The following is a 56,818-nucleotide window of genomic DNA, read 5'->3' on the forward strand; positions in this document are numbered from 1 at the left end:
GGAGTAGGTCATCGGGATCGTTCCTGCGGTAAGATTCAATGGGGCAGACCATAGGCGGAGCCCGGTCCTCTTGCCAACAGCTCCGGCGCGTGTCGATTGCTCCATCCGCGCCGAGCGTCAGGCGGATCCGCGCCTTGAAAAGTTTGCCGCATACCGTCTGGTGTCATCCCGAGCGAAGCGAGGGACCTTTCCTGCGGCCTTAAAGGCCCCTCGCTGCGCTCGGGGTGACACTAGGGCCAAAACTCAATAATGCGTGGTCGTCCACTTCCGCTTTCGGGCCGACTCCAGACTTTGCTCACGCGAAACACTTCGTCAGAGTTTGACCCATTGCGTCATTTGCGACGCCCTGAGGAGTTCGGTCTCCATCGAAGCGCAAAAAAAGGCGGCCCTCGCAGGAGGACCGCCTTCTACAGTCTACTCGAGCCGGATCGGGCTACAAGTAGCGCGACGGCAACACAACCCTGTCGTCCGTCAGTATCTGCTCCAGCACCGTGATGCCCGCGTCGTAATTTCCGGCATCGCACTGGGCGATCGCCTGCGGCGCCGGACCCTGTGCGCCCGTCCGGGAATACGAACGCCACTTCCTGGCAAGCGCGGCGCAATAGTCCTTGTCGCTCATGACCGGCCGCCCAATGACCGTGATGTGAACACTGCGGTTAAGCCGGTCGGGGACCTGGTCGGCGGTGGGGACCGGCAGGCTTTCCTCACCCAGGCTGCCCGACCGGATCGCAGACTCCGGCACGCCGGCGCGCATCAGCGCGGCCTTCACGGCCGCCGTGCGCGCCATGGAAAGCCGCAGGTTCATCCCCTGATCGCCGACGCGGTCGGCATGGCCTTTCACGAGCACGTTGGTGCCGCCCTGCTTGAAGGTTGCGGAGGCCTGGGCAATCGTCGCCTGCCCATCAGGCAATATGTCCGATTGACCGGTGTTGAAGTACACGACGTACAACTGTCTCACCTGCGTGGGCGGCGGGCTGGCCATCTGCGGCTGCTGTTGGCAAGCCGCCAGCAGCAGTCCGACCGCCGACGCGATCAGGAACTTCTTCAGCATGTGTATCTCCCCTCATTTTGTCCCGGCATCCGGGTGGTTCGGTACGCAAGGGAGACACAGCGTCCCCCAACGCCCGAGGGGCGATGGTACGATCAGGCACCGCGGACCGCAAACGGGCACTTCCCGATGGGAGGGCGCCGTGCACCGGCAGTGCAGTCCCCGCCGGTCGGCGGAAAAGGATCTGCTGACCGACATCACCTCGCCCGGGGCGTCATGGCCGGTTTCGCTGTGGCGGTGCTGACCTGGATCGAGACTGTGCCGATGTCGGCTATTGGCCCATCTCTGACGATCAGCTCAGCGTGAGCAAAGTCTGGAGTCGGCCCGAAAGCGGACGTGGACGACCACGCTTTATTGGGTTTTGCCCCTAGTCGATGACCGCCCGCATCACCGCCACCCATTCGTCCAGGATTGGCAAGATCGTGCCCGCTTTTCCGATGGCAGGCTGGTGGGCCGCGCGACCTAAGCCGGAATCGGGTTGACTTCGTCACCGGATATTGTGGCTTATCTCCGCCGACGCTCTTCGAGAGGATCGGCATAATGGTCGCTGTAAAGCCCAACAGCTGGCGGCCAGAGTCCTCGGCCACGCATCAAGGATGCGCCCGAGTGCCGGTGAGGCCTACAGCGACCTTCGTCGCGTCCGGACCGGCCCAACGGTCGGCAACCGGATACGGATGGGGGACGCCAAGGGGGCCACCGGGCCTGTCGGTCCTGGGAAAGACGTCACGAACTGCCATCGCGTCCGGACGACGTCTCCGGAGACGAGGCACGCACATACGCGCCGGTCCGTTCGACCGATCGGGACGGCGCCATCGATGACGGCGACTTCCATGACCAGGAGGTGATGCACGCATACACACGTTTTCCGCAGTGCTGGGACTGTGGTGCCGCGCTGGGCCCAGCCGGCGTCCACAGTACTCGTCTCCAGTGTCTTGTTTCGGGTCGCGTAAGCGTCGACATATCGGTGCCCCTGGGTATCGCTCGCTCTATTCATCGTTCGATGTGCGATCGTGTCGGCTCGGTTGGCCCTGCCGGAGCCCAGCGCCGCCACGTTGGCCTCGTGGATTGTCGCTGGGCTCCCGGAGCTCGACAAAACATTGGACGCTCCGGTGTCTACTGTTTCGCCAGGGTTCCCCGATCCGCCACCGAAAACTCTGTAGGGCCCCGGCCGGCACCCAGAGTTTTCCTCTCTAATGTTTCCGGGCGGCCGGGCCGACGTTCGGTCGCCACACGACGTGGTTATCAGGCAGGACTTGATGGATGCCGACATTCGGCCGATGCTATTGGCGAGAGTGGTTCTCCGTAATGCTACACGCGCCCGCCGCAATCTGCGGGGCGACAGATGAGGAGCCAGATCATGAGCGTTGCCGCGGCGAGGCTTCCCACCCAGGCCATGAGGATCGAGAAGGTCAAGGAGCACATCGGCGCCATTGTCACGGGTATCGACCTTGCGCATCCCCTCGACGGCGCGACGCGGAAGAGGCTCTACGATGCTGTCGTCGAGAACGTGGTTCTGGTGATTCGCGGGCAGGAGCATCTCACTCCGGGCCAGCTGCAAGCCGCTGGCGAAATGTTCGGCGAGCTGATGGAGGACCAGAACCGGCGCTATCTGGTTGACGGCTTTCCGTTGATCAGTGTGCTCGACAACCGTCACCTGGACAGCAAGGGCCAGCCGGCGAAAGTCGGCGGCAATGCCACCTGGCACACCGACCACACCAACCAGGAACTGCCGCCCAAGTTCACCATGCTGTATGCGGTGGCCGTGCCGGACAGGGGTGGCGGGACGTCGGTTTGCAACGCGCGTGACGGCTACGAAGCGCTTCCAGACGATGTGAAGCTCAGGATCGTCGACGCGAAGACTGAGAATACGCTGATCAGCAGCGCGCGGATGAAGACAGGCAATCCGGATATCGTGAAGGCCCAGCTCGCGTCGACGAAGCCGCCGACGGTGCATCCCCTGGTCCGCACCCACCCGGAGACCGGCACCAAGGCAGCGTGGTTTCACAAGGCCAAGACCGAGACGGTGACCGGCATGTCGCCCGAGGAAACCCAGGATTTTCTGCAGGATCTGACCGACAAGATCACGCAGCCGCAATTCTGCTATACGCACGAGTACAAGAAGGGCGATCTGCTGATCATCGATGACCGCGCCTCATTGCATAAAGCCGGCTTCGATTACGATCACAGCCAGCATCGCCGCCTGTACCGGATGCTGGTGCGGGGCGACCGTCCCTACTGAGGAACGCTGAGTTTAGCTCCGTCGTCCCGACCGGAGCCGAGCGCAGCGAGGCGTAGTGGAGGGACGACGGAGCCGACTTGAACTCATCACGCTCTAACTCGCCGACAGACGGGACACCCAGGCGGACACCGTGTCGCCGCTGCTCATGTCGTTCTGGACCAGGCCATCGATCATGAAGGTCGGTGAGACATGGATGCCGTTCTGACGGGCATATTTCGTGTGTCGCTTGACCTCCTGGTCGAGCTTGGGGAGGGCGTAGGCCTCGGCAAGCTTCAGGCCCGAATATTCCTCGACGCGCGCAATGACGTCGGCGGGTGACAACTCGAGAAGGGGCCCGCTGCAATGATCGGCGGGTTCGAACTGGTCACGGTGAGCGGCGACACCGGCCAGCACCTTCCTGGCGGCGTCTTTGCCTTCCGGGAGCGTGGAAGCGGCGAGGGCGCAGCGCGTGATCACGCCGGAAAAGAGATGCCATGGCTGCGAGTGCAGCCAGATCTTGAGGGTGACGTTGTCGGCGCCCGCCGATTGCAAGGTCTCGTCGAGCTTGCCGAAGGCCTTCGCGGAGAACGGGCAGGTCGGTTCGAGGAACACCTCGAAGACCTTCGATCCTTGCCCCCAGGTCAGGGGTTCCGCACGCCACGCCGTATTCTGTTCAACCATGTGTTCATCCTTGCTTCCAGGAACGCCCTGCTTTCTCACATCGCCGTCATGCCACCGTCCACGAACAGCAGGGCGCCGGTGACGTAGGAGGCATCGTCGGAGGCCAGGAAAAGGATCGCGGCGGCGACCTCCTCGGGCCGGCCCGGCCGCTTCAGCATGGTGCCTCGTGCCGCCTGGGCGTTGTATTGCTCGACGGTCTCGCCAGCCGCCGCGATGCGGCGCTCATGGAACGGCGTGAAGATCGGCCCAGGACCGACCGCGTTCACGCGAATGCCCTCGGGCGAGTGGTCGGCGGCGAGCGCCCGAGTCAGGCCCGCGATCGCGGCCTTGGTCGTGTCGTACTGCAGGTTGCCGCCACCGGCGACGACGGAGCGGACGGAGGCGACGTTGACGATGGCGCCGCCCTTGTTCTGGCGCATCAGCGGAACCGCCGCCTTGGCACAGAAGGCGTAACTCATCAGGTTGACGTTGAGGATCTCGTTCCAGCTCGCCGCGCTCGCCTCGTCGATCTTCTCGTATTTGCGGATGCCGGCATTGTTGACGAGGATGTCGAGGCGCCCGAACTGCTGCGCTGCACCGTTGACGAAGGCGAGGCACGCGTCCTCGGTACCGACGTCGGCCTGCGTGAAGGCAACCGTGGCGCCTGTGGCCGTGGGCTTGAGTTCGGTCGCCATGCGGAGCTCGGTCGCCAGGCGGTTGCCGCGGGCGCCGTCCCGGTCGCAGAACGCCACGCTCGCGCCCTCGGCGAAGAAACGCCTGACCGTCGCTTCGCCGATTCCCGACGCCCCACCCGTCACCACTGCGACCTTGCCGTCGAGCCGTCCCATGTTCACCGCCTTTCATTACGTCTGACCTGAGAAGAATGCAGCGCATCATTCGACCGGTCAAAACCACTGTGCCGGGGCAGGTTGATAGCACTGCTGGCAATAGTTTCTGCGGATTTGACCCCTCTACGGGGCGCAAAAACCCGCGAAAACGAAACTGGCCGATCTTGACCGCAGTACTTGACTAACATGCACTTTGGTTATATTGTCGGCCCGTTGCGCGGGTTCCCCGCGCTCCCGCTCTATGCATCGTTTATCCGATCGTGTGCCAGACGGCTCCTGCCCGGGAGTTGGTCATCGTCCGGCTGCCGTTCAGCCTGACGGGGAGCGATGATCTTCCGTAGGGGGTGCCGTCCAGCGGAGGGTCAGCAGAAAATGCATAAAATGCAGAAAATTCAAAAGCGGCGTGAATTCAATGGTTTGGCGGACAACGGCCGACCTGCAAAAAATATGCAGAAAATGCAGAAATTCACGAGCGAGGCGGTACGCCTCAGCCATTCATGATTCGCTGTCCTAATAAGACGTCGTCCAGCTCGTCTCGAGCGCCGCCTCTAGGCGGCGGTGCCGCGCCTTGATCGTGTCGACCGGCACGGCGCTGACGAAGGCGTAGAAGGTCTTGTTGCGGATCGCATCGACCACCCGCTCGCCGACCAGCTTCGGGTCGATGCCGGTCCGCGCCAGGCGCTCCGCCAGGACCGCCTCGTCGGTCGGGCGCACCTGCGGGCCGCCGAGGTGATCGGGGCGGTTGCTCGCGCCCCGCGCAATGTTGGTGGCGATCGGACCCGGGCACAGCACGGTCACGCCGACATTCGTGCCTTCGAGCTCGTGCTCCAGCGCCTCCGACAGCGACAGCACGGCGTACTTGCTCATCGAGTACGGCCCCTGGTTGGTGCCGCGGCGATTCTGCGTGGCCGCGACCGAGGCGGTGTTGACGATGTGGCCGGCCTCGCCGTGCTTCAGGATCGCCGGCACGAAGTGGCGGATGCCGTGGATGACGCCCCAGACATTGACGCCCATGACGAACGCCCAGTCGGCCAACGACACGTCCACCAGCCGCGTGCCGTGCATCGGCACGCCGGCGTTGTTGCAGGCGATGTGGAGCTTGCCGAAACGACGCTCCGCCTCGGCCAGCGCGTCGATCACCGACTGCTCCTGGGTGACGTCGATCCTGACCGGGAGCACCTGCTTGTTGGTGCCGGACAGACGATGCGCCGCCTGCTCCACCGCGTCCTTCTGGATGTCGGCCATCGCCACGTTGGCGCCGGCTTCGGCGAGGGCGGTGGCGATGCCGAGGCCGATGCCCGAGGCGGCGCCGGTGACGATGGCAGTCTTACCGGAAATCTCCATGCCTATGACCTCCAGAGGCGCCGCGGCGCGATGGTTGCTCGCTCATGCTAGAGCACCTAGCGAAAGACTTTTGCCTCGCACTCGAGTTTCGCCTCGTCAATTACGTAAACGGTCGGCGACTGCTGATCGATGATCTTGCGCTTTTTCCACTCGCTTATGATTCGGCTGACGTTCTCTCGCGCCACATCGGCCAGGGCAGCCAGATCCTCCTGGCGAAGCTTGTAGCGGATGACTATTTGGCCCGGCGTCCCTGCAGGCTCTCCAAGGTGTTTAGCGAACTGAAGCAGAGCGTGCGCGACGCGTGCTTTGAGCGAAAGGAAGCTCGCGGCCGCTGCCTCTACATCGGCTTGGCGCAGACGCGCGACGAGAATGGTAACAAGGTGACTGTATATCTCGGGATGACGGTGCAAGGTTTCGAGGAAAGTTCTGCGCGCCATGAAGATCAATCTACTGTCCCTGAGCGCTTGAACTGTAGCCGACCTTGGTAGTCCGTCTATCATTGCGAGTTCGCCGACGATCGATCCGGGTCCGAGAATCGCGAGAATGCGCTCCGAGCCCTGATGTGATGCCACGCTGACCTTGAGCACGCCCTCTTCGAGCCAATAGCAGCCATCGCCTACCGCGCCAACTTCGAAGAGTGTGTGCCCCCTTTCAAGGGATATTGCCGGTGCATTCGCCAGCATCCATGAGGCGTATTTGTCGGGCAATCCGGACAGGAGGTTGTTGGAAGCGAAGAAGCTGGCGCGGGATGGCATTCTCAACCTGCCAAAATAAAGCCGGATGCTCGGCACAAAAATGTGACGCCGATCACAGCGTCGTGACGAGACGGCGCCCATACTCCATACATTATTGGGAGTTGGAACCGCCAGTAGTTAAACCCCTGAGACGGGCAGCGGCGAGCGTGCGGGCGGCGGAAGACGTAGATCGCCCCGGTTGGCCAGCGGGGACGGTGCGCGGGGAAGACGACGGGTTGCTTCGACATCGTTGCCTTTATGGCGTGGGCACAGGCCGGGGAGGGCTCATGCTGGTATTCATCGATACGCCAAAATTCCTTCGCGTTTTCCGACTGCTACGGTCGCCAGACGACACACCCAAGCGTGTACGAATTGGCCGCCTGATGAAGGCTGGCTACGAGTTCCAGATCGACGATGGATTTTCAGTCGATGCTGAAGAGCAGGCTCAGATCGACAGCGTGGCGGAAACGCTCAAGGACGCCGATGCTCATTTGTTGCGGGCAGACGCGCTGCGCTTTCCGGAAATCGCCAGGCGGACGAGGGAGTATTACGTAAACCACGCTACGGACGTCGAGAAGCAACTGATCGCAACAGCGGCCATCGAAATCACTCGCGCGGTTCGCAAAGCCGACAAGCAAGGCGAAGAAGAGTCCTCAAAGGAGGCGGTCGCCCACGCTGCTGGCTTACGCTCGTCAAACGTGACGACGTCGAATTGATGGGATTAGGTGTCTGAAACCCATCGGCGCGCGGGCGCCGGGTTAGCGTGCAACAGAGACACTATTTGGCGGCCTTGCCTGGAGTCGGCGCAGGGGTATCGGACCCCGGTCGCCCGCTGTCGCCCTGGGCTTGAGCTGCCATCCGCTGCCTGGTCACCGCCATGGCGGCCTCGGCGACCTTGTTGCCCTGGACCTTCGCCATGATCGCGGCATTCAACCCGGTCATCAGCTCGACCTTGTTGGCCGCCAGATACTCGGCCGAAGCCTTGAGGTTGCGGGTGTGTCCGTTGATCTCGGGAATGACGTAGCGGGCAAACAGCTCCCACGAGCGCAGCGTCGCTTCGTGATTGGCCCAGTCGTGCGCGAAGCCCAGCACGACGCCGAACCCGCCGGTGACCTCCTGCAGATCGCGAATCGTCTTGACCATCTCGTCGGGTGTGCCGATGACCGACGTGCCGACCGCGTTGCCGATGCCGGTCACGCGCGCCAGCAGGTCCCACTTGTCCGCCACGTGGACCGAGCCGGGCCGGCCGAGAACGCGGACATTGTACTCGTTGTGCCAGTGCTGGAGGCCGTCCACCGCCTCCTGCTCGGCCTGCTTCTTCGACTCGGCAAGATGCCAGGCCATCACCACGCGCCAGTTCTTGCGGTCGACCTTCTGATCGTGCTTCTTCGCCGCCTCTTCGGCGAACGACCACTGGGTCGGCAGGGCCTGCAGGCCTTCCTGCGAGGTCGAGGCGATGGACAGGACGCCCATGCCGTACTTTCCGGCAAGCTGCATGCCGGATGGACTGATCGAGGAAGCGGCCGCCATCGGCAGATCCTCCTGATAAGGCAGGATCTGGAGCTGCGCGTCGTTGAGCTGGAACCACTCGCCCTTGTAGGTGACGCGCTCGCCCGCGAAGAGCCGTTTCAGGATGCCGATGGCTTCGTCCTGGCGGTCGCGCAGAAGCATGTAGTCGATGCCGAAGGTCCGCGCGTCGGAGGGCAGGGCGCCGGGGCCGGTGCCGAAAATCACGCGCCCGAAGGTCATGTGGTCGAGCTGCACGATGCGCTGCGCGACGTTGAAAGGGTGGTGGTAGGGCAGCGAAACGACGCCGGTGCCAAGCCTGATGCGCTTGGTGCGCTCGGCTGCCATGGCCAGGAACAGCTCGGGCGAGGCGATCATCTCCCAGCCGGAGGAATGATGTTCGCCGCACCAGAACTCGTCGAAGCCCAGTCTGTCGAGATGCTCGGCCAGTCTCAGGTCGCGTTGGAACTGCAGGGTCGGGTGTTCGCCGACCGGGTGATGCGGCGCCAGGAATGTGCCGAACCGGATACGCGCCATCAGGAATTCCTCCGTCGTGATTCAGGCAATCTCGGCCTGGCCTTCGGCACCAGATCCCGCAGGAAGTTGACGTGCATCAAGGCTCTTGCCGGCGTTCGCGCCATTCTCGAACCATATGACAATGCCAGGAGTGGAGCCATGAGCTATAAGACCGTTCTCGTCCATTGCGACGGCAAGCCGAACACCGCCCAGAGAGTGGCCGTTGCGGTCCAGGTGGCGCAGCGTCATGGCGCCCATCTTGTCGGCGTGCATGTCCAGGAACCGTTCAACGTTCCGCCATTCACCGAGGGCGCGATCCTGATGGATGATCTGTACACGGCCTATGATGCCACCGCGAAGGCGGATCAGGCCGCGGCAGCGGCGATCTTTGAAAAGGCGGTCAAGGGCGCTGGAATTTCGACGGAATGGCGGTTGGCAAAAGGCTACGCCGATGCCGAGCTGGCAGTGCATGCGCGTTACGCCGACATCGTCGTGGTGGGGCAGGCCGACCCTGCCAATGAGTCGCTGACGCCGACGGATCTTCCTGAGACGCTCGCTCTGTCGACGGGCCGACCGGTGCTCGTGGTGCCGTACATCGGGGCGCCGCCCAAGCCGGGCCAGACGATGATGCTTTGCTGGAACGCCAGCCGGGAGAGCGCACGAGCGGCCTCGGATGCCCTGCCCCTGTTGCGCGAGGCGGAAAAGGTGATCGTGCTCGCCGTCGACCCGCGGTCCTCCAATCAAGGCCACGGCGCCGAGCCCGGGGCGGATGTCGCTATGTGGCTGTCGCGACAGGGTGTCGAGGCCACGGTTCAGCGCGACGTGGCTGCCGACGCCGACGTGGGCGACGTGATCCTGTCACGAGCCGCGGACCATGGCGTCGACCTGATCGTGATGGGCCTCTACGGCCATTCGCGCGTACGCGAATTTATTTTGGGTGGCGTGAGCCGCACGCTGCTTGCGCGCATGACGGTCCCCGTTTTCGTTGCGCACTGAACGGCCGAGGTATTCACCCGCGCCGGCTCGTCGGTTCCCTGTTCGACCATCCAGCCGGGTCGAGTCCTGGCGGATCCGCGTGGACTGCTGTTGCCGCGAAGAACGGTCGATCACTTGATCTGGATCAGACCGTCCTTCCGGCGCCGCCTCTAGAAGAAGCGGAGGTTCTTTGCACGGAGGCTCCTGTGACCTACAAGCACGTCATGTTCCGGTCGGCGGCGCGCGAAAAGGTGCTGCGAGGCGCGGCCAAGCTTGCCGATGCCATCCGCGTGACACTCGGCCCCAAGTCGAAGTCCGTGCTGATTCAGAAGAAATGGGGCCCGCCGCTGGTTTGCAACGATGGGGTCACCATTGCCAAGGAATTCGCGCTCAAGGATGCCGAGGAGAACTTGGGCGCCCAGATGCTGCGTCAGGCCGCGGAGCGTACCGGTGACCTTGTCGGCGATGGGACCTCCGGCTCGACCGTCCTGGCCCACGCCATGTTCGCTGAAGGCGTCCGCAACGTGGTGGCGGGGGCGAGCGCGATCGACCTGAAGCGCGGCCTGGACCGCGCGGCCAAGGCCGCCATCGCTGCCCTGAAGGAGATGTCGCGGCCAGTCTCGACGCGTCTCGAGAAGGTCCAGGTGGCGGCCATTTCTGCCCACAACGACCAGGCGATCGGAGAGCTGGTGGCCGACGCGATGGAGAAGGTCGGCAACGACGGGGTGATCACCGTCGAGGAATCGAAGACCACCGAGACCGTCCTCGAGGTCGTGGAGGGCATGCAGTTCGATCGCGGCTTCATTTCGCCCTATTTCATCACCAACCCCGAACGCATGGAATCGGTGTTGGAAGATGCGCACGTGCTCCTGTGCGACCGCAAGCTGGCGGTGCTCAAGGACATGCTCCCGGTGCTCGATGAGATCGTCAAGTCAGGGCGGCCCTTGCTGGTGGTCGCCGAGGATGTCGAAGGCGACGCGCTTGCGACGCTCATCGTCAACCAGTTGCGCGGAGCCCTGAGGAGCTGCGCGGTGAAGGCGCCAGGTTTCGGCGACCGGCGCAAGGCCATGCTGCAGGACATCGCGGTCCTGACGGGCTGCGAGGTCGTCTCGGAGGAGATCGGTCTCAAGCTGGAGAGTGTGAGCATCGCGAGCCTCGGCAGGGCGAAGCGGATTGTCATCAACAAGGATACCACCACCATTATCGGCGGGGGCGGCGACAAGGCCGCCATCGACGGCCGCGTCGCCGCCATTCGGCGTGAGATCGAGGCCGCCACCAGCGACTATGACAAGGAGAAGCTGCACGAACGACTTGCCAAGCTATCGGGCGGGGTGGCGGTTATCAAAGTCGGCGCGCCCGCCGAGTCCGAAATGAAGGCGCGGAAGGAAGCGCTCGACGACGCCATCAGCGCCACCAAGGCGGCGGTGGCGGAAGGCATCGTGCCCGGCGGCGGCCTGGCGCTGTTGCGCTGCACCGAGGCCGTGGCTCGTGAAGAGGCGCAGGCGGAGGGCGACGAACGGACGGGGATCCAGGTGCTGAAGCGGGCGCTCGAGGCGCCGGCTCGGCAGATCGCCGAAAATTCCGCGACCGATGGCGGCGTGGCGGTCGCGCGCATGCTCGACGGAAAGGGCAACTACGGCTTCGACGCGGCGCGCAAGCAGTATGTCGACCTGGTCGAGGCCGGGATCGTGGACCCGACGAAGGTCGTGCGCATCGCACTGGAGAATGCCGTCTCGGTCGCGAGTGTGCTGCTCCTCAGCGAGGCAACCATGACGGAGGTGGAGGAGCCGGCCAAGGTCCCGGGCGCGCGCGAACCCGAGCTGGCGGAGCTCTGACAAATCAGGTCGTTTGGGTGGCTAGAATGACCACTCAATCGTCAGCCGGTGCGACGGGGCCCGCCGACTCGACCGATGTTCGCAAGATCCTGGGTGATCTCGACGACACGCAAGTTGCGGACATTCTCGCGTTGAAACCGAGCCTTGCCGACTTGGAAGATGTGGCGACCTGCATGGCGAGCGATCACGATGTGGATTCATGGTGCCGGAAAGGCCTCGACGATCGTTTGTGCCAGATCAAGGCCGCTCGATCTCGGCAGGGCCAAGCTGTCGCGATAAATGAGCAGAGGCTGAGCCATGCCTTATCCATCGAACGCCGACCTGCCCCCTGCGGTGCGTCATCACCTGCCGCCGCGGGCGCAGGATCTCTATCGCGAAGCGTTCAACGATGCGTGGGCGAGCTACGCAGGGGACGAGAGGCGTGAGGAGATCGCTCATCGCACGGCGTGGGCGGCGGTAAAGCGCTACTTCCACAAGGGTGCCGCCGGTCAATGGGAGCCCAATGTTCATGAGAGCAATCCGGCGCCCCCCGGAGGAGCCTCGATATGATCAGTACGGTGATGGCGAATCTGGTCCTCGGGCGGCAGAATGGGCCCGTGCTCGACACGACCGTCAGCATCGCCGCCAAGCTTGATGCCGGCGTCGTCGGCTTGGCGGCCTGTCGGCCAATCCAGACGGTCTGTCACGACTATGCAGTTCCAGCAGCCCTGTTTGACGAAGACCGCAAGGAAATCGCGCGGCACATCGAGGCGGGCGAGCTTGAATTTCGTCACGCTGTTGCACGGCTCAAGGGCCGGACGGAATGGAGAGCGCACACCACCGTCCTTCCCCTGGCGGAGTATCTGTCGCGGCAGGCACGAAATGCAGACTTGGTCGTGGTCAGTACCGAGCCCGGAGATGGGCAGTGCGACCAGACGCGGCGGCCGGACCTGTGCGACTTCGTGATGTCAGTTGGTCGGCCCGTTCTGCTGGTTCCGACGGGGGCGGCAATCGACGGCTTGGACCGTGTCGTGGTCGCCTGGAAGGACACGCGCGAAGCGCGGCGAGCGATCGTCGACGCCTTGCCCATCTTGAAGGCCGCGACGAACACCACTGTCGTCGAGTTTGCCGACGATGGGGAAGTTCCCGAGGCCCGGAGTGGTATCGCCGAAGTCGCCGCCTGGCTGGGCCATCATGGCGTCAAGGCGGATGCCAGGGTGATGCTGTCGAGGGGGGCCAACGCCTCGCAGCTCGATGGGATTGCCCGCGAGTTGGAGGCCGACCTGATCGTCGCCGGAGCGTACGGTTACACCCGGCAGGGCCAGTGGCTCCTGGGCGGCGTAACCACCCAGCTTCTCGCCGGTGATCGTTGCGCGATCGTCTCCCACTAGCAGGGGCCGCAGAGGGCTCTCGTGCAAATGCAGCGCGGTCACGCCACAGCGGGGCGCTTCAGACAGATGCTTTTGGTGGTGGTCTGCACCGTCATGCTATCGGGGTGCGGCATCACGAATGGCCAGCTGCCGCAGCGCCAGGCAGCGTCGGACTCGCAGGCAGCCTACCCGGCGGGCCCCGGCTCAAGGTCTGCCATTCCTTCACGCGGCAGGACCATTGTGGTCCATATCCCGTCCTTCGAGCTGATCGCGCTGGAGGACGGCGCGCCCGTGTTGCGTAGCCGCGTGATTGTAGGGCGGCCAAGCACGCCAACCCCCGAATTGCTGTCCTCGATGTCGTCAATCAGGTTCAATCCAGCCTGGATGCCGACCCCATCGATGATAAGCAACGAAGGGGCGCACTACGCTCCACGGGGTCCGAACAATCCGCTCGGGCAACTCTTGTTTGAGCTCGACAACGACCAGCTCATCTTCCTCCACGACACGAACGACAGGAGTTTGTTCAGTCGCTCCAATCGTGCGCTGAGCCATGGCTGCGTGCGCGTGTAACAGGCGCGTCCGCTCGCTGCCTGGGCCCTCGGCGTCTCAGTGCGGGAAGTGGAAGCGATGATCTCAAGCAAGGCGACCTATTCGGCGCCACTGCCCGCGCCGATTCCTGTTCATCTGGTGTACTGAGCGTCGTCAGATTTCCAACGTGGCCAGGCCGCCCAGGCCAAGCCGCGCGCATCCTTCGCGCCCCTGCCAAGGGTCAACCTCTACGCAGGTGTATTGGGACGCATCCGGTCGATCGCCTTGAAGGCCCGCCGGGCATGATCGAGCAATTCGCCGTCGGTGGGATGATCCATGGTGTCGGTGCCGACCAGACTGGCTTTGAGCGATGGTAGATGCCTGTCGACGTGCTTGCGCAATTCTTCCTTGGCCGCGGACGGGCCAACGAGCAGCCATTCGCTGGTGCCCTGCAAGGCCTCTTCGATGTGTTTGAAGAAGCTCGCGTCCAGCGACATGTGTCCCGAACCGATCACGCCCGCTTTGTGGTGAACTTGGCGGAATGGGTTGTGCGCCTTGATGTGCTCGCTTTCCACGTTGGCGGCATTGAAGCGGAAGATACGGGCTTCCTTGGAGTCCATCCAGACGATCGCATGACTATGGCTCATTTGTACCCCGTCGCATTACTGGCAGCAGACTCGCTGCCTTTCGTCGATCATGGATTGATACAGGTCAAGATCTCTTCGGAAGGGATCCCAGCCACCGGCGCCCACCAAAGGCAGGATGGCGGCGGACTTGATCTGGATCACACCCCAGCACGGCTTTCACGCCTAATTTGCACCAAATGCGAGAAAGTTATCACGCAATGGGTAGTTTCCGTGGGATGGCACGCTTGGCGTTGATGCTGGCATGCCTCTGTGCAACGCCATCGTTTGCAGGCGCCCCGGGCAAGTTCGAGGGGTGGGAGCTCGAGCACGGCGTCGACCCGCCGGGCTACGCGGTGATCGACCCGCAGAGCACCGATCTCAACATCGACGGCGTCGTGCTGGCTTGCGAGGAAGCCGATGACCACCGGATCCTGCAACTGCAGCTTTATCTGTCGACGGAGGGTCCGCTGCTGCCGCAGGGCGTTCCGCCGCTGAGGCTCAAGAATCACCCGCGCGCCGAGATCTCGATTGACGGCCAGGTCTTTCCAGTCGGCCTCCTGTTCGCTGATGACTAAGTCGTGCTCGCCGACGAGACAGAGGCCATGTTCCCTCGGCTGTCCGATCATCTGCTCGATACCATGGAGAAAGGCAGGACCATGATCCTGCGCTTCGATCTTGTCGCCGAGCTTGCCGGTCAACCCGCCGCCTTCGATGGAGAGGCGGTGATCGCTCTCCAGGCGGCCGGAGGAGGAAATGCCGTCTCCGCCGTGCGCCGCTGCGCAAGCCCTGTCGGCGTGGCCAGCGCCACACATGATCGTCACTGACGCCTGGGCACTTTTTTGGACGCGTGGTAAGGATGCGCTCTGCGCGGAAATTGGGCTGCGCTACGGCCGGCCTGGGTGCAATGGACGCCCGGAGGCTCAGAAGATGCTGGTGAACGCTGCGGTGGACGCTTTCAGGACAAGGGCCGGCCGGGGCCTCCACGGACATGCCGAGGTGTCGCAATTGCCTAATCCGGGGGAGGGCGCTGCGCCGTTGACCGGCGAGCTCAATCCCGACGCGGCACTGCGGCGTATCATTACGACCTGTCGCACCGATCTGCACAGGTATCGCGCCGTCGTCTTGGCGAGTAGTCAACCGGAAGGAATTCATCAGACGCGAGTGGCATTGCGCCGCTTGCGCGCTGCCATTGGCCTGTTCCGCGACGTCGTCGCCAACCCGGAACTGCGCGGGATCGCCGCAGAAGCGCGCTGGCTGGCCGGCGAATGCGCACCCGCCCGTGACCTCCACGTCTTCCTCGCCGAAGTCGTGCCCGATGCCCCCGATCAGATTTCGCGTGTGGGCGCGAGACTTGCCGACAAACGGCAGTCGCGTGCACGCAGTGCGCTCGGGGGGCCGCGCTTCGCACGGTTCGACCGCGATCTCGAACGCTTTATCGTTGCCCCTCCGTCGGCTGCCGGGGAGACGCTGAAAGACTTCGCTAGCCGCGCGCTCGACGCTCATCATGCCAAGGTGCGCCGCCGTGGGCGAAACCTGTCCGAACTCAAGGCGGCGGATCTGCACAGGCTGCGCATCGCGGTCAAGAAACTGCGATATGCTGCAGCTTTTCTGCTGCCTGTCTTCGAGCCGACACCGGCAACCGCCTACGTCGATGCCGTCGAGTCTCTGCAGAACGCTCTTGGCATCATGAACGATCGGACGGTCGGCGCGAAAGTCTTGGCCGACATCTCGGGGGCCGCGCGGCCGTCCGACAAGGCGCGCCGGTCATGCAAACGCCTCGGCAAGCACCTGAAGGACAGGGGAAGGCATGACAGACGCAACCTCAGGCAGGCGTGGCGGGCGTTCAAGAAAGCGGTGCCATTCTGGCGCGAATCGCCCTGAGCGGAAGCGCTGGCCCATGACACTAGGATGCCAAAGGGCATATCGGAGTTGTCATCCAAGAGAGGGGAGTCGCGATGATGCTAGGAGGGCGGTACATCAAGCGCGTTGATGCCTCAGGAACGGTTTATGAGGTCATGGGGCGTCGTAACGATGCGGGCAGTGAGCCGACTTGGCTCCTGCGTGCAACGGACGGATCCCGCCGTGAAGAATACGTGACCGACGATGCCCTACGGCAGGAATGGATGCGCGTCTGACCCCCTCGATGCCGGCGCCATCATGCGGACGCGACGAGGGCCAAGCAGCAACCAGTCGGGACACTCCCTCGTCCAAGACTGGAGGCATCTGATCCTATTCGAGCTGGCGACGGATCGATCCGACCTATCCCTTTTGACCCCGACCGGCGCCGACGCGCTTATCCTTTTTCACCGTCTTGGGGCCGCCATGGACCGCATTTTTCGCAATCTGCTTCGTCGCTACGCGCGAAACGGCCTGTTGCTGTTTATCGCTGCTCTTTCGGTCGCGATTCGTCGGCTGAGACATGTGACTTCTCCGTGGACAACGTAAACGGACATTCCCGGATGGCCCGGTAAGCGTCAGCAAGGCATCGTCGACGATCTTGCAGAAGCGCCCGGGTGTCGCCGTCTGCCTGGATCAAGTCGAAGCCGTTACTCAATGGTTGCTCGACTCCACTTTTTCCAGTGTGAGTTCGATCGGCTTGCGAAGGTCGGCCGCCGTTATGGGGCGCGGTTCTGTCAGCTCGAACAAGGATCGGTGGGCGAGCACCAACCGCGCGGCAATGGCAAGCTTTCGATCTTCGAGCGACCAATCCTTGGGCAGGCGCAGCGTGAAGGGGATCGGAACCTGCCAGCCGCTGCGTACCACCTGTTCGGCAATGACCTGGGCGGTCGACGGCTTGCCGATGTCGAGCAGTTGCACGCGCAATTCGACGCCCTTCGGCAGCACCATTCTTTCCGGGTAGCTCGCTGAGCCAACAACAACTGTCGCCGGCGGCAGGGAGTCGCCAAGGTTGCGCATCAAGGGACTGGCGTGGAACATCAGCGCCTCGCCTCTGGCATCAAGCACACAGGTGAAGCGGAATGGTATCGAAGTGCCGTTACGCCGGTGAAATGCGCCCATACCGGTTACCGTAGTCGTTATCGGCTGCGTTCCTACCGACTCTTCGGTCCGCTCGATTGTAACCCAGGGAATGCCGTCGAGCGCGATCAGGCCAAAAGCGGCGTCGGACTGGCGTGTGTCGATGCCGACTTTGCCGGCACAACGCGAGATCGCCAACGAAGAGATGCCACCTTCGTCCCTGGCCAAAGCCGGAGCGGCAAGGCCAAAGGCCAGCAAGACAGTCGCAAGCTTGTGCAGGTACATGGCTGGACCTCGTCGCGCCAAGGTTTGCAGGCGTGATTCACTCGCAAATGATGCCTTTGTCCGCGGGTCCGCGTTGACCTGAATCAAAGATGGACAGGAAATGCGTCGTCTTGTGCGCGTCCTCGCGAAGACACAGGGGCCGGTTGCCGAAATCGCCGCACGACGAAAGCTACGCCGCTTCGCCAACGGCATCGCGAGATCTGTCCCTCTCTCTTTGACGTAGCTCAGGGCAGCCGGAGCAGACCGGCAGCATCTAAGTCGTATGTCCCATCGAATCTTGAGCGTGATTGTGGCTGTGGCCGTGGCCTCCTGCGCACGGGAGAAGGCGAACACGCCTCCCCGCACGACACCCAGCGACGAAGGCACATGCGTCACTTACGGGTTCGTGCCGGGAACCACGGGTTATACCAACTGCGTGCAGCGTGAGATGGACGCGCGCCGCAGCGGCAAGCTCGGCCCGAGCTATGATCAGAGGTTGATCGCGCCTCATCCGTCGTGACCCTCTAGGCGCTTATGATCTGTCGGCACGGCTGGTGCGGGGTAGCATCTGAATGACATGCGATGCACGTGTTCCGTGTAACGCATTGTACCGGACACCATCGCGCACCATATAAGGTTGGTCCGTCGCGTCTTGTTCCAGCCCGGTTGCATGCGGTCGCAACGTTCGAATTTTCGAAGGGTGTGCTGGCGCCCGTTTCGCGAACCGGCAACCATGGAGGGAATCTGGCGCATGTCGATGCATTATCTTGGAGCTATGCGGGGGACCGGCAGGCTGGCCGGCTCGGACGGGCAGGCCTTCGGCCCGGCCGACTACGACGTGGACGGCTACCTCATGAACACTGGGAGGGTCGTGGCGTCTGGCGAGCTGCGTATGCCAGCCGAAGCGCTAACCCTTGCTTTCGGCCGCAACGATCTGCGCCTCTTTACCGAGGACTTAGGCGTGCTCACGGTTCGGTTCTCCGGCAAACGGCAGAATCCCAATGAGGAAGCAGCCCACATCGATGTCACTGAAGGTTTGCCGCCGGCGAAGAAATGGCGACACTGAACCGTGCCGCCAGCCTGGGCAGTTAAAGTCCGAGGAAATGTTGCATAACCTTGCAAAGGGCACCTTGAGTGCCCATATTAAAGCTAGTCGATATACGGACTGATGATTTGGCTGCGCCTTGAACCAATCGGCGCGCCGCCATCGACTTGCTCCCGAAACCAATGCGAATTCGACGGTTGGCCCTCTGCGCAAAACAGCAGGGCACGCATATCTACAACTAAAAAGCGAAAGGGTTCTCCTCATGTTTATGGGAACCGTGAAGTGGTTTAACTCGGCCAAGGGCTTCGGCTTCATTCAGCCGGATGACGGCGGCAAGGACACATTTGTCCATATCAGCGCCGTGGAGCGCGCCGGCCTCAATAATCTGGCTGAAGGTCAGAAGATCCAGTTCGACGTCGTGTCGGACGAGCGCAGCGGCAAGACGTCGGCCGACAATCTAAAGACCGTCGGCTGATCTTCGGGTCGCCATTTCTTCTTTCCAGCCGACCACGGATGTACTGGCGGCTGGAGTGAGGATGCCAGGCCCCGCATTCCGAGAGGAGTGCGGGGCTTTGTCATTTCGAACTCTTGAGACGAGGCATGCACGCGCGTGCCGGTCCGTTCGCCTAGGGGGGCTTCCTGACGCAAAACGACGAACGGAAGCCAGAGTAATACGTCACTAGCCACGGACGGCACCAGTGACGCCTACAGCGACCCCATCGCGTCCGGGCCAGTCACCTCATGTTGGCGCGCTCACCGCGCGTCTCGGGGCCGGAAACATTGGACGTTCCGGTGTCTCACGTTTTGGGCCTGTTAGGGCACATCGTCCTGGCCGGCCGAGGTCGTGGCCGCGCGCGTGCGAACAGGCATCGAGCAGCGGAAAAAGCCGGCTGACTCGGTTAACAGCCAACGGTAACCTCCGCCGTCTCCCACAACCAGCCGATGGCTGGTCACCGTGCGGTGCGATGTCATGAGCATCGAAGTCAAGCTTGCCTTCGACGTGCTCGCCTTCATCTCGGTGATGGTGCTGATCGTGCTCGGGCTGGGGGTCATCGCCAGCATGATGGGCATCTTCAACTTCGCCCACGGCGAGTTCGTCCTTTTGGGCGCCTACACCGTCTACCTGTTCGAGAGTTTCGGGCTTTCCGCCTGGGCCGGCATCCTGGCGGCACCCGTCGTGCTGGCGCTGATCGGCCTGGTGCTGGAACGCCTGGTGATCCGCCGCTTCTACGCCGCGCCCATCATCGCCATGCTGGGCACCTATGCCATCGGCCTGGTCATCCGCGAGATCGTGCGCGGGCTGCTGGGCGGCCACTACAAGTCGATCTCCGAGCCGATCGCCGGCGTGTTCACCGTGTTCGGCGTCGATGTCTCGGCATGGCGCACCGTGATCGTGCTCACCACCGTCTGTATCGTCGCCGGCACCTGGCTGTTCCTCGCTCGCACCTCAGTCGGCCTGCAAGTCCGCGGCTCGCTCGAGAATCCCAACCTCGCGCGCGCCTGCGGGATCTCGACCACCAGGCTCTACGCCTTCACCTTCGCCTTTGGCGCAGCACTTGCCGGCCTCGCCGGCGCGCTGATCGTTCCGCTCTACCAGCTCTCCGCCGACATCGGCACGCGCTTCCTGGTGCAGGCCTTCCTGTCGGTGATGCTGGGCGGCGTCGGCACCTTCGAAGGACCGGTGCTGGGCGCCGCCGCCGTCGGCGGCATGGCCGCCGGCCTGCCGTGGATCGTCATCCCGGTGCTGGCCGATCCGCTGGTGTTCGTCATCGCTCTGATCATCGTGAAGCTGCGTCCACAAGGGTTCATCACTCAGGGGAGGCTTTGACATGACTGACGACCAATCGCATCGCCCTCATCATCCTGTTCCGGGCCGACCCAGCGGCCTTGGCCGCCGCCGCCTGATCGGTACCAGCGCACTGAGTGCCGCCGGCTGGATCGCGGGCGGCGGCGGCTGGATGCTGGCGCCCAAGCGCGCCAGCGCCGCCGATCCCATCAAGATGGGCATCGCCACCGACATCACCGGCGCGATCGCGCCGGGTGGCAATGCCAACTGGCAGGTGGCGCAGTTCACCGTCGAGCAGATCAACAAGGCGGGCGGCATCGCCGGCCGCCAGATCGAGCTCTTCCTCGAGGACACCGCGTCCGATCCCAAGGTCGCCGTCGGCAACGTCCGCAAGCTCATCCAGGAGCGCAAGTGCAACGTCGTGCTGGGTGGCATCACCTCGGCGATGCGCCAGGCGATCAAGGACCCGATCGTCAATCGCGGCCGCACGCTCTACATCTATCCGCAGCTCTACGAAGGGCAGGAATGCACCAAACACCTCTACTGCACCGGCCCGACGCCGGCGCAGCAGTGCGACAAGCTCATTCCCTACCTGATCAAGACCGTCGGCAAGAAGCGCTTCGCCATGCCGTCGGCCAACTACGTCTGGCCGCAGCTCCTGAACAAGTATGCCCGCAAGGTCATCGAGGCCAACGGCGGCGAGGTCGTGTTCGAGGAATACTACCCGCTCGACCAGGCGGAGTATTCGGCGACCATCGGCAAGATCCGCGACGGCAAGGTCGACTGCGTGTTCAACACGGTGATCCCGCCCGGCCTGCAGCCGTTCGTGAAGCAGCTCTACGAATCGGGCTTCCAGAAGAACGGCGGTGTGCTGTCCTGCGTCTACTACGACGAGAACCTGCTGAACTATCATCCCGCCCAGGAGATGGAGGGACTCTACAGTTGCCTTGACTACTTCCTGTCGGTCGACGATCCGTTCAGCAAGCAGCTCCAGGCCGACTACGCCAAGAAGTTCCCCGATACCAAGTATCCGTTCACCGCCGGCTCCGCCTCGACCGGCATGTATCGCGGCATCAAGTTCTATGAAGCCGCGGTCAAGGCGACCAACGGCGATCTCTCGCGCGACGCGGTGTCGGCGGCCATGGACAAGGGCAAGATCGAGCAGGGGCCGGGCGGCGGCGCCGAGATGGTGCCGGGCAAGATGCACTGCAAGATGAACATGTACGTTGCCCAGTGCAAAGTCGACGCCGGCAAGACGCGCTACGACGTGATCGAAAGCCAAAAGATGGTCGATCCGAAGGAATGTTGAGCGAAGCCGGCACCGCGGTGACCGCACAGCAGGCGGGACGCGCGCGTCGTCCTGCCCGCCGCCTGCTGCCCTGGGTCGAGGGAGGGACGCTGCTCGTGGCGCTGGTCGCTCCCTTTGCGCTCAGCGAACGCACCGACCTCGTCACGCTCGCCACCAACGTGATGATCCTGTCGCTGCTCGCCATCAGCTTCGACCTGTGCTGGGGCCTGTCTGGCATCATGAGCTTCGGCCAGGCGCTGTTCTTCGGCGTCGCGGGCTACGTCATCGCCCTGGTCGGCCGCGATCTCGAGTTCAGCCAGCTGTGGGCGACGCTGCCGCTGGCCATGCTGGTCGGCCTGCTGCTGGCCGGGCTTTTCGCCGCCTTCCTGCTGCTCGGCCGCAAGGCACCGACCACCATCTTCGTGGCGCTGGGCACGCTCACCGGCTCCTACGCCGCCGAGCGGCTGGTCTCGGGCTGGCAGTATGTCGGCGCCGGCAACGGCCTTTCCGCGGTGAAGCTGCTGCAGCTCGGCGGCTACGAGTTCGTCGAGGGCGCTGCGTTCTATTTTTTAGCCCTGATCGTCCTGGTCCTGATTTATCTCGGTTCGCGGTTCATAAAACGGTCGCAGCTCGGCCTCGTGTTGGCCGGCATGCGCCAGAACGAGGAGCGGCTGGCTTTCTTCGGGTACCGCGTACAACTCTTCAAGGCGCTGGTGTTCTCGCTCGCCGGCATGGTCGCGGGCCTGGGCGGCGCGCTCTACAGCTACCACCAGGGCTTCATCGGCCCCGGCAACATGGGTCCCGGCCTGTCGACGACGGCTGTCATCTACTGCCTGTTCGGTGGCTCGGGCACCTTGATCGGTCCCGTGCTTGGCACCGTTGCGGTCGAGGTGCTGACCTACGTGCTGGCCGACATCGACGCCATCAAGCGCATCTGGCCGGTCATCCTCGGCCTGGTGCTTTTAGCCGTGGTGATGTTCCAGCCGAAGGGTTTCCTTGGTTTGCTCGTCTCCGATCGCGAGCGCATCGGCTCGTATGGCCGGCGCCGATCCGGTGGGAGCTGATCATGGCGCTCCTGCAGATCCGCGGCGTCAGCAAGTCGTTCCGCACGTTGCGGGCGTTGGAGAGCGTCGATGTCGACGTGCAGGCCGGCACGTTCCACGGCCTGATCGGGCCCAACGGGTCGGGCAAGAGCACGCTGTTGAAGGCGATCGCCGGCGCCCATTTCGCCGACGGCGGCACCATCGTGTTCGACGGCCACGACATCACGCGCGCCACGCCCTACGAGCGCGCCCGTCTGGGCCTCAGCCTGAAATTCCAGATCACTGCGGTCCTGCCCGAGCTCTCGGTCTACGACAATGTCCTGCTGGCCATCCAATCGGGCGAGAGCCTGATGCGCCTGCTGCTGTCCTCGTCGCGCCGCGCCCTCGACGGCGAGGTCACGGCGCTGCTTGAGCGCTTCCGCCTGATCGACCGCGCCGACGATCTCGCCGCCGAGCTCAGCCACGGCCAGCAGCAGTGGCTGGAGATCGCCATGGCGCTGGCGCTCAGGCCCAAGCTGCTGCTGCTCGACGAGCCGACCGGCGGCATGAGCCCGGAGGAGAGGCGGGTGACCGGCACCTTGCTGGCGCCGATCAAGGCGCACTGCACCCTGATCATCGTCGAGCACGACCTGCATTTCATCCGCGACATCTGCGATCACCTGACGGTGCTCGACCAGGGCCGCGTGCTGGACCACGGCGACGTCGAGACCATCCAGCGCTCGCCCAAGGTCCAGCAGGTGTTCACCACCCGTGTCTGACGCAGCCTTCCTCGACGTCGCCGGCCTGAGCGCAGGCTACGGCCGCAGCCAGGCGCTCTTTGCCGTCTCGCTGAAGGTGCCGGCGCGCGGCGCCGTCGCGGTGCTGGGCCGCAACGGCGCCGGCAAGTCGACCTTGTTGAAGGCCCTGTTCGGCGAGCTGCCGCCGATGGCGGGCACCATCCATCTCGACGGCGCCGCGGTCGAAGGCGAACGCGCCGAGCAGCGCGTGCGGCGCGGCATCGGCTACGTGCCGCAGGAGCATGCCATCTTCACCAAGCTCACGGTGCGCGAGAACCTTCTGCTGGGCTGCGTCCGCCAGCCCGACCGCTCGGGCATGGACTACGTGCTCGATTTCTTTCCCAAGCTGGCCCAGCGCCTGCAGCAGACCGCCGGCACCTTGTCGGGCGGCGAGCGCAAGATGCTCGCCATCGGCCGTGCCGTGCTCGGGCGGCCGCGGCTCCTGATGCTGGACGAGCCGACCGAGGGCGTCTGGGTCGGGGTGATCGAGGAGATCGCCGGGCGCCTGAAGCAGCTGTCACGGGAGATGGCGCTGATCCTCGTCGAGCAGCACATCGAGCTCGCCCTCGAGGTCGCGAGCCACGCCTATGTCATGGACCGCGGGCACGTTGCGCTCGAAGGTCCCGCCGCGTCGGTCCGCAGCGATCCGCGGCTGATGCACCACCTTGCACCTTGATTCCAACGAAGGAGGAGACCCCATGGCCGTTCAAGTCCCCACCGAAGAGCAGTTGCGCGAAGTCGCGGCCGATGTCGGCCTGTCGCTGACCCAGGCGGACGTGAAATCCTTCATCGAGCTGATGCGGGGGAGCGTGGCGGCCTACAACGTCGTCGATGCCATGCCCGACAACCTGCCGCGGGTGAAGTATCCGCGCACGCCGGGCTATCGCCCGACCGGGGACGAGAACAAGCACAATGCCTGGTACGTCAAGACCACGGTCGAGGGCGCCTCCCGCGGCAAGCTCAAGGGCAAGACCGTCGTCTTGAAGGACAACATCATGCTGGCCGGCGTGCCGATGATGAACGGGGCGGCGACGCTCGAAGGCTATGTGCCCGACATCGACGCCACGGTCGTGACCCGCATCCTCGATGCCGGCGGCACGATCGTCGGCAAGGCGCATTGCGAGAATTTCTGCCTGTCCGGCGGCAGCCACACCAACGCGACCGGCGCGGTGCACAATCCGCACAAGATGGGCTACTCGGCCGGCGGCTCCTCGTCAGGCAGCCGTGCTGGTGGCGCTGGGCGAGGCCGACATGGCGCTGGGCGGCGACCAGGGTGGCTCGATCCGCATGCCCGCGTCGTTCTCCGGCATCTACGGCATGAAGCCGACACACGGCCTGGTGCCCTACACCGGCATCATGCCGATCGAGATTTATGTCGATCACACCGGCCCGATGACGGCGAGCGTCGCCGACAATGCGTTGCTGCTGGAAGTGCTGGCAGGTCCCGACGGCTACGATTCGCGGCAGATCAACGTCAAGACTCATCCCTACACCAAGGCGCTGCAGGGCGACATCAAGGGCCTTAAGATCGGCCTGGTGACGGAAGGTTTCGCCCAGGCCAACGCCGAGAAGGACGTCAACGCCAAGGTCAAGGCGGCGGGCAAGAAGCTCGAGGCGCTAGGCGCCACGGTGGGCGAGGTCTCGATCCCCATGCACATGGTGGCGCCGGCGCTGTGGATGCCGATCGGCACCGAAGGCCTGACCCAGACCATGATGTGGGGCGACGGTTATGGCGTCAGCCGGCCCGATCTCTACGTCACCAGCCTGATGGACTTCCATCGCAACTGGCGCAACCGCGCCAACGAGATGTCGGAGACCACCAAGCTCTTCACCATGTTCGGCACCTACATCCGCCGCTACTACGGCAGCCGCTATTACGGCAAGGCGATGAACCAGACGCGGGTCCTGACCGCCGCCTACGATCAGGCGCTGGGCGAGTACGACCTGCTGATGATGCCGACGACGCCGATCAAGGCGACCGAGCTGCCGCCAGTCGACGCGCCGCGCGAGCTCTATGTCGAGCGCGCGCTCAACATGATCTCCAACACCGCGCCGTTCGATATCACCCACCATCCGGCGATGGCCGTGCCCTGCGGCATGTCCGACGGCCTGCCGGTGTCGCTGATGCTGGTCGGCAAGCACTTCGACGAGCCGACGATCTACAAGGCGGCCTTCGCCTATGAGCAGGCGGGGGACTGGAAGAAGATGTAGGCGGCAAGTCGACGAAGCATGAAGCGATTCCCCATCCCTTCATGTTCCTCTCCCCCTAGGGGCCCTAGCGGGGGGAGAGGAGCATGAGGGTGGACGAAAATCATGTCGCTTCGCCAGCTCGGGCCTTACGGCGCCATATGATAAGGCGGCGCCGCCCCCGCCGCGTTGCGCTCGACCTCCACCGGGATGATGGCGCGGCCGATCTCCTTGGAGTGCAGGTGGCTCGGCATCTCGCTGAAGTGCCGCCGCGGCGGCGCCGGCTGGCCGGCCTCCACGACCGTCCGGACCTGCTCGCGCGCCAGGTCGGTGACGTGCGCTACGGCGTCGTTGTCCGACGTGCCGTAGGCGGCGAGGTCGCCGAGGTCGGGAATGTTCGCGACGAACCGGCCGTCGCTTTCACGGTCGATCGTCGCCCAGTACCAGATCCTGTACATGCGCTTGTCCCCTCGTTGGTCGACACGCGCTGCCCCCTCCATCGTGTCCAGATCCGGCGAGCAGACGAAATTTGGCCGCCCGAGTCAAAACCTCGCTCAGGCAGCCGCCGCCGGCGACGAGCTGGAAACCTGCCGTGTGCGAGCCCGATCCGATGGATCCTCGGTTGCCGCTGGCGCCGCGGCGAGGAAAGCCTGCAGCGATCGGCTGCCGATCGGCAGCCACCTTTGCCCCGGATATTGCCGGGTCAAGTACGCGGCCAAGACCTGGCCGCCGCTCCCAAGTTCCACATACATGACCCATCTCCCAGCCCAGCCATCGCGCTGAACGGGAGTTGCACGCCTCAGTCCCGCTCCATTTCAATCCACGGCCCCATGGCGCACTCTGGATTGAAGAGAGGAGGGCGTTCAAGTGGCGTTGCTGCACCGCCCGGGCCGCGATCCACGTTGGGTCGCACTTCTCCCAATTCATCTGGGTCGTCGCTCGGTTACCCTTCCAACGAGCCGTTTCTTCATGGCCCCACGCCACGGCTCACCGATCACCTGTCAGTTCATGAATACGGTGATCCGGACGGCGCGGTACTGGGTGTGTCCGCGCCGTCCGTTTTTCGCTCGCGGCCGATGAGGCGCTGCATGCCTTTGTACTGGACGATCGATTCCAAGGAGCGGCTTTTCATTGCGGTGGGCGAAGGCGACGTCACCCTCGACGATGCGATGTCGCTGCTGGAGGCACAGGCGGGCGCCGGCGCGATATCCTACCGGAAGCTGTTCGATGGCCGCGCCATACGGTGTTCCATGACCGGCGAAGAGATCCTCACCGTGTGCGTCAAGATAAGAGCCTCTCATGAGCATGCGCAGGTCGGCGCCCTGGCGATCGTGTGCACCCAGGAACAGACGGTGAGCTTTGGCCGCCTGCTGGGCGCGCTCGCGGCCGCCGATCGTCCCATCAAGCTGTTCAGCAGCCCGCGCAAAGCGCGCCTTTGGCTGGACCTGCCGACGACGGCGCGCCGGCGAACGCCCGGGAGGCGCAAGAAGGTCGCGCCCGCCGCTCTCAATTGCCTCGAGGTTTCTTCGGCCAAGTAACCTGTCGCTATTCTTCGCAGATGCGGCGCATCATCGACGATGCCGTCTTGAACGACACGTCCAGGATCCGGTGCAGGTGATACGGCCGCATCGGCCTGGTTCCGCCGTCGGTCAGATAGATCGCCTGCAGCCACTTGTGGGCCGGAACGTGGCTCGAGCTCATCACGGTGCCGTGCAGAAGGGAGAACATCTTGCGGCAGCCGTAGCATTTATAGGTGCCCGCGCGGGTCGACGCGCCGTTCAGCTTGCGGACCCTGGAACCGCTACGGCAGCGTGGGCAACGCACGCCATCGGGCCAGAGCACGCGTTCGAGGTAACGATGTGCGCTGACTTCATCCGCGAACATCGCCAACGCTTCGCGGGTCCTGCGATTCAACTCCTGCTCCACAGCCTCCGCCTCTCCCAAGCGATGCAAACGCTTCGATCGAAAACGAGAAAGCGTACACGGCGGGCAGATCGCGGCTCACAGGGGTTCGCTGACCACACTGGACTTTTCGCCGACCTGCGACGGGCAGCGTTCCGGGCAGAGTTCAATGCGCGACCTCGGCGGCAAGGTCGCGGAAGTCAGATTGCCCGCATGCACACCCAGGCCTGGGGGTGTGATGGAGCGTGGAAGGAGTTTCAGCGATGTCTTGGAAATGGTTTGCCGCACTCGCCGCCGTCTTGCTGCCGTCGGACGCCGCCGCGGAAAGTCGTCGGCTCTGCGACATGCCGTTGACATGGAGCTATGTCGAGCCTGCCTCCGCGGTGCCAGCCAGATATCAAGGCCTGATGGGCCTGTGGACAGGGTCGATCAGCTTCAGCGGCAGCAGCGAATCGACACGCATGTGCCTCGCTGTCGCGATTCACGAGGTCAAGGTTGATGGCCAGGCCAAGGCGGCGTTCTCCTGGAACATGGGCGACGGCAACGAATCGGCCAACATGGTCTCCAAGGGCGTCGCGCCGGTGTGGTGGGCGCACACCGCTGTGCTGGTCCCCGAAAAGGGCGAACAGCTGGTCTTTGCCGCAGACGCTCCATACCGCGGCAGGTGGTACCGCTACGTCCTGGATTTCCCGAGCAAGCAGACTCCCGACACGATGACGGGTTACCTCTATGCAAGCCGCCAAGGCAGCGCCACCGACCGCTCGCCCGCCGCCTGGATGAACACGGTGGAGGCCCACAGGGTCACCTTGAGGCGGATGAAGGATTCACTTCCGCCGCTCCCCGCTCCTGGCGTCGCTGAGCGTAAATAGAACGGCAGGGCCTGGCCCGCGAAGCCGCCCCCTGCGGCGAAGCAGGCTGGGTCACTGAAGTCAGGATGCGACGAACGCAGGATGGTCGCACAGTCGTGGGGCCATGAAGATCCCGTCTGGCGATTCCGATTCCGATTCCGGCTCGCTAGGCGCGCAATTCGACCATGTCACGTTGCGGCCCGGCCAGCATGTCGGCCGCTATCGCATTGTGTCGGTCCTGGGGCAGGGCGGATTCGGCATCACCTACCGCGCCGTCGACAGCGAGCTCAGCCGCGACGTCGCGATCAAGGAATACCTGCCGGCCTCGCTCGCCATCCGCCAGGACGGCACGACGGTGATGCCGCGCTCGACCGGCGCCGCCGAGGACTTCGCCTGGGGCCGCGACCGCTTCGTGGCCGAGGGGCGCACGCTGGCCGCCCTGCACCGCACGCCCGGCATCGTGCTGGTGCACGACTTCCTCGAGACGAACGGCACGGCCTACCTGGTCATGGAGCTGGTGGCCGGCCGCACCCTGCAGGAGCAGGTTGCGCAGCATGGTCCGCTCGACGCCGCGGCGCTCGATGGCATCTTGTGGCGGCTCCTTGACGGCCTGGCCGCGGTCCATGCGGCGGGGTTCCTCCACCGTGACATCAAGCCGGCGAACATCCTGCTCGACGCCAAGGGCCACGCGACGCTGATCGATTTCGGCGCCTCGCGGGCGGCGGTCGCCGGACGCTCGCAGAGGATGACGGCGGTGTTCACGCCGGGCTACGGCGCCGTCGAGCAGTTCACCGCCGCCACGCAAGGACCGTGGACCGACATCTATGGCCTCGCCGCGACGCTGCACTTCGCCATCACCGGCGCGCCGCCGCCCAACGCCATCGACCGCGTCCTCGACGATACGCTGGCGCCGCTCGCCGCCGGCAAGTGGCCGTTTCCGCCCGCTCTGCTGTCGGGCATCGATGCCGGCCTCGCCGCGCGCGCCGATCGCCGGCCGCAATCGATCGCCGAATGGCGCGCGCTGCTGTCGGCCACCGCGCCTGTCCGCGCGCCTGTGGCGGCTGCTCCGGCCACCGTGATCATGCCTACGCCGTCGGTCGCAACACCGCCGCCCGCGGCGACGCGCAAGCGACCGGTGCTGATCGCGGCATCCCTTGTCGCCGTCATCGGCGTCGCCGCCGCGGGCTGGTTCGTCCTGCGCTCGCAGCCCCCATCAACTCCGATACCGTCGGTCGCCACAGCGCCCCCGCCAGCCGCCGTCCCGCCGCCGGTACAGGATCAGTCCCAGGCGCTGCTCGACGAGGCGCGGCGCGCGCAGCAGGCGGCGCTCGACGAGGCGGCGCGACTGCGCAGCGAAGCCGACGCGCGGCGCAAGGCCGACGAGGAACTTGCCATGCGTCGCCGCATCGAGGAGGAGATACGCCAGAAGGCGGCGGCGGAGGAGGCGGCCTGGCGCCAGGCGGCGGAGGAGGCTCAGCGCAAGGCGGAAGCCGAAGCGGCCGAGCGGCTGAAGGCGGAGGAAGCCGATCGCTCGGGCGCGGAAGCGGCCGAGGCGGCGCTGCGCCTCAGCACCGTCGACCGCCAGCGCATCCAGGTCGCCTTGACCGCGATGGGATACCCGACGACCCGCAGCGACGGCGTGTTCGGCGCGCGCACGCGCGAGATGATCGCGGCCTGGCAGAAGAAGACCGGCCGCGCCGCCACCGGCCACCTGACGGCGGACGCGCAGGCCGCCCTGCTGCGCGACGCCGGCCCGGCCGTCACCCGCTGGGATGAGGAGCAGCGGGCCCTGGCCGCGACGCCAGCCGCGCCGCCAGCCGCGACCCCGGCCGCGCGGCCGGCGCCGCCGCCGGCGAAAGCCGCCGCGTCCTGCGACGGCACGTTCACGGCGCGGTGGTGCCGCGGCGCCTATCAGGGTTTCCCGCCGAGCTGCTGGAACTCGCCGGCGACGATCGTCAACGGAGTGATTTCCGGCGGTTGGACGTCGTCGGGCAGCAGCCAGCGACAGACCTTCGAGGGCCGCATCGACGGCAGTGGTGGCGTCCAGGTCACCTACAACGGCATCGGCGCCCAGACGCACGTCAACCAGCCGTTCATCGCACTGATGACGGGCACGGTGAGCGACCGCGTCCTCAAGGTGGCGGGTCGCGCCGGCTCGGCCGGCCGCGATTTCACCATGACGATCCAGTGCCCCTAGCAGAGAGAAACATGAGGTGGGTATCGACAGCGATCGCGCTTCTCGCTGCGGCGACGATCTCCCCGGCACTGGCGCAGACCGCTTCCTTCGACGGCACCTGGAGCGTCACCCAGGAGTGCGAGCCCGCACCGGGCGGCGCGCGCGGCTTCAAGTGGGCCTATGACGCCACGGTGAAGGGCGGGCAGCTCGTCGGACAGTACGGCACGAAGGACAAGCCGTCGTCGCTGACGCTCACCGGACAGATCAAGGCCGACGGCTCGGCGATGCTTCGGGCGTCCGGGCTCAACGGCAAGTCCGACTACACGGCGGGCTTCGGCCAGCCGGGCGAGAAGTTCAGCTATCCCGTCGAGGCGCGTTTCGAAGCAAAGCGCGGCACGGGCCTCAGGACCCAGGCGCGGACATGCCGCTTCACCTTCGTGAAGCTTTGAACGAGTTCGAGTGTCGGCGCGTCAGGCGTAGTGCATGTCGCCCTCCGGCCTCGGGAAGTCGCCCAGGATCTCGAGATAATCCCTGAACTCCTTTACGGAGGCCCGGTTCAGCGCCGCGTAGATGCTTCCGCTGTTCACGAACGGCCCGTGATGGTTGATGGTGATCCTGAGCAGCCGCACCGTGTACTCGATGGCGAACGCGTGATTCGACTTCATGCCCGAAATGAAGGTCGCATCGTCGGTGGCGCCCAGCGTCGCCTGGGCGTAGTCCTTCAGGCTCTGGCCGTTGCCCATCGAATCGGCCGACACCTGGAACGCGCCAGCCTCTTCATTGTGACTGGTCTTCGCCTGTGGCTTGCTGCCGTGTACCCCCTGGTTCCAGTTCCACATGCTTTCAAGCCCGGCCAGGCACCTCAGCACCTCGAGCATGACGGCCTTGCGATGCGCCCCGATCCCGTAGGGTCCCAGTTGCCGCACGACGGCCGAGTAGACGTCTAAGACCGCGTTGGGAAGAAAGAGCTCGTCGGGGGCGAGCAGCGCCCAGTCCACCAGCTCGTCGAGAAATGTGGTCGGCGGCTTCGAGCCGCTAACTCTCGCCAGGCAGGCACTGTAGGTCCTCGGCATCGCGACCTCCTTTGGCTTTTCTCGCTTTCGGTGAAACTAAAATCTGACAACAACCTTTGGTACACGACGGCTACGGCACCAATGGCGCTCCATTCCGGCGCGATTGAGGCCGTTCCCTTGAGGTTTCCTTCAGACGGCCCCCTTCAAACAGCCAGAGGTCACGATGGCGTCGCTCAACTTCACAGACGTTGCAGAAGTCAGCAGCAAGGGCCGCGTCGGCGGCTCGTTCCTGGTCCAGGTCTCCGGCGGCGTCAACGCCAACGCCGTCGTCTATTCCGGCATCCTGAACGAGGACGCCGACGGCGCGCCGCGCTGTTACGGCGTCTTCCCGTTCGATGCGGGGATCGACCAGCTGAAAAACGCCACCAACAACGGCAATGCACAATTCGACCCGCTGCCCGCGGGCCAGGTGGCCCATCCCTGGGTATGGCGCGGTGTCGCCAACATGACCCACGACGAAGCCGTTGCCGCCAAGATTCTCGCCCGCCTCGACGAGCGATCCGAGCTGGCCGGCCGGCACCACGACGGCGCCCCCCTGAACGATGCGAGGCGCGCTCCGCCGAAATTCCCGGTCAAGCGCGCCGACAACACCAATTTCTACGTCTCCACTACCGCCTTGGTGAAGGACACGCGCCTGCCGGAGACCGATCCGGGGCATTGGTGGGACGCGACCGCCGTCAACTACGGCGCGCTGACGCCGCCGTTGCGGGCGCTCGGCGTCGAGCTCGGCGATTTCGGCATCGCGATCCGCCGCGACAACGGCACCAGTCGCACGTTCTTCTTCGCCGATGCCGGCTTTGGCCAGAAGATCGGCGAGATGTCGACGTTGCTGTTCCGCGCACTCTTCCCCGGCAACAACCAGGAAGAATTTCTCACCTCGTTCATCGTCTTTCCCGGATCGCGGACCAGGCCGATCACCAGCGACCCGGCGCCGACTGTGCGGCGGCTGCTGGGCGACCTCTCCAACACGTCGAATGTCGGCACCATGATCGACATCATGGCCGCGGGCACCTCCTTCGCCCGCCTGAACGACGCGCCGGAGCTCCTGTATGAGATGAACGACCCACAGCCCGCGAGGCCCCGCAAGGTGGCCGATATGACCCACAGGGCCGCCGGCCTGGATCGCGGCCTCAACGCCCGGCGCAGCAAGACGATCGCCGACGCCTTGGCAACACATGGCTACGATCCGGCTGCCGCCGAACGCGCGCGCGCCGCCGAGCCGCGCTCCCTCGGCCTCGCGATCCCGCCGCTGTCGGACGAGATCAAGAATCTCAAGATCCCGTAACCGCAGGGACGATCGTCCGACAATCGCAGGCGGGACGCAATGATATCGAGTTTCTTCGGCGTTTGCCACGCTGCTTGCATCGGGAGACGACGCTCGACGGGCCAACGCTCGGTATCGCGCAGGGGCGCTTTCCGCTAAAGTGTCGGTTGTGCAGCCCAATCGTCCACGCGGCAAACGATCGCTACGGCGCACGTCAAATGACGCACCATCTGCTCCGTCGTCGATCCCCCGCCGAGGTCTGCTGGCCGTAATGGCAGCGGACGTCGCGGGCTATACGCGACTGATGGAGCGGGCCGAGGAGCAGACCCACACTCGGCTGATGCAGATCAACCAGAAGATCGTGCTGACGATGCTGGCGCAGCACGAGGGACGGCTGGTCAAGCATACGGGGGACGGCTTCCTCGCCACCTTCAGGAGCGCGGTCAGCGCCGCGCAGTGCGGCCTCGCGATCCAGGAGCAGACGGCGGCCATCAACCGCGACGTGCCGGCCGGCGATGCGATCCTGTTCCGCATGGGGCTCAACCTCGCCGACATCATCATCGAGGAGCACGATGTCTTCGGCGACGGCGTGAACGTCGCGGCGCGGCTTCAGCAGTATGCCGAGCCGGGCGGCATTGTGGTCTCGGGCATCGTCGCCGAGGCGATTACAGGCGAGGTGCCGGCGACGATCGTCAGCGTCGGCGACTTCTATCCCAAGAATCTCAGCCGGCCGATCCACGCCTTCGTGCTGCATCGCCACGGCACGCCGCCGCCGCCAACCATGGTTTCCTCGCACGGCCGCGAACGGCCGTCGATTGCAGTCCTGCCATTCGCCGTTGCCTCCGCCTGCAACGACAACGACAGCGCCTATCTCGCCGGCGGCATGATCGAGGGCATCATCCATGTGCTGTCGGGGCTCGACGAGCTGCTGGTGGTCTCGCAGGGCTCGACGGTCGCCTATGCCAACCAGCGGCCTGACGTGCGGACGGTCGGCCGTGACCTCGGCGTCCGCTACGTACTGTCGGGCAGCGTGCGGCGCTCCGGCAGCCGGCTGCGCATCCAGACTGAGTTGAGCGAGACCGAAACCGGTACGGTCGCCCGCACCGACCGCTATGACGGCGAGCTTGCCGACCTGTTCGAGATCCAGGATCGGATCTCGGCCCAGGCGGTCAGCAGCATCGCCCCGAACATCCGCGAATGGGAGCTTCAGCGGGCACGCCGCAAGCCGGCGGACAGCCTCACCGCCTACGACCTGCTGCTGCGCGGCAACGACTTGATGCTGCGGCTGAACGAGAGCGACTTCAACCGCGCGCGCGGCCTGCTGCAGCAGGCGATCGCCGAGGATCCCGGCTACGCGCCGGCCTGGGCCTATGCGGCCTACTGGCATATCCTGCGCATCGGCCAGGGCTGGTCGCCTGACATGGGAGCGGACCACGCCGCCGCGGTGCGCTGCTCGGAAGCGGCGTTGGAGCGCGACGAGGGCATGGCGCTCGCTCTGGCAATCCGCGGTCACATGAAGTCCTTCCTCGATCATGACTTCGAGGGTGCTGCGGCCCTGCTGGAGCGTGCGCTCGTTTCCGGGCCCAACCTGCCGCTCGCCTGGTCTTTCGCCAGCGCCACCAGCGGCTACATGGGCGACGGGCCGGTGGCGGTGTTGCGGGCGGAGCGCGCGCTACGCCTGTCGCCGGGCGATCCCTTCGCCTTCCGGCACGAGAGCATGCTGGCGCAGGCCCATTACATCAACGGCAACCATGAGCAGGCCGTCGAGTGGGGCGAGCGCGCTCTGCGCAGCAATGCGCGCTTCTCGTCGAACCTGCGCGTACTGATCGCGGCCTTGGTCGCGCTCGGCCGGAGCAAGCGGGCCGCCGAGCACGCGAAGGCGCTCCTCGCGGCCGAGCCCGGATTCCGGATCCTGTCGTGGGCGCATCGCACGCCGTTTCGCGGCGCCTTGCTCGACGGGGTCGTCGCCCGCCTGCGGGAGGCGGGCCTGCCGGACTGAGAGTGGCGTTCGTGGTGGTGCGTACGCGTTTCTTCCAGGCGACCAAGGGGAGATCGACATGGCACCGAGCAATGAGGGCAACGAAGGCAACGAAGGAAACGAAGGGAACGTGGGCGCCCTGGGGCGTGCCGGCGGCGGTGGCTTCGGCCTGCTGCCCGATCGCGTCGACCTGCCGTTCATAACAGAGGGCAAGGTCGCCGAGCAGCGCCTCCCCATCCTGCCGTGGGACGAGAGGTATTGGGCCGGCGAGTGGTCGGCGTGGCGGATGCTGGTCGACTTCGCCCAGGTGACGACGATGGTCTATGCGAAGCCGCCGTTGCGCGTGGTGGCGGCCCCGATCACCTTGGGCGGGACCGTCGGGAGCTGCACGCTCGACGTCGTGACGCCGGCGCTGGCGGACGCCTGCGTCGGGATCTACAAGGTGCGATGTGTGCAGGCGCCGGCGGCAGGGACTGCCGGGGTGATGCGGCTTAGCGCGCCCAGCGGGCGCGTGGTCGTGGACATGAGCCTCCCGACGGGTCCGGGTAGCATAACATTCTCGGACGAGTTGAAATTCGGCGTGACCCAGGCCGGAACTGACTTCCGGAAAGGCGATGGCTTCGACATCAAGGTGACGGCGATGAACGTCACGGTCATCGTACGGCCCGGCAATAATGGCAACGGCACCTGCGTCCTCGACCCCACGCTGCCGATGCTCGGCAATGTCCAAGTCGGCACCTATCAGGTGCGGCGCGCGGGAGCGAATCTCTTTTCGTTAACGGCCCCTGATCTTACGGTGCAAAACGCGACCATGGTTAGCGGGGTTGCCCAATTCAATAACCCGCTGAAGTTCAGGATCATACAAGGCACGTCGCCTTTCACTGGGACGGACGGCTTCGACCTCTTCGTCGAGCGCCTGCCTTGGCTCGACGAGCCGGACAAGCTGCGAACCGGGCGCAAGTTCTCGGTCAGCGTAAATACGCAGTTGGCGGCACCTGCCGCAGGGAAGGGGCGAATCGTCATGGACCCGATCTCGCCGACCCGGTCTGACACCAAGACCGGCGTTTACATGCTGGCATGGAATAACACGACCGGCGCGTTCGATTTCACGGGCCCGAGCTTCGTGGGCATAATCTCCGTCCCCTTGGTCGCGGGCCAAGCCGTGGTGGCGCAGGGGGTCTACCTGACGATCCGCGCGGGCACCACCCCCTTCGGCCCCGGCGACACCTTCGCCATCACCATCGGCCTGCAGGTGACGAATTTCCCCGAGCGCGAGTTGAAGGCCCTCATCCGCCTCGCCGAGGATGAGCGTCCCGATGCGCTGGGTGAGATCATCGCGCAGGCCGACGGGTTTTCCAGCTACTTCATGGCGGCCCTCGGCATCTCGCCGCGTACCCATCCCAATACCTGCCTGCTGCTACAGATCGGCAGTCTGATCGGCTGCTATGGCTCGATGCACTTCAAGGGCCTGTATCAGCGTCGCCGCCCGTCGCAGCTCGCGCCCGGTCTGATGCCGCCGCTCCCGGTTCCCGGCCATCCCGCCTATCCGAGCGGCCATTCGACCCAGGCCCATCTCATGGCGATTTGCGTCAAGGATATGCTGCCGACGACGGCTCTTCAGGACGCACTCGGCGAAGTGATCGACGAACTGGCCGACCGGATCGCGCGCAACCGCGAAATCGCCGGCCTGCACTTTGAAAGCGATTCCAAGGCGGGCGCGAACCTTGCGCAAAGCCTGTTCGACGTCCTGTCGTCGAACGCGCTGCCGATCACCGTCGAGCAACCCATTCCGCCGGCGACCACCCCGCCGGCGACGACCCGGCGCTTCCAATCCATCAAGTCGCTCGCGCAGGGAGAATGGACATGACGATCGAGCAACAACCGCCGCCGGAGAGCAGCGGGCCGCCGAAGCAGCCGATAAAGAACGCCCTGTTCGACCCAATCGTCGCAGAGCTCGATCTGCGCGTCTTCCGGCGCAAGCTCAACGTCCTGCCGGATAATTTCAATCCGCTCGATCCCAAGCTCCAGGTCGACGACTTCGTGCGGCTCGGCCTGCCGCCGCGGCCGAGCGATGCGGACGCGTTGAGGCTATGGCTGGAAATGATCCCGCCGGGACTGAAGATCATGCCGCCGTTCGAGGAAGGGAACTTGGGCGTCTACATGTTGCGCGCCGATATGGCGGTCGGCGTGACGCGCTTCTCAGCGGATCAGGGCGACGAGGATGTGACGCAGGCCCGCGTCGGCTGGATTCCGCGCGGCCGCCTCAGCTCCAGCCGGAACTGGTCGGGAGCGGCGATCTTCGCCAACCATGGCGACCGCTTCAGTCAGGTGATCGCAAGCTGGACGGTTCCCGAGGTCAAGGCCGGCGACGGCGACGGGCCCTGGGTCTGCTCGACCTGGATCGGGATCGACGGGTTCCGGCGCTGGATGAAGTCGATGCCCCAGATGGGCACGACCCAGATCGTCGGCGACACCGGCGAACGCGATGACGCCGGCAATCTGCTGCCGCAGTACTTCGCATGGTGGCAGTGGTGGCTGCGCGGCCGCACCATACAGGTGCCGGTGGTTTTCCCGACCGCTACGATCGCGCCGGGCAAGAAGGTCTACTGCTGCGTGACGCTGCTGCCGCCGGACCAGCCCGACCCGGGCGACCGGCACCATGTACAGTTCTTCCTGCGTGTCGACGGTACCGGCTACCCGGTGATGCTCGCGCCGCCGCCGACCAACGATCCTGCGGACATCGACGGCGGCCGGCGCGTGCCGGCCAGCGGCGCGAGCGCCGAGTGGATCCTGGAACGGCCGACCGCCCTGCACGACAGTCCCAACGGCAACGTCAAGGAGGGCGACCTCTTCCCCTTGCCGGAATTCGCCAGCGCCGGAGCCGACGACTTTGCGGCGAGCCTGGCGGCCGATCCCGATCCGATGGTCGTGGCGTCGATCGCCGCTCTGCCGATCACGCCGTCAACGAACTTCCGCACGCCCCTGAAGCTGCGCATGATGGAGCATCGGCGAGACCCCTCGAGGGTGGCGGTGATCGCCAAGCCGATCGAAGCCAAGGATGGCAAGGTGACGATCGCCTACCAGGACTGAGCGCCCTACCTTTCGAGCCAGACGTCCTCAAACCGCCAATTGTTGTAGATGCTGTTGATGTGCAGCGTCACGTTCTTGACCTGCGGCTGCCAGCAGCCGGCGGCGCGGCCGTAGAAGATGATCGGCCGCGCGATCTCGGCCTGCAGCTTGTGGTCGATGTCCCACACCATCTGTTGGCGCTTCTTGGGGTCGAGCTCGCGCGACTGCGCCTGGAACAGCTTGGTCATCTCGGCGTCACAGTAGCCGTTGTAGTTGCGCAGCGAGCCGCAGCCGTAGTTCTCGAACAGCGCCACGTCGGGGTCGTCGACCGCCACGCCGGAGAGGTTCAGCGCCACCACGTAGTCCTTCTTGAACACGCGGTTGTAGTAGACGGCGGTGTCGATGATCTCGAGCTCGCCGTCGACATAGACCTGCTTCAGCTGGTCGATCAGGATCACCGCCGGATCCTTGAAGGTGGCGATGTTGCGCGTGCTGACCTTGATCTTCAGCCGCTTGTCGGGCCCGTAACCCGCCTCCTGCATCAGCTGCTTCGCCTCCTCGCGCGCCTTGGCGACATCGCCGTAGCCCGGCAGGTCCTTCATCATCTCCGGCGTCATGCCCCAGCCGCCGTCGGGTGGCGGCAGCATGATGCCCGCCATCTTGTCTTCGCCCTCGCTCAGGATGTCGATGAACGACTTGCGGTCGAGCGTCAGCGCCAGAGCGCGGCGGATCTTCGGATCGTTGAACGGCGGCGCCTCGGCGTTGATGATCAGGTTCGTGCTGACGCCGCTCTCGCGCATGGTGCATTGCGCCTGCGGTGCGTCCTTGCGGATGTTCTTGAGCAGCGGCACGGTGACGTCGGATGGGAAGGTCATGTCGTGCTTGCCGGCGATGAACGCCAGCATGCGCGTGCCGCGGTCGGGCATGATGGTGAACTCGATGCCGTCGAGATAGGGCTTACCCTTCTTCCAGTAGTCGGGGTTCTTGGTGAGCTTGATGCCTTCGTTCATCTTGAACTCGGCGAGCTTGAACGGGCCGGTGCCGACCGGCCGGCGCCGCATCTGGTCGGGCGGCACGTGGCAGGGATAGATCGGCGTATAGCCCGACGCGAGCAGCGCCAGCAGCGAGGGCTGCGGCGCCTTGAGATGGAAGGTGGCCTGGGTGTCCGAATCGGCGGTGACCTTCTCGACGTTGGTCCACCACGACGAGCGCGGATTGCGCCGCAGCTTGGTCTCGCTCTCGCCGCCCAGCAGGAGGTCGAAGGTGCAGGCGACGTCCTTGGCGCTGAACGGCTTGCCGTCGTGCCACTTCACGCCCTCGCGCACGGTGAAGACCAGCTTGGTGTTGTTGTCCGTCCAGCTCCACTTGGTGGCGAGGTCGGGCACGATCGAGTCGAGGCTGTTCTTCGCCACGTGCTGGTCGAACATCACGAGGTTGTTGTAGAGCGACATGAACGGCACGGCGACGGACACCGTCGCCTCCTCGTGGATCGAGGCGCTGGGTGGCGAGTCCATATGCTGGATTTTCAGTACGCCGCCGGGCTTCTGGGCGACCGCGGGGCTGGCGACGGCAAGCGCCAGCATGGTGATGATGCAGCCGAAGCGACCGCTTTGGGTCTTCATTGGTTCCTCCCGAATTTGGCAGGAGCCTAGCGCATCGGCATCGAAGGGCATCGGGGTGCGTATCGCTGGGCGATAGGCGGACGAGCAATGGATGGCCTGTCCTGCGAAGCCGCCTCAGGCGGCGAAGCAGGGCTACATCAACCAGCTGTTCCCGTAGTGGCTGGTGAAGTCGAGCTGCACGACCAGGTCGTTGAAGTCGTGGTCGCCGCCGCCGCGCGTGTCCTCGAAGCCCCAGGTGTTGTGGCCGTAATTGACGATGTGCCCTTTGCCGTCGCTGTTGGCCTGGGTGAAGGCGTACCACACGTCGCCGCTCGAGCGGTTGGTCAGCATCATGGCGATCTTGTCGCCGGCATTGACGGTGATCGACGTCTGCTCGAAGAAGCCGTAGCCCGGCCCCAGCAGCTGCGAGCCACCGGATTGCAGCGCATAGGCGTGGTTGGCTGCCGCCTCGGCGTAGCCCGCGTCGCCGGGATTGAGATTGCCGATCTTTCCCGAGTAGTCGTCGACCTTGTAGAAGGTGACGGCGAGCTGGTCCTGGCCGTTCTGGCGCACGCGCACGATCGCGTCCTGGCCATCGGCGGCGCCGACCGTCTCGGCCACCGCCACGGCGCGCGCCAGATGGATGTCACCGCCCGTCAGCGTCGTGGTCACGCCTTTGTCTGTGGTCTTGAACATCTGCGTCGCGAAGTCGGCGATGCCGAAGGTGCTGGTGAGGTTCGCCTGATTGGCGAGCCCCGTGCCCTGGCCGATGATGGCCGAGACCGAGGCGCCCTCCGCGACGTCCCACGAGCCGACCCAGCCCATCGCCTGCTTGTCGAACAGGCGCACCAGGTTGGGATCGAAGTTGTCCTGCATCACCTGCTCGGCGAAGCGCGACGTCCAGGCGTAGGTGGCCGCGACCGTGTCGTCGAAGTTGATGGTGTGGTCGCCCAGCATGAGGCTGGCGCTCATCGGCGCCACGGTCGTGGCCTGGATCAGGAACGTCTGGTCCGTGCCGCTCGTCCAGCCGGTGCCGCCGCTGCCGCCTTCGATCAGCGAGGGGATGTCGGCGAACGACATCTGGTGATGGGCGATGTGCGTCAGCTCGCGCGCCAGCAGCAGGGCGTTGGGCGTGCCGAGCCCGCTCGCCAGGTCGTAGCCCGCCGCAGCCTCGTAGCCGTAGCCGGTCGGCGTGATATTGACGCCGTCGCTGGTGATCGCACCGCCGAGCACGAACGAGGAGGCGTCCTTGCCCATGGTGATGTCGTTGAACACGGCCGGCGCAATCGCCGAGGCGATGTAGAGCAGGTCGTTCATGTAGCCGAGCTGCGGCAGCTTCTGGTCGTGGAACACCGCGTTGAGCTGCGCCGTGAGGCCGGCCCAGAACGGCGTCGAGGCGCTGGTGCCGTCGTCGCCCTGCACACCCGTCATGTCGGCGCCAGGCACCAGCCAGAACATGTTGCCGCCTGCGTTGGCCGAGACGTCCGGGTTGCCGCGGCCCGGCAGGTGGTAAGGATCGTTGGTCACGGGCGTGAGCCCGTAGTCCGTCTGGTACTGCGGGATCGGTTGGCCGGGATCGGCGCCGCCGCCGCTGGTGTTGTTGAACAGGTAGCCCGTCGGGTGGGTGGCGCCCGGCACGCCGAACGCATTGCCGTCGAGGTAGTAGCGGTTCCAGATCGTCTCGACGAAGGCCGTGCCGGTGCTGGCCGTACCCGGCATCTGGGTCAGGCCGCCCGCCGCGAGCTGCCACAGCGTGGCGGGGTCGCCTGCCATGGCCTTGTGGGTGACGTCGGCCAGGGTCGCATCGGCGTGGGCCGCGCCGACCGTGCTGAGCGAGGTGCCGCCCACCATCACGACGAAGGCGCTGTCGCGGCTGGTGTTGGCGTTGGTCAGGCCGTTGCCGAAGGAGTTGCCTGAGCCGCGGTCGCCCATGTCGCTGAACAGCGAGATGTTGCGCAGCGCCACGTCGGTCCACAGCTCGCTGGTCGCCTTGTAGAACGGCGAGCCGGGCGCCACCTGCGAGTTGAAGCTGAACGACGAGGTGACGACCTGCGGATTGTTGGTGAGGTCCCAGATCGCCGACTGGTAGGCGGTGAAGTTCGTGGCGTTGGCGCCGTGGTTGCTGCCCGAGCCGGCATACAGCACGAGCGGACTGTTGGGTGCCACCGTCGCCACGATGCCGACATCGAGCGAGCGCTCGCCGGCCGAGTTGGGCTGCCCCGGCGGAGTCGGGGGATAGACCTGGCCGCCGCCGGCCACCGAGATCGCCGAAGCACCGGTCGGCACGCCGGCCGTCGCGCGGTAGGCATCGAGCGCCGCCTGGAAGCCGTTGCCCTGGTTGTCGTTCAGCAGGGCGGTGCCGACGCCTGGCTCGACCAGCCCGATCGTGCCGGTTGGCACGTTGCCGCCGAGCGGCAGGTTGTAGTAGCTCGCGCCCAGCGTCTGCGGGAAGGCGCGGAGGGCCTGGGTCGAGGCGTTGCCCAGGCTCTGCCAGCCCTGCGGCAGGTCGGCGGCGAGGCCGACTCCGGGATTGGCCAACTCGGGCTGGAACTTGGACGTGTCGAACCACAGCCCCGACACGCCGAGACTGGTGAGGCTGGTGGGCAGCGACAGGTCGCCCGTCCAGTACCAGTTGCCGCCGCCCTGCGCGGTCTCGGCCATCAGCTTGGCCTGGGGTCCGAACAGGGTCGAGAAGCTGTCCTGCGTGACCTGCACCCAGACGGTGCGCGAGGCGGCCGACGAGACGTAGCCGTTGGCGATGCCGTTGTCGGCGCTGAGCTGGTCGAGCGTCTTGATGCCGAGCCCCTGCAGCTCCGTCAGCACCTGGCTGTAGTTGCCGGCGTCGGCGCCGTACTTGGTCCACAGCGTGCCGTTCTCGTTGAGCGTCGCCAGCTCCTTCTGGCGCGTCGCCCAGTTGCTCGACAGCAGGGCCGTCGGATCCTGGGCTCGATCGAGCACCAGCGCGACGTTGAGCACGACCGGCCCGGTGATCTGCACGCCGCCGGTCGGCGGGCCGGCGGCGTTGCTGCGCCAGCTCGAGAAGTCCATGTAGCTGGCGTTCTCGAGCTGGGTGTAGCCCGGATAGAAGGCATAATCGTCGGCGGTGATCGCGGCGCCGTTGGCGACGGTGATGGTCTCCTGGATTGCGCCGCCGGCCGCGGTGATCTGCCAGTGCGTGGCGTCGACCTGGGTGAAGGTGGCGCCCTGCGCGGCCGTGCCGTAGCCGAAGAACTGTAAAAAGTCGTTCTCTCCGCCGCGCCCGGAGAAATCGGTGATGGTGTCGCCGTTGGCCTGGCCAGCCTGGAACTGGAACCAGTCGTCCTGCCCGCCGCCGGTCATCGTATCGACGCCGGCGCCGCCATTCAGCACGTCGTGCTCGCTGCCCGCCGACAGCGTGTCGTTGCCGTCGCCGCCCAGCAGCACGTTGCTGCCGACGCTGTCATTCAGGGTATCGCCGCCGCCGCCGCCCGCCAAAAGGTCGTTGCCGTTGCCGCCCGTCAGCGTGTCGCCGGCCGAGCCGCCCATCAGCACGTCGTTGCCGTCGCCGCCCTGCAGGTTGGAGGCGACGTTGGAGGCGCGGATCGTGTCGTTGCCGCTGCCGCCAATTGCCGTCTCGATCACGGTGTCGAAGGCAACGGCGATGTTGTTGGTGCGGCCGCCGGCGCTCGAGAAGGTGCCGGGCGTCAGGTCGACCGTGGCATTCTGCGCGAACCCCGAGAGGTCGAGCGTGTTGCCGGTGCCGTGGTTCCAGATCGTGACGATGGCCGACGGGTTGTTGTTGAAATCGTAGACCTGCTTGAAATAGTCGTCGGTGAAGGTCGAGTTGAAGCCGTAGGTGTCGCCGCCGTTGAAGGTGGCGTTGCTCGAGGCGCCGTACAGGCGCTGCGCCGCCAGGATGTCGAGCATCTGCGGCGACAGCGGATTGTAGTAGGTGTTGAGCGGATCGCGGCCGAGGTCGGTCCACTGCACGTAGGTGGCGTAGTCGCCGTAGTAGCGTGTGGAGGGATCGCTGGCGTTGATGTACGACATCAGCGACCACTGCAGTGCGTCGTAGGCGCCGAACTGTTGCTGCTCGGGGTTGACGTTGGAGTTGTAGGGGCCGGCATGGCCGAGGCCGACGATGTGGCCGACCTCGTGGATCAGCGTGCTCCACACGTAGCCGTACGCGGTGCCGGAATCGAGGTTGATCGGGCCGTAGCCCGAGCCCGTGGTGTCGACCGAGATGATGGCACCGCTCGTCGGCGCCTGCACGACCGTCGCGCTGCCGACCGGCACCTCGGCGGAGGAATGGAAGTTGGCGTAGGCTGAGTTGTCGCTGCCGCGGATCACCGTGATGTTGGCGTCGGCAGCGCTGGCGGCGAGCTGGAAATCGATGTCGGCGATGCCGTTCCAGAAGGAGAAGGTGCCTTCCCACACGATCTTCTCGGTGTTCGACCAGCCCGAGGTGTCGGCGAACCAGTAGGAGACCGTGCCGCTCGACTGTCCGGGCGTCGGGTTACCCCACTTGATGGCGTTGCTCAGGTCGCCGTACTGCGTCGGCACCATCACCGACCCGTCGGCGTTGATCTGCATCGTGTAGTAGCTGGTGGCAGCTACCTTGCCGTCGGCATCGACCCCCGAGATGAATGTGACTTCACGGTCCTGCTGGTCGTTGATCGGCATACTCGGTTACTCGACTGCAATTACACGGAGCCGCGATCCTATGGCGATGTCGCGGTGAAATGAACCGATTCAAGTCGCATGGACTATGCTCTAAGAGGGTGGGCACAATTGAAGTGGGAGAGTGGGACGTGAAACGACCAGTCATCACGCGGCGCCATGCGCTCGCGGCAACAACGCTGCTCCTGCCGGTGGCGGCGCGCGCCGCCGAGTGGCCCGAGCGTCCGATCCGCATGATCATCCCGTTCGCTCCCGGCGCCGGCGCCGACATCGTCGGGCGCACCTTCGCTGAGGAACTCGCCAAGGCGCTCGGCCAGCCGGTGGTGGTCGACAACAAGGGCGGCGCCGGCGGCCTTCTGGGCGCCGTCGAAGGCGCGCGTGCCGCGCCCGACGGCTACACGCTGTTGCTCACCTCGCAGGGGATCACGGTGTGGAACCTCGGTCTCTACAAGTCGCCGGGCTACGATCCGCTGAAGGATCTCGTGCCGATCACCGTCACCGGCGAGTTGCCCAACGTGCTGGCCGTCGCGGCCAACAATCCGGCCAACAGCGTCGCCGACCTGGTCGCGCAGGCAAAAGCCAAGCCGGGCGAGCTCACCTACGGCTCGAGCGGTGTCGGTTCGAGCCTGCACCTCTCGGGCGTGATCCTCGAGCTGCGCACCGATGCGCGCCTGCAGCACGTGCCCTATCGCGGTGCGCCGGCCGCCGTGCTCGCCGTGGTCAACGGCGAGGTGACGATGGGCTTCTTCAACACCCCGACCGTGTTGCCTCAGATCAAGGCCGGCAAGGTGAAGGCGCTGGCGGTCACCAGCGGACATCGCTCGCCGCTGCTGCCCGACGTGCCGACCATGAAGGAGGCGGGCGTGCCCGACTTCGTTGTCGCGGTGTGGCTGGGCTTCGCCGTGCCGGCCGGCACGCCGGCCAACGTCGTCCAGCGCTTCAACACCGAGATCAACCGCATCAGCCAGGACCCGAAGGTGAGGGAGAAGCTCCTGGTCCAGGGCTTCGAGATGCTGCCGCCGATCTCGGCGGCGGCGGCGCGCAAGACGATCGAGGACGACCAGGCCTTCTGGCTGCCCATCATCAAGCAGTCCGGCGCGACAGCGGAGTAGTCTTCGTCTTCCGGACCGCGAGCCTCCGGCTCGCTCATGAATCTTGAGCGAGCCGGAGGCTCGCGGTCCGGAAGACCATGATACGATGAGTCATGATGCACGGAGCTTCGGCATCACCTTCTCGGCGAACCGCCGCAGGTTGGGGCGTGAGCCCTGGCCGGATAGCAGGACGTAGGCGACGCCCATCTCCTCGAGCGCGGCGAGCTTTTCCGTGATCTGCGCGGCCGGCCCGATCATCGCCAGCGCATCGCGTTCCAGCGTCTCGGTGTAGCCCAGGATGTGCGAGCCCGGCCGGCTTTCCGATCCGCGCGACAGCGACAGCAGGCGCTCGTGCACGCGCTCCTGCCGCCGTCTCGCCTCGTCCTCCTCCGCGGCATCCTCAGCCACGAAGACGTTGCGGGCGACGGCGACCCGCCTTGGATCGAAGGCGTGGCCCGCCGCCTCGAGCTCGCGCCGGTAGAGGGCGATGCGCTCCTTGATCTGCAGCGGCGAGGCGAACTGGTCGAGCAGCAGGTTGAATCCGCGCCGCGCGCAGGTTGTGATCGAGGCGACGCTGCCGGCAGCCAGCCACAGCGGCGGATGCGGCCGCTGGTAGGGTGGCGGCTCGACCACGACCTCGTCGAAGCGGAAGAAGCGGCCGTTGTGGGAGAACGGATCGTTGGCGGCGAGCGCGCGCACCATCACGTCGAGCACCTCCTCGAAGCGCGGCTCGGCTTCGCCGGGCGGCAGGGAGAAGCCCGCGAACTCGTTGTGGCGGTAGCCCTTGCCGATGCCGAGATCGAGGCGCCCGCGCGACAGCAGATCGAGGGTCGCGACCTGCTCGGCCAGCAGCACCGGATTGTGCCAGGGCAGCACGAGGATCGCCGTGCCGAGACGAAGCCGCGTCGTGCGCGCGGCGAGATAGGTCAGGAGCGTGAGCGGGGCGGAGAGCTGGCCGATCTTCGTGAAGTGATGCTCGGTGACGAAGCTCGAATGGAATCCCAACGCCTCGGCCTCGACGTTGGTCTCGATGAAGTCGAAGAAACCCGCTGCGGAAGCCGCGGCATCAGGCAGGCGCGGCGCCGCGGCGCCGCCGAACAATCCAAATTGCATGAGAAGGTCCTCGCGTGAGTGTGCGAAGCGGGTGCTGTCAGCCGACCCGGCAAACTCGATGGCGAGAGCCTGTTGCGTTCACGGTAATGATCTTGATGTGGACGATCCTGGACATCGAACACTCCCTTCGCTGGCATGACCCAGGCAGGTTCAACGGGTGTGATCTCAGCCCGCGTGTGCGGGCACCCCGGCAGATGTCGCCACGATGTGGGACACACCGCGCGCTGTCAAGGAATGCGCCCCGGTGATGAGATTAGTTCATGCTCCTGATCCCGGTCCGCGCCTGGGCGACCGCGCGCTTCAGGTTCGCGGGCATGACGGGCTTCCGCAGGATCGGACGATCGCGCAGCTCGATTGGCAGGTCCGCCGTGCTGTAGCCCGTGCTGAACACGAACGGTATCCCGCGCTCGGCCAGGCGGAAGGCGAGGGGATAGACGACCTCGCCCGCGAGGTTGATGTCGAGCACGGCGAGATCGAGGTCGAGGCGCGCGGCGAGGTCGAGCGCCTTCACCAGGCGCGGCACGCTCGCCACGACCGTGCAGCCCATCTCCTCCAGCATGTTCTCGATGTCCAGCGCCACGAGCGATTCGTCTTCGACGACGAGGACCTTCAGGGGGCGGGCGTCTGACATGGCATTCCCTAACGCACTAGGGGCGCCTGAGGTTCCGTCGTCAGAACCGCACTTCATGGCTACCGCCGCAACGTGACGACCTCACCCTGAGGAGCGCCCCCTTGAGTACCTCGGTAAACTCCGTGCGCGTCTCGATGGTGGGCAACACCAAGACTGTGGCCCACCCTTCGAGGCGCATCGCTTCGCGATGCTCCTCAGGGTGAGGTGGTGTTGGGTCCGATGCTGCCTGCCATCTCATGCGCAGGCCGGCTAGCCCTAATAGCTCGGCTTGGTCGGGAACGGCGTCAGCTGCAGCTCATGCGTCCAGCACGAGCGGTCCTGGGTGTGCAGGTAGTAGAACGCATCGGCGATCTTCACCGGGTTGATCACCAGGTCGGGATTCTGCCGGATGCGCGGCAGGGCATGCGTGCCGGGCGAGTCGATCGTGCCGTCGATCACCACGTTGGCGACATGCACGCCATGCTCGGAATATTCCTCGGTGAGCACCTGCGCCAGCGTGCGCATCATGACGCGGGGATAATAGAGCGACTGGCCGGTCATGCGCTTGCGCCCGCGCAGCGAGCTCGCATTGTTGGAAAAGAAGAACGAGCCCGTGCCGCGCTGGCGCATCGCCGGCAGGATCTCCTTGGCGACCAGGAACGGACCACGGCTGGCGATATGCTGGGCGGTGTCGAACATTTCCACCGGGATGTGCTCCAAAAGCTCCTTCTCCGGCGGCAGGTCGCGACCTTCGAGATAGCCCGCATTGTAGACCACGATCTCGGGCTCGCCGGCCTCGCTGCGGATCGTGGCGAAGGCGGCGGCGATCGACTCCTGTTTGGAGACGTCGAGCTCGACGATCATGCAGTCGCCGCCGTGGTCCTTGATGGCTGCCATCAGGCCCGACGCGTTGGGCGCGCTGCGGGTCGTCAGCACGACGAAGAAGCCTTCGTTGGCGAACTTCTGGGCGATGGCGCCGCCGACACCCCAGCGCACGCCGACCGGCAGGACACTGTCATCCACCGCCTTGCCATGGATCAGCCGCGTGTTGCGGCCATCCGCTTGCCACTTGGACGTGGCGCCGATCACGACGGCGACCGGCTTGCCCTTGTTCTTTTCTCCAGAAGTCTCGGCCATCGTGAAGGGCTCCCCATTTCGATAGTCGAAGGTATCGGTGGAGTGGCCGCTGTTCCAGGGGGGTACGGCCTCTGGGTCCGGATCCTTTCACGTGACCGGGAATCACCAGCTGCCGCCAGACCCGTTACTTCACGCTCTGACCTCCGATGCATTGCCCGGAGGAGCGACCCGGATGCTCGCTACCGCCTCGGCGATGCGCTGCGGTGCCGTGGAACGGTCATACATCCGCTCGAGGTACGCCTGCAGGTTCGGCTTGCCCTCGAGCAAGCCCTGCTCGTTCGCCCAGTCCATCAGGTAGGCCGTGACGCAGTCGGCGGCCGTCATGGCGTCGCCGACGATGAAGGTGCGGCCTGTCATATGGTTTTCGAGCACGGTCGCCATGCGGGTGAAATCCTCGCGTGCGAGGGCCGCATCCTGTGGCAGGCGCTTCTCCTGCGGCAGCAGGGCGGTGTGCCGGGTGATCCGCCACAGCGGCGTTTCGAGCTCGGTCATGGTGAACATCACCCAGCGATAGACCTCGGCGCGCGCCTTGAGATCGCCGGGCAGGAGCCTGCTCTGCGGATACTTCTCCGCCAGGTAGAGCACGATCGCCGCAGATTCCGGAATCACCAGATCGCCGTCGACCAGCACGGGAAGTTTCCCCGCCGGATTGAGACGCAGGAATTCCGGTCGCTGATTCTCGCCAGCGAGCAGGTTCACGACTTCGAACTCGTACTCGGCGCCAAGCTCCTTGAGGCCCCATAGCGCGCGCAGGGATCGGGTCGGACCAAAGCCATAGAGTTTCATCGCCATCCTCCATCTTGCTCTCCCTTAGACGGGTGGCGTTGGCCAAAGGATTCGGCCTGCGGTGTATTTTTGTTTATGAAGGCGCCCCTCGGCGTTCGCCCCGGTGCTTGCACTGCTAGCACTCACTTGCGCTCCCCTTACGGTACGCAAAAATCCCCTCTCCGCTGGTTGCTTTCGTAAATAACCTAAGTTATATTCAGTTATGCCTACCGCCGGACGCCCCACCGCCTTCCGCCGTGAGTTCTGTGAGCTCGCCCACGACTATTGCCTGCTTGGCGCCACCAATGCCGAGCTGGCCGAACACTTCGAGGTCGCACCGCGCACCATCGACAACTGGATCGCGAGCCATCCCGCCTTCGCCGACGCGGTGCACGCGGGCAGGGTCGTGGCCGATGCACGGGTGGCCCGCGGCCTCTACGAGCGCGCGGTCGGCTACAGCTGCACGGTCGAGCGCAAGGTGCTGCATCAGGGCGAGGAGCGGACGCTCAAGAACGTCGTCCACTATCCGCCCGATACGCGGGCCTGCATCTTCTGGCTGCGCAACCGGCGGCGCGACGCCTGGTCGGAGAAGCACGCGACCGGGCCGGACGAAGGGTCCGGCAGTGAGGGCGGGTTCATCGACGAGCTGGACGCCGAGGAACGGGCCCTCGAAGAGTTCCGTAAGGAGCGCCTGGCCGAGCTGCGGCTCGACGCCGCCTGCGGCTCAGGCGGCGCGTTTCTTCAGGGCGAGCCCGATGCCCAGCCAGCTCGAGCCGACGAAGATCAGGTCGATGCCGAGGAAGATGCCCAGCGTATAGGCGCTGGAGTAGGGCCACTTGGCGACGATGATGATGCCCAGCAGCAGGGTGATCAGGGCCGAGACGGCGACCCAGCCCCACGGCTTGCCGGCCTCCCGCACGCTCCAGGCCAGGAAGCCGCGCACCACGCCGCCGATCATCAGCGCGATGCCCAGCATCAGGGTGACGATGGCGGCGGCCTCGAAGGGCCGGAAGAAGCAGATCACGCCGGCCGCGACATAGAGCACGCCGAGCAGCAGCCACAGCGCGAACTTGCCCCAGTCCTTGACGTTGAAGGCGGTGATGATCTCGGTCACGCCGGCCATGATCATCATGACGCCGATGACGAAGATCGCCGAGACGGTGGCCATCACGACGCTGCCCAGCGCAATCACGCCCGCGATCATGAAGATGATGCCGAGCGCCACGATCCAACCCCACTTGGCGTGCAGCGCCTTCAGGCCTTCGCCCAGGCTGCCCCCTCCAGAGTTGGACGGGGCCGGGCTGTTGCTGGTCACGGACATCGGTTTCTTCTCCCTGCGGAATGCCCATCTGCGAAACGGGTATCCCGCACGATACACCCGGCCGTTGGCAGTGTCGCGACGGCTATGGGACAATCGGTGCATGACTGAAGGACAGAAATCCGTGCCGGCGCCCCGCCCGGCCACGACCGTGCTGCTGGTGCGCCCCTCGGTGCCGGGCGAGCCCAACTCGATACTCGAAGTCTTCATGGTGGTGCGCCACCAGGCGATCGACTCATTTTCCGGCGCGCTGGTCTTTCCCGGCGGCAAGCTCGAGGACGCCGACGGCGATGCACGCCTGCGCGAGCGCTGCGGCGGCGCCGACAAGATCGCGGCCGAGGAGTTGAAGTTCCGCGTCGCCGGCGTGCGCGAGGCCTTCGAGGAATGCGGCATCCTTCTGGCCCGCAAGCGCGGCCAGCGGGCGGTCATCGCGGCTGCCGAGTTGAAGGGCATCGAGGATCGTTGGCGCGTGAAGCTCGCCAAGGACGAGGCCACCATCATCGACCTGGTCGAGGCCGAGGATCTTGAGCTCGCCACCGACCTGATGGTGCCCTACGCCCACTGGATCACGCCGACCTTCGCGCCCAAGCGCTTCGACACCTGGTTCTTCCTGGCCGAGGCACCGGAGGACCAGATCGCCCTGCATGACGGTTCGGAGTCGGTCGATTCGGTATGGATCGGCGCGCAGGCGGCGATCGACGAAGCCGCTGCCGGCAAGCGCACGCTGGTGCACGCGACTTTCAAGAACCTGGAACTTCTGGTCGAGGGCAAGACCGTCGCCGGCGCCATCGCCGCCGCCGGCGCACGCAAGATCGTGACGGTCCAGCCCTGGGTCGAGACGCGCGACGGCAAGCGCTACCTGCACATCCCGCCGGACGCCGGCTACCGCAACCTGTTCCGCGAACTGCCACCGACGGCGGGGAGGTAAGAGACTCATCGGACCGCGGGCCTCCAGGCCCGCTCAGACTCATGAGCGGGCCTGGAGGCCCGCGGTCCAATGAACTTTCGCCTCACGAAACCCAATTCCATCGGCGAAGCAGCCATGATCAAATGCACCTCGCGCGTTCCGGCGGGGCGCGCTAAAGCGGGAGACATAAACGCCCGTTCATAGTTGGGAGGAAAGCGAATGGTCGGAATCGTGGCCTATGGTGCCTACGTCCCGCGCCTGCGCCTGCAGCGTCAGGCCGTCTACGATGCCAACAAGTGGTTCGCCGCGGGCCTGCGCGGCCTCGCCAAGGGCGAGCGCTCGATGGCCAACTGGGACGAGGATTCGATCACCATGGCCGTCGAGGCCTCGCGCGATTGCCTCACCAGCCACAAGCCCGAGGACGTGCGCAGCCTGTACTTCGCCTCGACCACGCATCCCTTCAAGGATCGCCAGAATGCCGGCGTCATCGGCACGGCATTGTCGATCGAGCAGGATCTCTTCGCCTCCGACGTCGGCGGTTCGCAGAAGGCCGGCACCTCGGCGCTGATCGCGGGCCTCAACGCGTCGAAGAACGGCGGTGGCCCGGCCCTGGTGGCGGCGGCCGATAAGCGCATGGCGCGCGTCGCCTCGTCGAACGAACTGAACTACGGCGACGGCGCCGCGGCCCTTCTCTGCGGCACCGAGAACGTGATCGCCAAGCTGGTCGGCCATCACTCGGTGTCGATGGACTTCGTCGACCACTTCCGCGGCGACGAGAGCGACTTCGACTACGGCTGGGAAGAGCGCTGGATCCGCGACGAGGGCTACTCGAAGATCGTGCCGCCGGCGGTCAAGGCGGCACTCGCCGCCTGCAAGCTCACGGGCGCCGACATCACCCATTTCATCATGCCGAGCCTGATGCCGGCGGTGCCCAAGCAGATGGCCAAGATCTGCGGCATCGGCGACGGCTCAGTGCGCGATCTTCTGGGCGCCAATCTCGGCGACACGGGTGCAGCGCACGCGCTGGTCATGCTGGTCGACGCGCTCGAGGCCGCCAAGGAAGGCGACAGGATCATGGTCGTGGCCTTCGGCCAGGGCGTCGACGTGCTGGTGTTCGAGGTCACGGCCGAGAACGCCAAGCTGCCCAAGCGCAAGGGTCTCTCGGGCTGGCTGAAGCGGCGCAAGGAAGAGACCAACTACATGAAGTTCCTTGCCTTCAACGAGATGTTGCCGATCGAAAAGGGCATGCGCGCGGAGTTCGACAAGAAGACGGCGCTGAGCGTGCTGTGGCGCAAGCGCGACATGATCTACGGACTGGTCGGCGGCAAGTGCAAGGTGTGCGGCACCGTGCAGTTCCCGCGCAGCCAGGTCTGCGTCAATCCGAACTGCCACGCGGTCGACAGCCAGGAGCCCTATCGCATGGCCGGGCTGGAGGCGAACGTGATGTCGTTCACCGCCGACTCGCTCACCTATTCGCCGGATCCGCCGGCGTATTACGGCATGATCACCTTCCCCGAGGGCGGCCGCTTCATGGCCGACTTCACGGACAGCGACAAGGAACAGGTGAAGGTCGGCGTCAAGATGCGCATGACCTTCCGCATCCGCGACAACGACACGATGCGCGGCGGCTTCAAGCGTTACTTCTGGAAGGCGGCTCCCGTCTGAGCGTCGCCTTCCACTGTCTACAGGCGTAGAATTCCCACCCCATTAAGGAGACCAACATGGCACGGGGTATCAAGGACAAGGTCGCGATTCTCGGAATGGGCTGCTCCAAGTTCGGCGAGCGCTGGGACTCGGGCGCCGAGGAGCTGATGCTCGAGGCCTACAAGGAATGCATCGCCGACGCCGGCATCGACGCCAAGCAGCTGAACGCCGCCTGGTTCTCGACCGCGATCGACGAGGTCCATGTCGGCAAGTCCGGCATTCCCCTCTCGACCACGCTGCGTCTCCCGAACATTCCCGTGACGCATGTCGAGAACATGTGCGCCTCGGGCACCGAGGCCTTCCGTGGCGCCTGCTACGCCGTTGCTTCGGGTGCGGCCGACTTCGCGCTGGCGCTGGGTGTCGAGAAGCTGAAGGACACCGGCTACGGCGGTCTCCCCGGCGGCCGCGGCGGCCCGCTGCAGGCGCTGTGGCACGCCAACGGCACGGCGCCGGGCAACTTCGCCCAGCTCGCGACGGCCTACATGACTGCGCACGGCGTGTCGGGCGAGGACCTCAAGCGGGCGATCGGCCACGTCTCGTGGAAGAGCCATCAGAACGGCGCCAAGAACCCCAAGGCGCATCTGCAAAAGGCCGTCGAGATGGACACCATCCTGAAGGCGCCGATGATCGCCTCGCCGCTGGGTCTCTTCGATTGCTGCGGCGTGTCGGACGGCGCGGCGGCGGCCATCGTGACGACGCCCGAGATCGCGAAGTCGCTCGGCAAGCACAACATCGTGTCGGTCAAGGCGCTGCAGCTCTCGGTGTCGAACGGCTCGGAGTCGGGCCACAACTCGTGGGATGGAAGCTACTTCCACACCACGCGCATCGCCTCCAAGAAGGCCTATGAGGAAGCGGGCATCAAGGATCCGCGCGCCGAAGTCTCGATGTTCGAGGTGCACGACTGCTTCTCGGTCACCGAGCTGGTGACCATGGAAGACCTGCACATCTCCGAGACCGGCAAGGGCTGGAAGGACGTGCTCGACGGCTTCTACGACGCCGACGGCAAGATCCCCTGCCAGATCGACGGCGGCCTGAAGTGCTTCGGCCATCCGATCGGCGCCTCGGGCCTGCGCATGCTCTACGAGATGTACCTGCAGTTCCAGGGCCGCGCCGGCGCCCGCCAGCTCAAGGACCCGAAGATCGGCATGACGCACAATCTCGGCGGCGCGCCGCGCGAGAACGTGTCGAGCGTGGCCATCGTCGGCCGCTTCGAGTAATGACACCGACGGTGTCATCCCGAGCGTAGCGAGGGACCTTTAAGGCTAAGGCAAAGGTCCCTCGGGCTTCGCCCTCGGGATGACAGGGAAATCGTGGCGCCCTCTCCCTGAAATGGGTGAGGGCGTTTCTTTCAGACTTTCGGGAGGAAACATGCAGCTCGACAAGAAAGTCATCGGCCACGAGTTCGAGGCGTTCAGCACCACCGTCGAAGCCGGCAAGGTGAAGCTGTTCTGCAAGGCCATCGGCGAGGAAGACCCGATCTACGTCGACGAGGCCGCGGCAAAGGCCGCCGGCTACCGCGCCGTGCCGGTACCGCCGACGTTCCTGCAGGCCATCACCAACGACGATCCGGGCAAGGGTGGCCTCTTGCGCCTGCTCAACGTCGACATCGGCCTGATCCTGCACGGCGAGCAGCACTACGACTATTACGCGCCGGTCTTTGTCGGCGACAAGATCACCTGCCAGCAAAAGGTGACCGACATGTACGACAAGAAGGGCGGCGCGCTGTGGTTCGTTGTCTCCGAGACCTCGATGAAGGACCAGTCGGGCAAGCTCGTGGCCAAGGGCACGGGCATCACCGTCGTCCGCAATCCCGATGCCGGCAAGAAGTAGGGAGGAGAAAATGGTAGCAGCGACCCCAAAGGCGCCAATCTTCGACCAGGTCAAGGTGGGTGATACGATCAAGCCGATCGTGCTGCCGCCGATCAGCCGCCACCAGCTCGCGCTCTATTGCGGCGGCTCGGGCGATCACAATCCGATCCACGTCGATCTCGACTTCGCCAAGAAGTTCGGTTTCAAGGACGTGTTCGCCCACGGCATGCTGTCGATGGGCTTTCTGGGCCGGCTGGTCACCAGCTACGCGCCGCGCGATCGCATCCGCAAGCTCGGCACGCGCTTCACCTCGATCACCTGGCCGGGCGACGTCATCACGCTCTCCGGCAAGGTCACGGGCAAGCGCGAGGAGGGCGGCGAGAAGCTGATCGACCTCGAGGTCAAGTGCACCAACCAGAACGGCCAGGACACGCTGCAGGGCCACGCGACGGTGGCGGCCAGCTAGTCAAACGGAGCGCGGACCTCCAGGTCCGCTCATGAACATGATGCGGACCTGGAGGTCCGCGCTCCATAAGAGGAGAGAAGAGAATGGGTCAGATGGACGGCAAGGTCGCGATCGTCACCGGGTCGGGACGCGGCATCGGTAAGGAGATCGCGCTGCGCCTGGTGCGCGACGGCGCCAAGGTGGTGATCAACGACATCGACGAGGCGCCGGCCAAGGAGACCATTGCCGAGATCGAGGCGATGGGCGGCAAGGCCGTGGCCTGCAACGGCGACGTCGCCAAGGCCGATTTCGGCGACCGCATCGTCAAGACCGCGGTCGACGCCTTCGGCGGCTGCCATGTCGTGGTGAACAACGCCGGCTACACCTGGGACTCGGTCATCCAGAAGATGAGCGACGAGCAGTGGTACGCCATCCTTGATGTCCATCTGACGGCGCCGTTCAGGATCCTGCGCGCCTTCCAGCAGCATTTCCGGCCTGAGGTCGAGAAGGAGCGTTCGGCCGGCAAGCGTATCGTGCGCAAGGTCGTGAACATCTCCTCGACCTCGGGCGTCAACGGCAATGCCGGCCAGTCGAACTATTCGGCCGGCAAGGCGGGCATCGTCGGCCTGACCAAGACTCTTGCGAAGGAGTTCGGCCGTTACGACGTCACGGTGAACGCCGTGGCCTTCGGCTACATCCAGACGCGCCTCACCAAGCCGCTCAGCGAAGGCGAGGCGGGCGAGATCGAGGTCCAGGGCCGCAAGGTCAAGATCGGCGTGCAGGGCGGCCGCATCGCCGCCATGAACCAGATGATCCCGCTCGGCCGCGGCGGCCTGCCGGAAGAGGCCGCCGGTTCGGTCTACCTCTTCTGCAGCCCCGACAGCGACTATGTCAGCGGCCAGTGCCTGGTGGTGAACGGCGGTCTGTAGTCTTGCCGGACCGCGGGCCTCCAGGCCCGCTCAAGTCATCCTGAGCGAAGCGAAGGATCTCATGCCGATCGCAAACGGCGATGAGGTCCTTCGCTGCGCTCAGGACGACAGAAATGAGCGGGCCTGGAGGCCCGCGGTCCGGCAAGAAAGAAGCGGCCTTGGTGCCGCTTCTTTCTTGCGATCGATAATAACTTGGGTTATATACACTCGGTGACCAAGTTCCTCGGCCCCCTCGACATTGCCGTGGTCGGCTGCGGCGTGGCGGGCCAGGCCGCGGCGACGCTGCTCGCCGAGACGGGCCATCGCGTCACGGTCTACGAAAGGTTCACCCAGCCGCAGCCGGTCGGCGCCGGCCTGCTGCTGCAGCCGACGGGCCTTGCCGTCCTGCGGAAGCTCGGCCTCGCCCACGCCGCGATTGCGGCCGGCGCGCGCATTGGCGGGCTCGAAGCGCGCACCCATCGCGGCCGCTCGATCCTCGACCTGCGCTATGCCGACCTGCATCCGCTCGCCTTCGGTGTCGGCATCCCGCGCGCCGCCTTGTTTGATCTGCTGCATGGCCGCCTGCTCAAATCGCCGGCCAAGCTGGTCACCGGGGCGGAGATCGTCGATGTCGACAAGACGCATCTCGTCGAGGCGAGTGGCGCGCGGCATGGCCCGTTCGATCTCATCGTCGCGGCCGACGGCGCACACTCCGCGTTGCGCGCGCGCCTGATGCCGCACGCACGCGCGCCGATCTATCCCTGGGGCTGCATCTGGACCACCGCGCCCGACCTCGCCGGCATCGGCGCCGCCGGCCTGCTGCGCCAGCGTGTGCGCGGCACCAGGCTGATGATGGGCCTGCTGCCGATCGGCCATGGCAAGGTAACGA

At 65.3% G+C, this 56,818-nt stretch carries 53 protein-coding genes, 1 pseudogene and 1 riboswitch (1 of these 55 cut by a window edge); of the genes and pseudogenes, 34 read left to right on the top strand and 20 right to left on the bottom strand.

Features of this window, described 5'->3' with window-relative positions:
- Positions 1-433: 433 nt before the first annotated feature.
- Positions 434-1,051 (bottom strand): OmpA family protein, encoded by a 618-nt coding sequence (locus RSO01_RS10480; protein WP_147148949.1) that lies wholly within the window; start codon positions 1,049-1,051, stop codon positions 434-436.
- Positions 1,052-2,405: 1,354 nt separating this feature from the next.
- On the opposite strand from RSO01_RS10480, the gene RSO01_RS10485 reads away from it, so the two are divergent.
- Positions 2,406-3,287 (top strand): TauD/TfdA dioxygenase family protein, encoded by an 882-nt coding sequence (locus RSO01_RS10485; protein ID WP_170302972.1) that lies wholly within the window; start codon positions 2,406-2,408, stop codon positions 3,285-3,287.
- Positions 3,288-3,380: 93 nt separating this feature from the next.
- Here the strand turns inward: RSO01_RS10485 and RSO01_RS10490 are convergent, their stop codons facing one another.
- The 4 genes from RSO01_RS10490 to RSO01_RS10505 form a co-directional block, all read right to left on the bottom strand.
- Positions 3,381-3,947, bottom strand: a complete 567-nt coding sequence (locus RSO01_RS10490) for a DsbA family protein (protein ID WP_147148953.1) — start codon at positions 3,945-3,947, stop codon at positions 3,381-3,383.
- A gap of 35 nt (positions 3,948-3,982) precedes the next feature.
- Positions 3,983-4,774, bottom strand: coding sequence for an SDR family NAD(P)-dependent oxidoreductase (locus RSO01_RS10495; protein ID WP_147148955.1), 792 nt, complete (start codon positions 4,772-4,774; stop codon positions 3,983-3,985).
- A 510-nt stretch (positions 4,775-5,284) separates the two neighbouring features.
- The gene (locus RSO01_RS10500; RefSeq protein ID WP_147148957.1) at positions 5,285-6,118 is read right to left on the bottom strand and encodes an SDR family NAD(P)-dependent oxidoreductase; all 834 of its coding nucleotides are present in this window, start codon (positions 6,116-6,118) and stop codon (positions 5,285-5,287) included.
- A 56-nt stretch (positions 6,119-6,174) separates the two neighbouring features.
- On the bottom strand, positions 6,175-6,873 hold the full coding sequence (locus tag RSO01_RS10505) for a Crp/Fnr family transcriptional regulator (protein WP_170302973.1): 699 nt from the start codon (positions 6,871-6,873) through the stop codon (positions 6,175-6,177).
- A gap of 266 nt (positions 6,874-7,139) precedes the next feature.
- Here RSO01_RS10505 and RSO01_RS10510 point away from each other — a divergent pair, with 266 nt between their 5' ends.
- Positions 7,140-7,568 (top strand): hypothetical protein, encoded by a 429-nt coding sequence (locus RSO01_RS10510; protein WP_147148960.1) that lies wholly within the window; start codon positions 7,140-7,142, stop codon positions 7,566-7,568.
- A gap of 61 nt (positions 7,569-7,629) precedes the next feature.
- On the opposite strand, the gene RSO01_RS10515 is transcribed toward RSO01_RS10510, so the two are convergent.
- Entirely contained in the window at positions 7,630-8,895 is a 1,266-nt protein-coding gene (locus RSO01_RS10515; protein ID WP_147148962.1) for an LLM class flavin-dependent oxidoreductase, read from the bottom strand.
- Between the two features lie 138 nt (positions 8,896-9,033).
- Between RSO01_RS10515 and RSO01_RS10520 the strand changes: the two genes are divergently transcribed.
- The 5 genes from RSO01_RS10520 to RSO01_RS10540 all read left to right on the top strand — a co-directional run bounded on the left by RSO01_RS10520 (position 9,034) and on the right by RSO01_RS10540 (position 13,603).
- A complete protein-coding gene (locus tag RSO01_RS10520) occupies positions 9,034-9,870 on the top strand; it encodes a universal stress protein (protein ID WP_170302974.1) in 837 nt (278 codons plus the stop codon).
- 185 nt (positions 9,871-10,055) lie between these two features.
- The gene (gene groL, locus RSO01_RS10525; protein WP_147148966.1) at positions 10,056-11,684 is read left to right on the top strand and encodes a chaperonin GroEL; all 1,629 of its coding nucleotides are present in this window, start codon (positions 10,056-10,058) and stop codon (positions 11,682-11,684) included.
- Positions 11,685-11,981: 297 nt separating this feature from the next.
- Positions 11,982-12,233, top strand: a complete 252-nt coding sequence (locus RSO01_RS10530) for a ChaB family protein (protein ID WP_147148968.1) — start codon at positions 11,982-11,984, stop codon at positions 12,231-12,233.
- Entirely contained in the window at positions 12,230-13,054 is an 825-nt protein-coding gene (locus RSO01_RS10535; RefSeq protein ID WP_147148970.1) for a universal stress protein, read from the top strand. Before RSO01_RS10530 ends, RSO01_RS10535 begins: the two co-directional genes overlap by 4 nt.
- A 27-nt stretch (positions 13,055-13,081) precedes the next feature.
- Complete coding sequence (locus RSO01_RS10540; protein WP_246158309.1) at positions 13,082-13,603, top strand: L,D-transpeptidase family protein; 522 nt, start codon at positions 13,082-13,084, stop codon at positions 13,601-13,603.
- A gap of 206 nt (positions 13,604-13,809) precedes the next feature.
- Here RSO01_RS10540 and RSO01_RS10545 read toward each other — a convergent pair whose 3' ends face one another.
- Positions 13,810-14,208, bottom strand: a complete 399-nt coding sequence (locus tag RSO01_RS10545; RefSeq protein WP_147148974.1) for a translational machinery protein — start codon at positions 14,206-14,208, stop codon at positions 13,810-13,812.
- Between the two features lie 224 nt (positions 14,209-14,432).
- Between RSO01_RS10545 and RSO01_RS10550 the strand changes: the two genes are divergently transcribed.
- From RSO01_RS10550 to RSO01_RS10560, 3 genes are all read left to right on the top strand, one after another.
- Positions 14,433-14,762 carry a hypothetical protein gene (locus RSO01_RS10550; protein WP_147148976.1) on the top strand — a complete coding sequence of 110 codons (330 nt, stop codon included), beginning with the start codon at positions 14,433-14,435 and terminating at the stop codon, positions 14,760-14,762.
- A 3-nt stretch (positions 14,763-14,765) separates the two neighbouring features.
- On the top strand, positions 14,766-15,011 hold the full coding sequence (locus RSO01_RS10555) for a hypothetical protein (RefSeq protein ID WP_147148978.1): 246 nt from the start codon (positions 14,766-14,768) through the stop codon (positions 15,009-15,011).
- A gap of 103 nt (positions 15,012-15,114) precedes the next feature.
- Positions 15,115-16,068 carry a CHAD domain-containing protein gene (locus tag RSO01_RS10560; RefSeq protein ID WP_170302975.1) on the top strand — a complete coding sequence of 318 codons (954 nt, stop codon included), beginning with the start codon at positions 15,115-15,117 and terminating at the stop codon, positions 16,066-16,068.
- Positions 16,069-16,446: 378 nt separating this feature from the next.
- Here RSO01_RS10560 and RSO01_RS47190 read toward each other — a convergent pair whose 3' ends face one another.
- Together RSO01_RS47190 and RSO01_RS10565 are read right to left on the bottom strand one after the other, a co-directional pair.
- Positions 16,447-16,608, bottom strand: coding sequence for a hypothetical protein (locus tag RSO01_RS47190; RefSeq protein WP_170302976.1), 162 nt, complete (start codon positions 16,606-16,608; stop codon positions 16,447-16,449).
- Positions 16,609-16,737: 129 nt separating this feature from the next.
- Positions 16,738-17,448: a YbaY family lipoprotein gene (locus RSO01_RS10565; RefSeq protein ID WP_170302977.1), complete on the bottom strand. Its 711-nt coding sequence runs from the start codon at positions 17,446-17,448 to the stop codon at positions 16,738-16,740.
- Between the two features lie 730 nt (positions 17,449-18,178).
- On the opposite strand from RSO01_RS10565, the gene RSO01_RS10570 reads away from it, so the two are divergent.
- From RSO01_RS10570 to RSO01_RS10605, 8 genes and pseudogenes are all read left to right on the top strand, one after another.
- Complete coding sequence (locus tag RSO01_RS10570; RefSeq protein WP_246158288.1) at positions 18,179-18,493, top strand: hypothetical protein; 315 nt, start codon at positions 18,179-18,181, stop codon at positions 18,491-18,493.
- A gap of 241 nt (positions 18,494-18,734) precedes the next feature.
- The gene (locus tag RSO01_RS10575) at positions 18,735-18,947 is read left to right on the top strand and encodes a cold-shock protein (protein ID WP_147149214.1); all 213 of its coding nucleotides are present in this window, start codon (positions 18,735-18,737) and stop codon (positions 18,945-18,947) included.
- A 495-nt stretch (positions 18,948-19,442) separates the two neighbouring features.
- Positions 19,443-20,300: a branched-chain amino acid ABC transporter permease gene (locus RSO01_RS10580; protein WP_147148983.1), complete on the top strand. Its 858-nt coding sequence runs from the start codon at positions 19,443-19,445 to the stop codon at positions 20,298-20,300.
- Between the two features lies 1 nt (position 20,301).
- Positions 20,302-21,567 (top strand): substrate-binding protein, encoded by a 1,266-nt coding sequence (locus RSO01_RS10585; protein ID WP_373867889.1) that lies wholly within the window; start codon positions 20,302-20,304, stop codon positions 21,565-21,567.
- A complete protein-coding gene (locus tag RSO01_RS10590) occupies positions 21,561-22,610 on the top strand; it encodes a branched-chain amino acid ABC transporter permease (RefSeq protein WP_147148985.1) in 1,050 nt (349 codons plus the stop codon). The genes RSO01_RS10585 and RSO01_RS10590 overlap by 7 nt, the downstream gene beginning before the upstream one ends.
- Before the next feature lie 2 nt (positions 22,611-22,612).
- Complete coding sequence (locus RSO01_RS10595; protein ID WP_147148987.1) at positions 22,613-23,347, top strand: ABC transporter ATP-binding protein; 735 nt, start codon at positions 22,613-22,615, stop codon at positions 23,345-23,347.
- The gene (locus RSO01_RS10600) at positions 23,340-24,041 is read left to right on the top strand and encodes an ABC transporter ATP-binding protein (RefSeq protein WP_147148989.1); all 702 of its coding nucleotides are present in this window, start codon (positions 23,340-23,342) and stop codon (positions 24,039-24,041) included. Before RSO01_RS10595 ends, RSO01_RS10600 begins: the two co-directional genes overlap by 8 nt.
- A 22-nt stretch (positions 24,042-24,063) precedes the next feature.
- A pseudogene (locus RSO01_RS10605) lies at positions 24,064-25,576 on the top strand (amidase).
- 125 nt (positions 25,577-25,701) lie between these two features.
- Here RSO01_RS10605 and RSO01_RS10610 read toward each other — a convergent pair.
- On the bottom strand, positions 25,702-26,010 hold the full coding sequence (locus tag RSO01_RS10610) for a type II toxin-antitoxin system HicB family antitoxin (protein ID WP_147148991.1): 309 nt from the start codon (positions 26,008-26,010) through the stop codon (positions 25,702-25,704).
- Between the two features lie 444 nt (positions 26,011-26,454).
- On the opposite strand from RSO01_RS10610, the gene RSO01_RS10615 reads away from it, so the two are divergent.
- Positions 26,455-27,090, top strand: coding sequence for a hypothetical protein (locus RSO01_RS10615; protein ID WP_147148993.1), 636 nt, complete (start codon positions 26,455-26,457; stop codon positions 27,088-27,090).
- 7 nt (positions 27,091-27,097) lie between these two features.
- Here RSO01_RS10615 and RSO01_RS10620 read toward each other — a convergent pair whose 3' ends face one another.
- Positions 27,098-27,478 (bottom strand): transposase, encoded by a 381-nt coding sequence (locus RSO01_RS10620; RefSeq protein ID WP_147148995.1) that lies wholly within the window; start codon positions 27,476-27,478, stop codon positions 27,098-27,100.
- Positions 27,479-27,699: 221 nt separating this feature from the next.
- Here RSO01_RS10620 and RSO01_RS10625 point away from each other — a divergent pair, with 221 nt between their 5' ends.
- The 3 genes from RSO01_RS10625 to RSO01_RS10635 all read left to right on the top strand — a co-directional run bounded on the left by RSO01_RS10625 (position 27,700) and on the right by RSO01_RS10635 (position 30,927).
- Positions 27,700-28,323 carry a hypothetical protein gene (locus RSO01_RS10625; protein ID WP_147148997.1) on the top strand — a complete coding sequence of 208 codons (624 nt, stop codon included), beginning with the start codon at positions 27,700-27,702 and terminating at the stop codon, positions 28,321-28,323.
- Positions 28,324-28,426: 103 nt separating this feature from the next.
- A complete protein-coding gene (locus RSO01_RS10630; protein WP_147149000.1) occupies positions 28,427-30,499 on the top strand; it encodes a protein kinase domain-containing protein in 2,073 nt (690 codons plus the stop codon).
- Positions 30,500-30,510: 11 nt separating this feature from the next.
- The gene (locus tag RSO01_RS10635; protein ID WP_147149002.1) at positions 30,511-30,927 is read left to right on the top strand and encodes a hypothetical protein; all 417 of its coding nucleotides are present in this window, start codon (positions 30,511-30,513) and stop codon (positions 30,925-30,927) included.
- A 21-nt stretch (positions 30,928-30,948) separates the two neighbouring features.
- On the opposite strand, the gene RSO01_RS10640 is transcribed toward RSO01_RS10635, so the two are convergent.
- Positions 30,949-31,551: a hypothetical protein gene (locus RSO01_RS10640; RefSeq protein WP_174825925.1), complete on the bottom strand. Its 603-nt coding sequence runs from the start codon at positions 31,549-31,551 to the stop codon at positions 30,949-30,951.
- 163 nt (positions 31,552-31,714) lie between these two features.
- Here RSO01_RS10640 and RSO01_RS10645 point away from each other — a divergent pair, with 163 nt between their 5' ends.
- The 4 genes from RSO01_RS10645 to RSO01_RS10660 all read left to right on the top strand — a co-directional run bounded on the left by RSO01_RS10645 (position 31,715) and on the right by RSO01_RS10660 (position 37,883).
- Entirely contained in the window at positions 31,715-32,836 is a 1,122-nt protein-coding gene (locus tag RSO01_RS10645) for a hypothetical protein (RefSeq protein ID WP_147149003.1), read from the top strand.
- Between the two features lie 250 nt (positions 32,837-33,086).
- Positions 33,087-34,814: an adenylate/guanylate cyclase domain-containing protein gene (locus tag RSO01_RS10650; RefSeq protein ID WP_147149004.1), complete on the top strand. Its 1,728-nt coding sequence runs from the start codon at positions 33,087-33,089 to the stop codon at positions 34,812-34,814.
- 58 nt (positions 34,815-34,872) lie between these two features.
- Complete coding sequence (locus RSO01_RS10655) at positions 34,873-36,660, top strand: phosphatase PAP2 family protein (protein WP_147149006.1); 1,788 nt, start codon at positions 34,873-34,875, stop codon at positions 36,658-36,660.
- Positions 36,657-37,883, top strand: coding sequence for a G1 family glutamic endopeptidase (locus RSO01_RS10660; protein WP_170302978.1), 1,227 nt, complete (start codon positions 36,657-36,659; stop codon positions 37,881-37,883). Before RSO01_RS10655 ends, RSO01_RS10660 begins: the two co-directional genes overlap by 4 nt.
- 5 nt (positions 37,884-37,888) lie before the next feature.
- On the opposite strand, the gene RSO01_RS10665 is transcribed toward RSO01_RS10660, so the two are convergent.
- Positions 37,889-39,484: an ABC transporter substrate-binding protein gene (locus RSO01_RS10665; protein WP_246158291.1), complete on the bottom strand. Its 1,596-nt coding sequence runs from the start codon at positions 39,482-39,484 to the stop codon at positions 37,889-37,891.
- Between the two features lie 132 nt (positions 39,485-39,616).
- Positions 39,617-44,125 carry a M10 family metallopeptidase C-terminal domain-containing protein gene (locus tag RSO01_RS10670; protein WP_147149010.1) on the bottom strand — a complete coding sequence of 1,503 codons (4,509 nt, stop codon included), beginning with the start codon at positions 44,123-44,125 and terminating at the stop codon, positions 39,617-39,619.
- 128 nt (positions 44,126-44,253) lie between these two features.
- Here RSO01_RS10670 and RSO01_RS10675 point away from each other — a divergent pair, with 128 nt between their 5' ends.
- Positions 44,254-45,234 (top strand): Bug family tripartite tricarboxylate transporter substrate binding protein, encoded by a 981-nt coding sequence (locus tag RSO01_RS10675; protein ID WP_170302979.1) that lies wholly within the window; start codon positions 44,254-44,256, stop codon positions 45,232-45,234.
- 90 nt (positions 45,235-45,324) lie between these two features.
- Here the strand turns inward: RSO01_RS10675 and RSO01_RS10680 are convergent, their stop codons facing one another.
- From RSO01_RS10680 to RSO01_RS10705, 6 genes are all read right to left on the bottom strand, one after another.
- On the bottom strand, positions 45,325-46,326 hold the full coding sequence (locus RSO01_RS10680; RefSeq protein WP_147149014.1) for an LLM class flavin-dependent oxidoreductase: 1,002 nt from the start codon (positions 46,324-46,326) through the stop codon (positions 45,325-45,327).
- 105 nt (positions 46,327-46,431) lie between these two features.
- A riboswitch (TPP riboswitch) is annotated at positions 46,432-46,526 on the bottom strand.
- 53 nt (positions 46,527-46,579) lie between these two features.
- Positions 46,580-46,957 (bottom strand): response regulator, encoded by a 378-nt coding sequence (locus RSO01_RS10685; protein WP_147149016.1) that lies wholly within the window; start codon positions 46,955-46,957, stop codon positions 46,580-46,582.
- Positions 46,958-47,212: 255 nt separating this feature from the next.
- On the bottom strand, positions 47,213-48,073 hold the full coding sequence (locus RSO01_RS10690) for an SDR family oxidoreductase (protein ID WP_147149018.1): 861 nt from the start codon (positions 48,071-48,073) through the stop codon (positions 47,213-47,215).
- Positions 48,074-48,202: 129 nt separating this feature from the next.
- On the bottom strand, positions 48,203-48,859 hold the full coding sequence (locus tag RSO01_RS10695; protein ID WP_147149020.1) for a glutathione S-transferase family protein: 657 nt from the start codon (positions 48,857-48,859) through the stop codon (positions 48,203-48,205).
- A 196-nt stretch (positions 48,860-49,055) separates the two neighbouring features.
- Positions 49,056-49,361 (bottom strand): hypothetical protein, encoded by a 306-nt coding sequence (locus RSO01_RS10700; RefSeq protein ID WP_147149022.1) that lies wholly within the window; start codon positions 49,359-49,361, stop codon positions 49,056-49,058.
- A gap of 201 nt (positions 49,362-49,562) precedes the next feature.
- Positions 49,563-50,159, bottom strand: coding sequence for an HdeD family acid-resistance protein (locus RSO01_RS10705; protein ID WP_147149024.1), 597 nt, complete (start codon positions 50,157-50,159; stop codon positions 49,563-49,565).
- A 100-nt stretch (positions 50,160-50,259) separates the two neighbouring features.
- On the opposite strand from RSO01_RS10705, the gene RSO01_RS10710 reads away from it, so the two are divergent.
- From RSO01_RS10710 to RSO01_RS10740, 7 genes are all read left to right on the top strand, one after another.
- A complete protein-coding gene (locus tag RSO01_RS10710) occupies positions 50,260-51,084 on the top strand; it encodes an NUDIX hydrolase (protein ID WP_147149026.1) in 825 nt (274 codons plus the stop codon).
- 198 nt (positions 51,085-51,282) lie between these two features.
- On the top strand, positions 51,283-52,728 hold the full coding sequence (locus RSO01_RS10715; protein WP_147149027.1) for a hydroxymethylglutaryl-CoA synthase family protein: 1,446 nt from the start codon (positions 51,283-51,285) through the stop codon (positions 52,726-52,728).
- A gap of 56 nt (positions 52,729-52,784) precedes the next feature.
- Positions 52,785-53,984, top strand: a complete 1,200-nt coding sequence (locus RSO01_RS10720; protein ID WP_147149029.1) for an acetyl-CoA acetyltransferase — start codon at positions 52,785-52,787, stop codon at positions 53,982-53,984.
- A 151-nt stretch (positions 53,985-54,135) separates the two neighbouring features.
- The gene (locus RSO01_RS10725; RefSeq protein ID WP_147149031.1) at positions 54,136-54,597 is read left to right on the top strand and encodes a MaoC family dehydratase N-terminal domain-containing protein; all 462 of its coding nucleotides are present in this window, start codon (positions 54,136-54,138) and stop codon (positions 54,595-54,597) included.
- Positions 54,598-54,607: 10 nt separating this feature from the next.
- Entirely contained in the window at positions 54,608-55,042 is a 435-nt protein-coding gene (locus RSO01_RS10730) for a MaoC family dehydratase (RefSeq protein ID WP_147149033.1), read from the top strand.
- A gap of 83 nt (positions 55,043-55,125) precedes the next feature.
- Positions 55,126-55,950, top strand: a complete 825-nt coding sequence (locus tag RSO01_RS10735) for an SDR family NAD(P)-dependent oxidoreductase (RefSeq protein ID WP_147149035.1) — start codon at positions 55,126-55,128, stop codon at positions 55,948-55,950.
- 210 nt (positions 55,951-56,160) lie between these two features.
- A protein-coding gene (locus RSO01_RS10740) for an FAD-dependent oxidoreductase (protein WP_170302980.1) crosses the window boundary here: on the top strand, positions 56,161-56,818 show its 5' portion. It continues 557 nt past the right edge of the window; the window shows 658 of its 1,215 coding nt (coding positions 1-658); the start codon lies at positions 56,161-56,163; its stop codon lies beyond the right edge, outside the window.

The sequence above is a fragment of the Reyranella soli genome, assembly GCF_007992495.1.
GTDB lineage: Bacteria > Pseudomonadota > Alphaproteobacteria > Reyranellales > Reyranellaceae > Reyranella > Reyranella soli.

Coding starts and splice junctions, on each gene's coding strand:
- RSO01_RS10480 (WP_147148949.1), bottom strand. CDS start 1,051: ATGCTGAAGAAGTTCCTGATCGCGTCGGCGGTCGGACTGCTGCTGGCG.
- RSO01_RS10485 (WP_170302972.1), top strand. CDS start 2,406: ATGAGCGTTGCCGCGGCGAGGCTTCCCACCCAGGCCATGAGGATCGAG.
- RSO01_RS10490 (WP_147148953.1), bottom strand. CDS start 3,947: ATGGTTGAACAGAATACGGCGTGGCGTGCGGAACCCCTGACCTGGGGG.
- RSO01_RS10495 (WP_147148955.1), bottom strand. CDS start 4,774: ATGGGACGGCTCGACGGCAAGGTCGCAGTGGTGACGGGTGGGGCGTCG.
- RSO01_RS10500 (WP_147148957.1), bottom strand. CDS start 6,118: ATGGAGATTTCCGGTAAGACTGCCATCGTCACCGGCGCCGCCTCGGGC.
- RSO01_RS10505 (WP_170302973.1), bottom strand. CDS start 6,873: ATGCCATCCCGCGCCAGCTTCTTCGCTTCCAACAACCTCCTGTCCGGA.
- RSO01_RS10510 (WP_147148960.1), top strand. CDS start 7,140: ATGCTGGTATTCATCGATACGCCAAAATTCCTTCGCGTTTTCCGACTG.
- RSO01_RS10515 (WP_147148962.1), bottom strand. CDS start 8,895: ATGGCGCGTATCCGGTTCGGCACATTCCTGGCGCCGCATCACCCGGTC.
- RSO01_RS10520 (WP_170302974.1), top strand. CDS start 9,034: ATGAGCTATAAGACCGTTCTCGTCCATTGCGACGGCAAGCCGAACACC.
- RSO01_RS10530 (WP_147148968.1), top strand. CDS start 11,982: ATGCCTTATCCATCGAACGCCGACCTGCCCCCTGCGGTGCGTCATCAC.
- RSO01_RS10535 (WP_147148970.1), top strand. CDS start 12,230: ATGATCAGTACGGTGATGGCGAATCTGGTCCTCGGGCGGCAGAATGGG.
- RSO01_RS10540 (WP_246158309.1), top strand. CDS start 13,082: ATGCAGCGCGGTCACGCCACAGCGGGGCGCTTCAGACAGATGCTTTTG.
- RSO01_RS10545 (WP_147148974.1), bottom strand. CDS start 14,208: ATGAGCCATAGTCATGCGATCGTCTGGATGGACTCCAAGGAAGCCCGT.
- RSO01_RS10560 (WP_170302975.1), top strand. CDS start 15,115: ATGCTGGTGAACGCTGCGGTGGACGCTTTCAGGACAAGGGCCGGCCGG.
- RSO01_RS47190 (WP_170302976.1), bottom strand. CDS start 16,608: ATGTCTCAGCCGACGAATCGCGACCGAAAGAGCAGCGATAAACAGCAA.
- RSO01_RS10565 (WP_170302977.1), bottom strand. CDS start 17,448: ATGTACCTGCACAAGCTTGCGACTGTCTTGCTGGCCTTTGGCCTTGCC.
- RSO01_RS10570 (WP_246158288.1), top strand. CDS start 18,179: ATGTCGATGCATTATCTTGGAGCTATGCGGGGGACCGGCAGGCTGGCC.
- RSO01_RS10575 (WP_147149214.1), top strand. CDS start 18,735: ATGTTTATGGGAACCGTGAAGTGGTTTAACTCGGCCAAGGGCTTCGGC.
- RSO01_RS10580 (WP_147148983.1), top strand. CDS start 19,443: ATGAGCATCGAAGTCAAGCTTGCCTTCGACGTGCTCGCCTTCATCTCG.
- RSO01_RS10585 (WP_373867889.1), top strand. CDS start 20,302: ATGACTGACGACCAATCGCATCGCCCTCATCATCCTGTTCCGGGCCGA.
- RSO01_RS10590 (WP_147148985.1), top strand. CDS start 21,561: ATGTTGAGCGAAGCCGGCACCGCGGTGACCGCACAGCAGGCGGGACGC.
- RSO01_RS10595 (WP_147148987.1), top strand. CDS start 22,613: ATGGCGCTCCTGCAGATCCGCGGCGTCAGCAAGTCGTTCCGCACGTTG.
- RSO01_RS10610 (WP_147148991.1), bottom strand. CDS start 26,010: ATGTACAGGATCTGGTACTGGGCGACGATCGACCGTGAAAGCGACGGC.
- RSO01_RS10630 (WP_147149000.1), top strand. CDS start 28,427: ATGAAGATCCCGTCTGGCGATTCCGATTCCGATTCCGGCTCGCTAGGC.
- RSO01_RS10635 (WP_147149002.1), top strand. CDS start 30,511: ATGAGGTGGGTATCGACAGCGATCGCGCTTCTCGCTGCGGCGACGATC.
- RSO01_RS10640 (WP_174825925.1), bottom strand. CDS start 31,551: ATGCCGAGGACCTACAGTGCCTGCCTGGCGAGAGTTAGCGGCTCGAAG.
- RSO01_RS10645 (WP_147149003.1), top strand. CDS start 31,715: ATGGCGTCGCTCAACTTCACAGACGTTGCAGAAGTCAGCAGCAAGGGC.
- RSO01_RS10650 (WP_147149004.1), top strand. CDS start 33,087: ATGGCAGCGGACGTCGCGGGCTATACGCGACTGATGGAGCGGGCCGAG.
- RSO01_RS10655 (WP_147149006.1), top strand. CDS start 34,873: ATGGCACCGAGCAATGAGGGCAACGAAGGCAACGAAGGAAACGAAGGG.
- RSO01_RS10660 (WP_170302978.1), top strand. CDS start 36,657: ATGACGATCGAGCAACAACCGCCGCCGGAGAGCAGCGGGCCGCCGAAG.
- RSO01_RS10665 (WP_246158291.1), bottom strand. CDS start 39,484: ATGAAGACCCAAAGCGGTCGCTTCGGCTGCATCATCACCATGCTGGCG.
- RSO01_RS10670 (WP_147149010.1), bottom strand. CDS start 44,125: ATGCCGATCAACGACCAGCAGGACCGTGAAGTCACATTCATCTCGGGG.
- RSO01_RS10680 (WP_147149014.1), bottom strand. CDS start 46,326: ATGCAATTTGGATTGTTCGGCGGCGCCGCGGCGCCGCGCCTGCCTGAT.
- RSO01_RS10685 (WP_147149016.1), bottom strand. CDS start 46,957: ATGTCAGACGCCCGCCCCCTGAAGGTCCTCGTCGTCGAAGACGAATCG.
- RSO01_RS10690 (WP_147149018.1), bottom strand. CDS start 48,073: ATGGCCGAGACTTCTGGAGAAAAGAACAAGGGCAAGCCGGTCGCCGTC.
- RSO01_RS10695 (WP_147149020.1), bottom strand. CDS start 48,859: ATGAAACTCTATGGCTTTGGTCCGACCCGATCCCTGCGCGCGCTATGG.
- RSO01_RS10705 (WP_147149024.1), bottom strand. CDS start 50,159: ATGTCCGTGACCAGCAACAGCCCGGCCCCGTCCAACTCTGGAGGGGGC.
- RSO01_RS10710 (WP_147149026.1), top strand. CDS start 50,260: ATGACTGAAGGACAGAAATCCGTGCCGGCGCCCCGCCCGGCCACGACC.
- RSO01_RS10715 (WP_147149027.1), top strand. CDS start 51,283: ATGGTCGGAATCGTGGCCTATGGTGCCTACGTCCCGCGCCTGCGCCTG.
- RSO01_RS10720 (WP_147149029.1), top strand. CDS start 52,785: ATGGCACGGGGTATCAAGGACAAGGTCGCGATTCTCGGAATGGGCTGC.
- RSO01_RS10725 (WP_147149031.1), top strand. CDS start 54,136: ATGCAGCTCGACAAGAAAGTCATCGGCCACGAGTTCGAGGCGTTCAGC.
- RSO01_RS10730 (WP_147149033.1), top strand. CDS start 54,608: ATGGTAGCAGCGACCCCAAAGGCGCCAATCTTCGACCAGGTCAAGGTG.
- RSO01_RS10735 (WP_147149035.1), top strand. CDS start 55,126: ATGGGTCAGATGGACGGCAAGGTCGCGATCGTCACCGGGTCGGGACGC.